General features: G+C 67.9%; 41 protein-coding genes and 1 pseudogene (2 of these 42 only partly in view). 19 read left to right on the top strand and 23 right to left on the bottom strand.

Translation table 11 applies throughout. From position 1 onward, the window contains the following. Positions 1 to 415: the 3' end of a DUF6807 domain-containing protein gene (locus B141_RS0105940; RefSeq protein ID WP_020574251.1), read on the top strand. Its footprint begins 479 nt before the window's first position; 415 of the gene's 894 nt are visible here — the last part of the coding sequence; its start codon lies beyond the left edge, outside the window; its stop codon occupies positions 413 to 415. 131 nt (positions 416 to 546) lie between these two features. Here B141_RS0105940 and B141_RS0105945 read toward each other — a convergent pair whose 3' ends face one another. Both B141_RS0105945 and B141_RS0105950 read right to left on the bottom strand, forming a co-directional pair. Beyond that, the gene (locus tag B141_RS0105945; protein WP_020574252.1) at positions 547 to 1218 is read right to left on the bottom strand and encodes an O-methyltransferase; all 672 of its coding nucleotides are present in this window, start codon (positions 1216 to 1218) and stop codon (positions 547 to 549) included. A 126-nt stretch (positions 1219 to 1344) separates the two neighbouring features. Then, complete coding sequence (locus B141_RS0105950; RefSeq protein WP_020574253.1) at positions 1345 to 1971, bottom strand: TMEM175 family protein; 627 nt, start codon at positions 1969 to 1971, stop codon at positions 1345 to 1347. Positions 1972 to 2157: 186 nt separating this feature from the next. Between B141_RS0105950 and B141_RS45310 the strand changes: the two genes are divergently transcribed. Continuing rightward, positions 2158 to 2943 (top strand): nucleotidyltransferase domain-containing protein, encoded by a 786-nt coding sequence (locus B141_RS45310; RefSeq protein ID WP_157180823.1) that lies wholly within the window; start codon positions 2158 to 2160, stop codon positions 2941 to 2943. A gap of 44 nt (positions 2944 to 2987) precedes the next feature. After that, complete coding sequence (locus B141_RS45315) at positions 2988 to 3605, top strand: TIGR03086 family metal-binding protein (protein WP_020574255.1); 618 nt, start codon at positions 2988 to 2990, stop codon at positions 3603 to 3605. Between the two features lie 27 nt (positions 3606 to 3632). On the opposite strand, the gene B141_RS52165 is transcribed toward B141_RS45315, so the two are convergent. Continuing rightward, positions 3633 to 4853 (bottom strand): lytic transglycosylase domain-containing protein, encoded by a 1221-nt coding sequence (locus B141_RS52165; protein WP_169512904.1) that lies wholly within the window; start codon positions 4851 to 4853, stop codon positions 3633 to 3635. A 281-nt stretch (positions 4854 to 5134) separates the two neighbouring features. Between B141_RS52165 and B141_RS39120 the strand changes: the two genes are divergently transcribed. Genes B141_RS39120 through B141_RS0105980 form a run of 3 tightly spaced genes read left to right on the top strand, consistent with a single transcriptional unit; the run spans position 5135 to position 8372 of the window. Continuing rightward, positions 5135 to 6655 (top strand): DNA-3-methyladenine glycosylase 2, encoded by a 1521-nt coding sequence (locus B141_RS39120; RefSeq protein ID WP_020574257.1) that lies wholly within the window; start codon positions 5135 to 5137, stop codon positions 6653 to 6655. Continuing rightward, a complete protein-coding gene (locus tag B141_RS0105975) occupies positions 6652 to 7155 on the top strand; it encodes a methylated-DNA--[protein]-cysteine S-methyltransferase (RefSeq protein WP_020574258.1) in 504 nt (167 codons plus the stop codon). Before B141_RS39120 ends, B141_RS0105975 begins: the two co-directional genes overlap by 4 nt. A 50-nt stretch (positions 7156 to 7205) precedes the next feature. After that, positions 7206 to 8372 (top strand): NAD(P)/FAD-dependent oxidoreductase, encoded by a 1167-nt coding sequence (locus B141_RS0105980; protein ID WP_020574259.1) that lies wholly within the window; start codon positions 7206 to 7208, stop codon positions 8370 to 8372. A 55-nt stretch (positions 8373 to 8427) separates the two neighbouring features. Here B141_RS0105980 and B141_RS52170 read toward each other — a convergent pair whose 3' ends face one another. The 4 genes from B141_RS52170 to B141_RS0106000 form a co-directional block, all read right to left on the bottom strand. Then, complete coding sequence (locus B141_RS52170; protein WP_020574260.1) at positions 8428 to 10521, bottom strand: copper resistance protein CopC; 2094 nt, start codon at positions 10519 to 10521, stop codon at positions 8428 to 8430. Then, complete coding sequence (locus tag B141_RS0105990) at positions 10518 to 11264, bottom strand: YcnI family copper-binding membrane protein (RefSeq protein WP_202805678.1); 747 nt, start codon at positions 11262 to 11264, stop codon at positions 10518 to 10520. Before B141_RS0105990 ends, B141_RS52170 begins: the two co-directional genes overlap by 4 nt. 151 nt (positions 11265 to 11415) lie before the next feature. Further along, positions 11416 to 12888, bottom strand: a complete 1473-nt coding sequence (locus B141_RS0105995; RefSeq protein ID WP_169512905.1) for a multicopper oxidase domain-containing protein — start codon at positions 12886 to 12888, stop codon at positions 11416 to 11418. Positions 12889 to 12976: 88 nt separating this feature from the next. Further along, the gene (locus tag B141_RS0106000; RefSeq protein ID WP_020574263.1) at positions 12977 to 15238 is read right to left on the bottom strand and encodes a hypothetical protein; all 2262 of its coding nucleotides are present in this window, start codon (positions 15236 to 15238) and stop codon (positions 12977 to 12979) included. Positions 15239 to 15871: 633 nt separating this feature from the next. On the opposite strand from B141_RS0106000, the gene B141_RS0106005 reads away from it, so the two are divergent. Further along, the gene (locus tag B141_RS0106005; RefSeq protein ID WP_020574264.1) at positions 15872 to 16915 is read left to right on the top strand and encodes a lactonase family protein; all 1044 of its coding nucleotides are present in this window, start codon (positions 15872 to 15874) and stop codon (positions 16913 to 16915) included. 450 nt (positions 16916 to 17365) lie between these two features. On the opposite strand, the pseudogene B141_RS39130 reads toward B141_RS0106005, so the two are convergent. From B141_RS39130 to B141_RS0106035, 6 genes and pseudogenes are all read right to left on the bottom strand, one after another. Further along, positions 17366 to 18315: pseudogene (locus B141_RS39130) on the bottom strand (NAD-dependent epimerase/dehydratase family protein). 33 nt (positions 18316 to 18348) lie between these two features. Beyond that, positions 18349 to 19377, bottom strand: coding sequence for a zinc-dependent alcohol dehydrogenase (locus B141_RS0106015; RefSeq protein WP_020574265.1), 1029 nt, complete (start codon positions 19375 to 19377; stop codon positions 18349 to 18351). A 109-nt stretch (positions 19378 to 19486) separates the two neighbouring features. Next, positions 19487 to 20992: a rhamnulokinase gene (locus B141_RS0106020; RefSeq protein ID WP_020574266.1), complete on the bottom strand. Its 1506-nt coding sequence runs from the start codon at positions 20990 to 20992 to the stop codon at positions 19487 to 19489. A gap of 5 nt (positions 20993 to 20997) precedes the next feature. Further along, positions 20998 to 23040 (bottom strand): bifunctional rhamnulose-1-phosphate aldolase/short-chain dehydrogenase, encoded by a 2043-nt coding sequence (locus B141_RS0106025; protein ID WP_020574267.1) that lies wholly within the window; start codon positions 23038 to 23040, stop codon positions 20998 to 21000. A 5-nt stretch (positions 23041 to 23045) separates the two neighbouring features. Further along, positions 23046 to 24221, bottom strand: a complete 1176-nt coding sequence (gene rhaI, locus B141_RS0106030; RefSeq protein WP_020574268.1) for an L-rhamnose isomerase — start codon at positions 24219 to 24221, stop codon at positions 23046 to 23048. Between the two features lie 25 nt (positions 24222 to 24246). Continuing rightward, positions 24247 to 24567: an L-rhamnose mutarotase gene (locus B141_RS0106035; RefSeq protein WP_020574269.1), complete on the bottom strand. Its 321-nt coding sequence runs from the start codon at positions 24565 to 24567 to the stop codon at positions 24247 to 24249. A 472-nt stretch (positions 24568 to 25039) separates the two neighbouring features. Between B141_RS0106035 and B141_RS0106040 the strand changes: the two genes are divergently transcribed. The 3 genes from B141_RS0106040 to B141_RS0106050 all read left to right on the top strand — a co-directional run bounded on the left by B141_RS0106040 (position 25040) and on the right by B141_RS0106050 (position 30235). Beyond that, positions 25040 to 26332, top strand: a complete 1293-nt coding sequence (locus B141_RS0106040; protein WP_020574270.1) for a Gfo/Idh/MocA family protein — start codon at positions 25040 to 25042, stop codon at positions 26330 to 26332. 29 nt (positions 26333 to 26361) lie between these two features. Further along, positions 26362 to 28293, top strand: coding sequence for a S9 family peptidase (locus tag B141_RS0106045; RefSeq protein ID WP_020574271.1), 1932 nt, complete (start codon positions 26362 to 26364; stop codon positions 28291 to 28293). 106 nt (positions 28294 to 28399) lie between these two features. After that, the gene (locus tag B141_RS0106050; protein ID WP_020574272.1) at positions 28400 to 30235 is read left to right on the top strand and encodes a glycoside hydrolase family 2 protein; all 1836 of its coding nucleotides are present in this window, start codon (positions 28400 to 28402) and stop codon (positions 30233 to 30235) included. A gap of 124 nt (positions 30236 to 30359) precedes the next feature. Here the strand turns inward: B141_RS0106050 and B141_RS0106055 are convergent, their stop codons facing one another. Next, complete coding sequence (locus tag B141_RS0106055; RefSeq protein ID WP_020574273.1) at positions 30360 to 32642, bottom strand: SEC-C metal-binding domain-containing protein; 2283 nt, start codon at positions 32640 to 32642, stop codon at positions 30360 to 30362. A gap of 275 nt (positions 32643 to 32917) precedes the next feature. Here B141_RS0106055 and B141_RS0106060 point away from each other — a divergent pair, with 275 nt between their 5' ends. Continuing rightward, positions 32918 to 34657, top strand: a complete 1740-nt coding sequence (locus B141_RS0106060) for a hypothetical protein (RefSeq protein WP_020574274.1) — start codon at positions 32918 to 32920, stop codon at positions 34655 to 34657. 17 nt (positions 34658 to 34674) lie between these two features. Here B141_RS0106060 and B141_RS0106065 read toward each other — a convergent pair whose 3' ends face one another. Continuing rightward, complete coding sequence (locus B141_RS0106065) at positions 34675 to 36696, bottom strand: aldo/keto reductase (protein WP_020574275.1); 2022 nt, start codon at positions 36694 to 36696, stop codon at positions 34675 to 34677. A 478-nt stretch (positions 36697 to 37174) separates the two neighbouring features. Here B141_RS0106065 and B141_RS0106070 point away from each other — a divergent pair, with 478 nt between their 5' ends. Genes B141_RS0106070 through B141_RS0106080 form a run of 3 tightly spaced genes read left to right on the top strand, consistent with a single transcriptional unit; the run spans position 37175 to position 40341 of the window. Beyond that, positions 37175 to 38503, top strand: a complete 1329-nt coding sequence (locus B141_RS0106070) for an extracellular solute-binding protein (RefSeq protein ID WP_020574276.1) — start codon at positions 37175 to 37177, stop codon at positions 38501 to 38503. Then, complete coding sequence (locus tag B141_RS0106075; protein WP_020574277.1) at positions 38500 to 39447, top strand: carbohydrate ABC transporter permease; 948 nt, start codon at positions 38500 to 38502, stop codon at positions 39445 to 39447. Before B141_RS0106070 ends, B141_RS0106075 begins: the two co-directional genes overlap by 4 nt. 12 nt (positions 39448 to 39459) lie before the next feature. After that, the gene (locus B141_RS0106080) at positions 39460 to 40341 is read left to right on the top strand and encodes a carbohydrate ABC transporter permease (RefSeq protein ID WP_020574278.1); all 882 of its coding nucleotides are present in this window, start codon (positions 39460 to 39462) and stop codon (positions 40339 to 40341) included. Between the two features lie 392 nt (positions 40342 to 40733). Here the strand turns inward: B141_RS0106080 and B141_RS52700 are convergent, their stop codons facing one another. The 3 genes from B141_RS52700 to B141_RS0106090 form a co-directional block, all read right to left on the bottom strand. Then, a complete protein-coding gene (locus tag B141_RS52700; protein WP_420313575.1) occupies positions 40734 to 41069 on the bottom strand; it encodes a response regulator transcription factor in 336 nt (111 codons plus the stop codon). A 454-nt stretch (positions 41070 to 41523) separates the two neighbouring features. Further along, a complete protein-coding gene (locus B141_RS0106085; protein ID WP_020574279.1) occupies positions 41524 to 42627 on the bottom strand; it encodes a Gfo/Idh/MocA family protein in 1104 nt (367 codons plus the stop codon). Then, complete coding sequence (locus B141_RS0106090) at positions 42612 to 43298, bottom strand: ThuA domain-containing protein (RefSeq protein WP_063828568.1); 687 nt, start codon at positions 43296 to 43298, stop codon at positions 42612 to 42614. Before B141_RS0106090 ends, B141_RS0106085 begins: the two co-directional genes overlap by 16 nt. A 246-nt stretch (positions 43299 to 43544) precedes the next feature. On the opposite strand from B141_RS0106090, the gene B141_RS0106095 reads away from it, so the two are divergent. Both B141_RS0106095 and B141_RS39135 read left to right on the top strand, forming a co-directional pair. Next, on the top strand, positions 43545 to 47351 hold the full coding sequence (locus B141_RS0106095; protein ID WP_020574281.1) for a S8 family serine peptidase: 3807 nt from the start codon (positions 43545 to 43547) through the stop codon (positions 47349 to 47351). Between the two features lie 120 nt (positions 47352 to 47471). After that, complete coding sequence (locus B141_RS39135) at positions 47472 to 48296, top strand: methylenetetrahydrofolate reductase (RefSeq protein ID WP_020574282.1); 825 nt, start codon at positions 47472 to 47474, stop codon at positions 48294 to 48296. On the opposite strand, the gene B141_RS0106105 is transcribed toward B141_RS39135, so the two are convergent. Further along, a complete protein-coding gene (locus B141_RS0106105; protein WP_157180825.1) occupies positions 48239 to 49036 on the bottom strand; it encodes a nucleotidyltransferase domain-containing protein in 798 nt (265 codons plus the stop codon). The genes B141_RS39135 and B141_RS0106105 overlap by 58 nt on opposite strands. 65 nt (positions 49037 to 49101) lie before the next feature. Between B141_RS0106105 and B141_RS0106110 the strand changes: the two genes are divergently transcribed. Both B141_RS0106110 and B141_RS0106115 read left to right on the top strand, forming a co-directional pair. After that, positions 49102 to 49797 (top strand): response regulator transcription factor, encoded by a 696-nt coding sequence (locus B141_RS0106110; RefSeq protein ID WP_020574284.1) that lies wholly within the window; start codon positions 49102 to 49104, stop codon positions 49795 to 49797. A 10-nt stretch (positions 49798 to 49807) separates the two neighbouring features. Beyond that, on the top strand, positions 49808 to 51346 hold the full coding sequence (locus B141_RS0106115; protein WP_020574285.1) for a HAMP domain-containing sensor histidine kinase: 1539 nt from the start codon (positions 49808 to 49810) through the stop codon (positions 51344 to 51346). Here B141_RS0106115 and B141_RS39140 read toward each other — a convergent pair. Next, positions 51308 to 54529 carry a glycoside hydrolase family 78 protein gene (locus B141_RS39140; RefSeq protein WP_020574286.1) on the bottom strand — a complete coding sequence of 1074 codons (3222 nt, stop codon included), beginning with the start codon at positions 54527 to 54529 and terminating at the stop codon, positions 51308 to 51310. The genes B141_RS0106115 and B141_RS39140 overlap by 39 nt on opposite strands. 154 nt (positions 54530 to 54683) lie before the next feature. Here B141_RS39140 and B141_RS0106125 point away from each other — a divergent pair, with 154 nt between their 5' ends. Further along, entirely contained in the window at positions 54684 to 55721 is a 1038-nt protein-coding gene (locus B141_RS0106125) for a LacI family DNA-binding transcriptional regulator (protein ID WP_026256958.1), read from the top strand. Positions 55722 to 55745: 24 nt separating this feature from the next. On the opposite strand, the gene B141_RS0106130 is transcribed toward B141_RS0106125, so the two are convergent. The 3 genes in view from B141_RS0106130 to B141_RS0106140 are tightly spaced (at most 20 nt apart) and all read right to left on the bottom strand, a layout consistent with a single transcriptional unit that may run on beyond the window. Next, positions 55746 to 56537: a class I SAM-dependent methyltransferase gene (locus B141_RS0106130; protein WP_020574288.1), complete on the bottom strand. Its 792-nt coding sequence runs from the start codon at positions 56535 to 56537 to the stop codon at positions 55746 to 55748. After that, on the bottom strand, positions 56534 to 57604 hold the full coding sequence (locus B141_RS39145; protein ID WP_020574289.1) for a hypothetical protein: 1071 nt from the start codon (positions 57602 to 57604) through the stop codon (positions 56534 to 56536). The genes B141_RS0106130 and B141_RS39145 overlap by 4 nt, the downstream gene beginning before the upstream one ends. A gap of 20 nt (positions 57605 to 57624) precedes the next feature. Next, positions 57625 to 57671: the final stretch of an iron-dependent transcriptional repressor DtxR gene (locus tag B141_RS0106140; protein ID WP_040420554.1), read on the bottom strand. Its footprint extends 715 nt past the window's final position; 47 of the gene's 762 nt are visible here — the last part of the coding sequence; its start codon lies off the right edge, out of view; its stop codon occupies positions 57625 to 57627.

Genomic DNA, 57671 nt, shown 5'->3' on the forward strand with positions numbered 1-57671 from the left:
CGGGAGTGCCATCGGCTTCGGCAGCCCAACGACGGAAGGGCGACCGAACGCTGGATACGCCGGGCTCTTCTGGCGCGGTCCCCGGTCGTTCAACAACGGCACGATCCTCGCCTCCGAAGGACCCGGTGGGGCCGCGATGATGGGCGAACGCGCGTCCTGGCTGGCGTACGTCGGCAGGCATGACGAGATTGACGGCAGCTCGACGCTGATCTTCGTTGACGCTGACACGAACCCTCGCCATCCGACGAAGTGGTTCGTCCGCGACGATCCGTACGCCTGCGTGTGCCCGGCGCCGTTCTTCGACGAGGTTCTCGAGCTGGCTGACGGTGACACGCTGACGCTGCGGTACGACGTGGTGGTGGCCTCCGGCGCCTGGGACGCCGAGCGCATCCGGGAGCTGGTCGTAACGCTCTGACCCGGGCCGCCTGGTGTATCCGGACGGCGTGGTGTCTCGTCCGGGAGTACGGCGAACGACGGTAGGGCGTGCACGCGCCCTACCGTCGCGAGCGGAATGGCGTTGCCAGGCAGCCTGGCATCCCGCAGCCGTCAGGCCAGCACGCGTGCCAGCGCGAAGCCGTCGTACCCCTTGCTCCCCACCGTCTGGAGCGCGGTACCGCTCAACTTCGGGTGCGAGGCGATCAGTTCGAGTGCGGCCCGGGTGCCCTGCACGCTCGGGTCGCCGCTGCCCGCGTCGGCGACCGCGCCGCCACGGACGACGTTGTCGACGACGATCAGGCTGCCGGGCCGGGTGAGCTTGACGGCCCACTCGACGTAGTGCGAGTTGTTCACCTTGTCCGCGTCGACGAAGACGAAGTCGAACGGCTCGGGGTTCTCGTCGGCCAGCTTCGGCAGTGACTCCAGGGCAGGGCCCACCCGCACCTCGGCGATCTTGTCGAGCCCGGCGCGGGCGAGGTTGCGGCGCGCGACCTCGGCGTGCGTGAGGTCGTACTCGAGGGTGATCAGCTGCCCGTCGACCGGTAGGGCGCGGCCCAACCAGATCGTGCTGTAGCCGCCGAGCGTGCCGATCTCCAGGATGCGGCGCGCACCCTGGATCTGGGCGAGGATCTGGAGCAGCTTGCCCTGATTGGGCGCGACGTTGATGGACGGCAGCCCGGCCGCTTCGCTTTCGCGTAGCGCGGCGGCCAACGTGTCGTCGTTAGGGGCGAGGAGGGTGGTGAAGTAGTCGTCGACGTCGTTCCAGAGCTGGGACTCGCTCATGCACCGCGCCTTTCGTATGCCTCGTTCATATGCGTAGGTAGATGCGCTAACCAGGTCTGCTGATGAATTTAGTCGCCGACGCCTCTCAGCGGGTTTCCGGGTTCGCGGATCACGTCAGCCACGCGGTCATCCTTCTGACGAAGGGGGTCCGCCAGGACGCTCGCTAGCCTCCCGGATCGCGCGCATGGCCCGCTCGAAGCGCCGGTCGGGGATCAGCCAGGCCAGGGCGACGACGACGTAGAACGCCATCGCGAGCGGCACTGACAGCCAGGCCGAGGCGATCCCGAGCAGATAGCCCCCCGGCGAGAGTTTGCCCTTCCAGTCACCCCCGAGGGCTTGGCGGAGAACCGACGCCGCCCCCTCAGCGCGGATGATCGTCGTCTGGAGCAGGAACCAGGCGAGGCCCGCGGCCAACAGGTTCACGCCATACACGACGACGGGGGTGCGGGCGTAGCTCGTGTCGTCCATCCAAGCCGTCGTTAACGGGAAGAGTGAGAGCCAGAAGAGCAGGTGCAGGTTGGCCCAGAGCACTCCTCCGCTGACCTTCTCGACCAACTGGAACATGTGATGGTGGTTGTTCCAGTAGATGCCGATGTAGACGAAGCTGAGCAGGTAGGTCAGCAGTGCGGTGCCGGTGGTCTGGCGGAGGGCAGCCAAGTCCGCGTGCTCCGGCACCTTCAGCTCCAGCACCATGATCGTGATGATGATCGCCAGTACGCCGTCGCTGAAGGCTTCGAGTCGGCTCGTCGGCATGGCAACATTCTGGCCGATTCGAGCTGATCACGATTCAGGCCCGCCGGTGGCGAAGTGGGCGCACGTAAACGCGGGCGCTCACCGGCTCTAGGCTTGACGGCACTCGAAGGGAGAGTGGGCAGAAGGGTGTCACCGGATCCGGATGAAGGAATCGATGCCGCTGGTTACATCACCACAGGCGTCGACATGACGAAGGTGAGCGTGCTCTACGAGCCTGTGCTGGCGGATGCTCGTGACACCATCAGCGCGACACTGGGATCCGAACTCCATGGCCTCTACCTGTACGGCAGCGTCGCCACCGGGCAGGCGACGGCGCCGACTTCTGACCTGGACCTGTCGGCCATTGTCACGACCGAACGCGCCCTCGATCAATGCCGACTCCTCGGCGAGGAGTTGTCAGCCCGTCACCGGTCCACAGTCAGAGAAGTCGGCATCTCGGCCGGATTGCTGGAGACCCTTCTCGCCCCAAATGCCGAGGGAAGAGCGGAACGCTGCTTCCTCAAGCACTACTGCATCAACGTCGCCGGCATTGACCTTCGGCCAGACCTGCCAAGGTTCCGTCCAGATACAACCATCGCGCGTGAGTTCATTGGCGATCTGCAGGGCAAGATCGCGCTGTTTGGCGACCGGCTTCGTGACGCCGAGTCCGCTGCGGACGTGAGCGCCGTCGCGCTTTTGGTGGGCCGTAGGCTTCTCATGGCAGCGGCCGTGCTGCATTCCGTCATCAACGGGACCTGGTCGACGGCCCGGATCGAAGGCGCGCGACTGCTCGACGAGCACCATCCCACCTATCGCCGTCACACGCATCGGGCACTGGCCTGGCTCAACCTGTCGTCCCAGCCCATCGACGCCGGCCCGACCGTGCACCCGCCAGGTCGAGAGGAGGTCAAGGACGTTCTCGACGACCTGGGCGGGCTGCTTCTGCGCGACGTACGACACCACCTTCCGCCTCGGGAGAGCCAGTTCTCCTGAGCACCGATTGCGTTGATGACGAGGAGCCCGCGACACTTGCCGGCATGACAGACTTCGCCACCGCGTTCGTCACCATCGACGACCCGTTCGCCGCGTTCGATCTGGCGGTGGAGGAGGTCGCCACGCTCTTCGCGGTTGCCGACTCCTCCGCCGCGACGAACCACACCGTGGTGCCGCTCGACGACTGGTCCTCTGAGCTACTGCGCCACCACGTTGTCAGCCTTCTCGAGGAGTACGCCGCCGTCGCCGAGGGCAAGCCCGAACGCGGGCCGACTCCGCCGCAAGCTGACGGCCGCCCCATCGCTGAAGACCTACCGCATCGCGCCAGCGACTTCCTCGCGGCCGCAGCCCATGCACGACAGGCGCTCTGCCGCCCGGAGGTGCTCGCTGGCACCCGCGACACGCAGATCGGACCTCAGCCCGGCGCGGCCGTACTCCAACACGTACTCAACGAGTTGATCTCCCACGCCTGGGATCTGGCGCGGTCCCTCGGCCGCAAGGTCACCTTGCCCGATGAACTCGTGGAGCAGTGCCAGGCCAGCTGGCGTGCGTTCTTCGACGCGTTCGGCCGGCCAAGCGTGAACTTCCAGCCCGAGCAACCAACGCCCGCCGATGCCAGCGCCGCCGACCGCCTCGCCGCCTATCTCGGCCGCCGCGTCTGACTCGGGGCCGCCCGCACTCAGACCCCGTTAGAAGCACAGGGGCAACGGATCCAACGGACACCAGGTAGGGCTCGGCGAAGGGGTCGGGGCCGGCGTCGGTGTCGGCTTACGGGTAGGGGTTGGCGTCGGCGTAGGCACCCGAGTCGGTGTCGACGTCGCCGTTGGCCAGGGAGTCGGTGAGGGGTAGGGGCCGGGGCGGGCCGTACCCGTTGGGGACGGTACGGGAGCGTCCGTCGAGGTCGGACCCGGCGACGGGTTCGGCGCGTTGGTCGGTGCACCGGTGGGCGCGGGCGCCGGTGCACCGGTCGGCGACGGAGACGGTTCGCCGGTCGGCGACGGAGACGGTTCGCCCGTGGGGGATGGCCCCGGAGCGGGCGGAGAGGGAAGACCGTCCGGACCGCCCGGCGTCGACGTCACGTCCGCGCCGTTCTTGCGGTAGTACTCGATCCACGCCGAAACCGTCCGGACGTACGTCGCTGAGTGGTTGTAGCTGAAGATCGCCTGGACAAGATGCGTCGGCTGGGAGAGGTCACGCTCACCCAGGCACAGGTACTTCGCGGTGGCCAGGGCCGCGTCGAAGACATTGTGTGGGTTGGCGATTCCGTCGTCGTTTCCGTCCGAGGCAAACCGTGCCCAGGAACTCGGAATGAACTGCATCGGTCCCACCGCGCGGTCCCACACGCTGTCCCCGTCGAGTCGGCCCCCGTCAGTGTCGGGAATCGCGGCGTAACGCGTCCCGTCGAGGACCGGCCCGAGAATTCTCCGGGTGGTGTCACCGCGTTCGGTCACCCGGCCACCGCCCGCGTGCCCCGACTCGACCTTTCCGATGCCGGCCAGCATGTCCCACGAAAGGCTGCAGCCCGCGTCCGCCTTCTTCATGCGGACGGCCGCGTCCTTGTACGCCTGGAAGACGACGCCCGGAATGGGCGGGCTCCCCTTGACAACCTGCCCAGCCGGGTCGGTGGAAACGCTTGTCTGCTTGGAGTCTGCCGCCTGCGGCGCCTGCGTGGGAGCGGCCGTCGGTAGCGGCGCGGTCTCGCCGGGCGAAGGGCCACCACTGAGCCGGGTCGTTCGCCAGTCGGGCACCGCGGACGCGTCCGGATCCCCACTCCGGCGGCCGTTGTCGGCCGACGTCGACAGGGTCTCCGACTCCGGTGCCGCTTCACCGAATTCCTGCTCGAGCACGATTGGAATCACTGACATCGCCAGCGCCACGGCGACCGCCAGACCGATTCGCTTCGGCGTCACCCACCCCATACCTGACCACCCCTGTGTGTGAAAGCCGCTGCGGACATCGGAGCCGGCAGCGCTCGACGTATCAGGACACAAGCGGTACCGCTGCCACCGAACGTATGAAGACGGCGTTACTCGACCATGACAATCGGGATGGCTGGCCGTAAAGGACGTTTCACACCCATCGCGGACTATCGTGAGGAATCTGCACAGGCCACCGCGGGCTTCCTGAGGAAATGGCGATGTCCGATTCCCGCTAGCACCAGGCCCCGTGGCGTGCGAGGCTCGAACCCGTGATGCCGTCCTTCGAACACTGTTACCGGGCCGTGGAGTCGCGAGACCCGCGGTTCGATGGCTGGATCTACATCGGGGTGACCTCGACCGGGATCTACTGCCGGCCAAGCTGCCCCGCCGTGACACCCAAGCGCGAGAACTCGCGGTTCTTCCCGACCGCCGCGGCCGCGCAGGAGGTGGGTTTCCGTGCCTGCCGCCGCTGCCGGCCTGACGCCGTACCCGGCTCACCCGAGTGGGACATCCGTGCCGATGTGGCCGCCCGTGCGATGCGGCTGGTCGACGACGGTGTGGTCGAGCGCGAGGGCGTGACTGGCCTGGCCGCCCGGCTCGGCTACACCACCCGGCACCTCAGCCGGCTCCTCGTCACCGAGCTCGGCGCCGGACCGCTCGCCCTCGCCCGCGCCCGCCGGGCCCACACGGCCCGACTCCTCCTGCAGACCACCGCGCTGCCGATCACGGACGTGGCGTTCGCGGCCGGTTTCAGGAGCGTACGCCAGTTCAACGACACGGTCCGGGCGGTCTTCGCGGCCACGCCGAGCGAGGTACGCCAGGCGAGCCGGGAGCAGAAGCCGACCGACGGCGAGGTGGTCCTGCGGCTGCCGTACCGCCCGCCGTACGACGTCAAGGTGGTCTGGCGACACCTCAGCGAACGCGCGGTGCCCGGCCTGGAGGAGGTCGACGGTCAGACGTACCGGCGGGCCGTGCGACTCCACCACGCTCAGGCGGTGCTCGAACTCACGCCCGCAGACGGCTACGTCCGGTGCGCGCTCCGGCTCGGCGACCTGCGCGACCTGGGGCCCGCCGCCGCGCGGTGCCGCCGGCTGCTCCACCTCGACGCCGATCCGATGGGCGTGAACGACGTCCTCGGCCGGGATCCGCTGATCGGGCCGCTGGTGCGCGCTCGACCCGGGCTCCGCGTACCCGGCAGCGTGGATCCGTTCGAGACCGCGGTGCGCGCGGTGGTCGGTCAGCAGATCTCGGTCTCAGCGGCCCGCACCGTCGCCGGCCAGCTGGTCGCGACGTACGGCGATCCGCTGGCCCACCCGGCTGGCTCCCTCACCCGCACCTTCCCGTCACCGGAGGCGCTGGCCGGCGCCGGCACCCTCCCGATGCCGAAGGCACGCACCCGCACAGTCGTCGCGCTCGCCAACGCCGTCGCGGACGGGAAGGTGGACCTCACACCGGGCGCCGACTGGGACGAGGCCACCACGGCGCTCCTCGAGGTACCCGGCATCGGCCCGTGGACCGCGTCGTACGTCGCGTTGCGCGGCCTCGGTGCGCCCGACGCCTTCCCCGGCACTGATCTCGGCATCCGCCGCGCGCTCGTCGACCTCGGGATCGACGATCACGCCGACACGATCACGAAACTCGCCGACCGGTGGCGCCCGCTGCGAAGCTACGCGGCGCAGCACCTCTGGACCCACTTAGGCGAGCATTCTGGTGCGACGGTCGCCGAACGCACCAGCCAGTCGTCCCCCACACGCCCGCGCGATCCTTCCAGCACGCAAGGACAAGCAGCATGACAAGCACTCAACACACCTGCACGATCGACTCGCCAGTCGGCCCCCTCGAACTCGTCGCTGTCGACGGTGCCCTGACCGAGATCCACTTCGCAGGTACGGCCCCCGCCACGCAAGGTGACCTTGACAGCGATCCGGTCCTTCGCGAAGCCGTTGACCAGTTGACCGCCTACTTCGGCGGCGTTCGCACGGAGTTCGACCTCCCGCTGGACGGACGGGGTTCGGAGTTTCAGAAGCGGGTGTGGCAGGCGTTGACCGAGGTGCCGTACGGCGAGACCTGGTCGTACGCCCAGCTGGCCCGGCACATCGGCTCGCCCACCGCGTCTCGGGCTGTCGGCGCCGCGAACGGCCAGAATCCGCTTCCGGTCGTGGTCCCCTGCCACCGCGTCGTGGGGACCAACGGCACGCTGGTGGGGTACGGCGGCGGGCTCGACCGCAAGCGCGTCCTGCTCGAACTCGAGGCGAAGGTCCGGCTCAACCGCGACTTCGGCGCGACCCTCTGACGCGCCGAAAACCCCCAACCTGATCGCCTGCTGTGCCAGAGTGACTGTCCATGCAGGTCGTGGTGATCGGTTCGGGCATCGTGGGTGCGAGCGCGGCGTACCACCTGGCGCTGCGTGAGGTCAGCGTCGTCCTGGTCGACCGGGTGGATGTGGGCCGCGCGACGGACGCCGGTGCGGGCATCGTGTGTCCCTGGATCTCCTCGGTCCGCACCGACCCTGCCACCTACCAGCTGCACGTGGCCGGCGCCTGTTACTACCCCGAACTCGTTGCCCGGCTGGCGGACGACGGCGAGCCCGACCCGAGCTACGCCCCCGTCGGAGGGCTCTACGTCTCCGCGGATGAGACGGAACTCAGCCAACTCCACGACCTGGTGGCGGCCCGGCGCGCGCAGACGCCGGAGATCGGGACCGTGACCCGGCTCGACCCCTCGGAGGTACGCCGGTTGTTCCCACCACTGCGGGCCGACCTCGGCGGCGTGCACCTCAGCGGCGGCGGTCGGGTGGACGGCCGGAGCATGCGGGACGCCCTGAGCCGGGCCGCGGCACGGCACGGCGTACGCCAGATGACGGGCTCCGCGCAACTCGTTCTTGTCGACGGCAAGGTCACCGGTGTGCACGTCTCCGAAGGCGACGTCCACGGCGGCGACGCGGAGGAGCCGACAGATGGTGCGGCCTTGGACGGCACGGTCATTCCGGCCGACGCGGTGATCGTCGCGGCCGGCGCCTGGGCCGGCGAGCTGCTGCGCCCCGCGGGCGTCAAGCTCGCCTTGGCACCTCAGAAGGGCCAGATCATCCACCTCGAGCTCGCGGGCGTCGACACGTCGACCTGGCCGATCGTGCAGCCGGCCGGATCCCATTACCTGCTGGCGTTTCCGGGCGGGCGGATCGTGTGCGGCGCGACCCGGGAGACCGGGTCGGGGTACGACGACCGGATCACGGCGGGTGGCGTCCGGCAGGTGCTGAGTGACGCTCTCCGGGTCGCTCCTGGTCTGTCGGATGCCACCCTGCTCGAGACCCGAGTCGGCTTCCGCCCCCTGAGCGGCGACGGGATCCCCTTCCTGGGAAGGGTTCCGGAGGTTGACCACCTGATCGTGGCGACCGGGCTCGGTGCCACAGGACTCACCGCCGGGCCTTACGCCGGAGCGATCGCGGCGCAACTCGCCCTTGACGAGGCGCCACCTCTGGACCTCTCGACGTTCCGGCTCGACCGTTCCTGACCTTGGGTGTTCGCCGGTGGTTCCTTCCGGCTCGTCGTACCGATGCAATGGTGGCCTACTGCCCGCTCGGCTTGGACGCGGCCGCGATGTCGACCGGCGTCGACACCGTCACTTGGTCGAACTCCGACGTCCGGACCGTGACATCCAACTTCCACTGCCCAGCAAGGGGAAACGTGGGGAGCGAGAGGTAATGGCCCGGCCCGGACTTGGCCATCTTCAGCTTCACTGGTCCCAGTGACGGCTTGGCCAGGCTCACCGCCACCTGCAACTCGGCCGGATCCTTCGGACGTCCCTGACTGTCCACCACCGACAGGTGCATCGTGCTCACGCCAACCCGCGGCGGCGAGAAGGTCACCTGGATCATGCCACTACCGTCGGGCCCGTCGCTGGTCCGGAACGGCAACGTCTTGAACTCCGGAGCCCCGGTCGCCAGGGCGGCGTCGGGCCCGACGGTCGGCGCCGCGGCCGTTGGCTGGCCGGGCCCTGCCTGGCCCGGGGATGCCTGGCCCGGGGATGCCTGGCCCGGGGATGCCTGGGTCGGCGATGCCTGGCCCGGCGATGCCTGGGTCGGTGTCTGCTGGCCGCCGTTCGGAGCGGCCACGGTCGTCGAGGATGCCTGCTGAGCCCGCGCGTAGGCGGTCCGCCCGACCTCGGTGTCGACCAGCACGGCGGTGAGGGCAAGGACCAGGCCAGCCACGCAGGCCTCCGTGATCACCGAACGCCGCAGAGACGCCACCTCGGGCGTACTCTCCTGCGCCTCCCACGGCCGCCGGGCAAGGGGCGCCACCGCCGGCTGGTCCTGCCGGCGTACCCAGGATCGCGCGCCCACCGCAAGACCGACGAGCAAAAGGACGAGCGCGAGCTTGAGCAGCAGGACACCGCCATAGTCCGTGCCAGCCAGCGCGGAGAAACTGCCGACCTGCCGCCAACTTTGGTACGTGCCCGTGACGACCAGGACGCAGACGCACACCAGCGCCGTGGTCGAGAAGCGCAGCACCGCGGGCCGGACCGCCTCGGCCTTCCGGGCCGGCAGGAGCACCACGGCCATGGCCACGAGGCCGCCGATCCAGACCGACATCGCCACCAGGTGCACCACATCCGCCGCCATCGTGAACGGCGCCTGGACGCCCACGCCGCTGTGGTTCGCGACGCTCCAGGTGGCCGCAAGGACAGACGCACCAACCAGGACGCCGAGCGGTCGCCACCACCGCGACCACCACCCGGCCGCCTCTCCCCGCTGGGGATGCCGCAGCAGGAAGGCAAGGCCGACCGCCGCCAGTCCGAGCAGCAGGAGGCGTACGCCGAACGCGAGACCGAGCCGGGTGCTCAAGGTTTCCGCCAGCACGGACGGACTGACCATCCGGCCGAGCGGCAGCTGGGCGGCGTACGGACCATAGACCAGCAGGCCCACGCCGGTGGCCGCCGCCAGCGTGAACCACCCCGCACGCAGCAGGCGGCGCGCCCGCGGATCGGTCGTGCCGGCTGGCCAGCAGACGATCAGGAAAGCCGACGTCCCCACCAGTAACGCCAGACCGGCGAACGCCACGGCCCGGGTGATGCCGAAGATGACGCCCACCAGGCCACCACCATCCTGGGCCGGCCCTGCCTGACCGGGCGTTGCCTGAGCTGGCGCCGCCTGGGCGGGCACGGGCCCGCCGGCCGGTGCCGGTGTCGGAGCCGGCGTGGCCGTCCCCGAGCCGACCGAGAAGACGAAGGCCCCCTGCACCGGATGGGAGTCGCTCGACGTCAGCCGCCACGCCACGGTGTGGGCACCAGGGGTGAGGGGACCACGCAGGGTCGCTGAGATCGTCTCGCGCTCGTTGTGGGGATGGATGAGCTGCCCGACCTGGATCCGTTTGCCGTTCGGGCCGAAGACCTCGATCTTCCCCAGCCCCACTTCGACGGCCTCACTGAACCGCAGCACGAGTTGTTTGGGCGGCGTGGTGAGAACGCTGCCATTTCCGGGCGTGGTCATGACCAACTCCGCGTGTGCCGACGCCGGACCCGCGGTGAGCATCACCGCGAGACAGGCAACCAGCATCGCCGCCAGGGTGTTTCCACCCCGGATCGCGAGAGTGCGGATCACGGACGGGCCGATCGCGGGGGTGCGGATCGCCGGGGTGCGGATCACGGGCGGGCGAGCCGTCACGGTCCCACCTTCACCCGCGACGCGTTCGGCGTACCAGCGTAGGAAGCTGATGCCCTCGAACGCCGGCTCAACACGGCGGTGGCGATGCCGATCACGCCGGCGAAAAGTCCGGCCCCACCGAGCCAGCGCGCCGCCGCGTCCTCCGTTACCACCACGGATGAACGCCCGGCCCCCGACGACGCCGGAGAAGTATCCGTCTCTGTCGAACTTCCTGAGCCGGCCGGCACCGCGGCCGGCTTCGCCGTGACCGGAGCGACCGTGAGCATCGGTGCGGGCTTCTCCGGCTCCGCACCCTCGCTCTGGGGTACCTCGATCCACCGGACGACCTCACGGTTGGAATAGGTCTGGATTGTCATGAACGCCAGCCGTGCGGACGTTTCCGGGAGCCGTCCCATCGACATCTCGAATTCCTGGAACTCCCCCGGGCCGATCTGCCCGCCCTTCCAGACAATCGAGGTGACCGCCTCCGTGATCTGCTCGTCACCGGATTTCAGCGGCGTCGCGAGGCGTTCCTTCTTGACCAGCGCAGACCAGCCCGGGACGGGTTCGATCGACACATGCCCCAGTGGATGGTCTTTCGGAAACGCGACCTCCACCTGGACCGTCGACGCGTTGTCCCGCTCATTCGGGACCCGGAGCGACACCTTGGCAAACCCGCCAGGATCGACGGTTTTCGGGTCGACGGAGACATGGGCGAAGGCGGGTGCGGGAATCGCCAGCGTGCCCATTGCTATCAGTGCCACCGCAGTCAGCCGGTGGGAGTGAGAACGACGCGAAGACATGGATCTCCCCTTTTGTTCACGATCACGAGTGCGAAACCACGTGCCCCGCGGCGGCCGAGGCTGCACCTGGCCCAAACCGGGCCAACATTCCTCAGCCGCCGCGGGACGTTCACTACTTCTCCGGCAATGGAATGGGCAGCGGTAGCGGGAGGCCGACCGCGGGCGGGTCGACCTCAACTGTCGTTACCAACCCGGCCATCCCCTCCTTGGTCTCGGAGTGGGAGAAGATATGGCAGTGGAGTAACCAGTGGCCGGTTTCCTTCGGCGTGAAGAGAATGTCGAAGGTCTGGCCTGGTGCCACCGTGAGCGTGTCCGCCTCATAAGGCACAGACAGATTTCGCCCGTCCTGCGCGACCACCTTGAACGGCACGCCGTGCAGATGGATGGGGTGGAGTTGCTCCGGCCCCGTGCCGATCAACCGGATCCTGACCGACTCACCCACCCGCGCCCGGAGCGGAACGGTGTTGGGAAACGACCGACCGTTGATGACGAAGCCAAGGACGCTGTCACCCACCATCATGCGGTAGTCGTGATCGGCCCTGATGTCACCGAGCCGGGGCACCACCTCGAGCGAACCGTAGAGGCCCTTACCCACCTGCTCGCCGTCCATGTGCGAGTGGTACCAGTGGGTGCCGGTCGAAACCGCCTTCCATTCGTAGGTGTACGTCTGGCCCGGCTCGATTGGCGGCTGCGTCATGCCGGGCACGCCATCCTGGGCGTTCTTGAGTTCCATACCGTGCCAGTGCACCGAGGTATCTTCGGGAAGGTCGTTCTTGACCACGATCTTCACGTTGTCGCCCTCGTTCACCCGGATCACCGGGCCCGGGAGAATGCCGTTGAACGCATAGGCATCCTTGAACTTCCCCTTGGACACCTCCCACTTCACCGGCGCCGCTCGCAGCTGGAACACCTTTGTTCCGTTGACTACTTCGTACTTCGCGAGGCGGGTTCCGTCCTGGAGGTCCTTACCCACGTCGGGTGACGGCGTCGGGGTTGGACTCGACGTCGGAGTCGGCGTGCCGGTAGGCGTACTGGTCGGTGTGCTCGTGGGCGTGCCGGTTGGTGTCGACGTCGGCGTAGCCGTGGGTGTGCTGGTGGGTGTATTGGTGGGGGTCGACGTCGGCGTTGACGTCGGCGTCGGCGTTGACGTCGGCGTCGGAGACGGGCCACCGCCACCGCCCACGGCGATGGTGCCGGTCATGTAGGTGTGGATCTCGCAGTGGTACTCGATCGTTCCCTGCTGGCTCACGACACTTGAGTACGACTCACCAGAGCGGAGGTCAGCCGAGTCAAGCGGTCCGCCCTTGATGTTGTGGATGGTGCCATCTGTTTCCTGGTTGGTGAACGTAACCGTGTCGCCCGGCGCCACGTTCAGTGCGTCTGGTTGGAACGCGAAGTTCTTGATCGAGATCGCGTGCACTGCCGCGGCCGCGTTGCGGGGCCACAGCGCCACGACGCCGAGGCCGCCCACCAGGAGCGACATGGCCAGGAACAACGCCACTAAGGGCGATGGTCGGCTGGCGTGCTCCCCGAGGCCGGGCAGCCGGATATGCGTCTGCCACCTTCGCCAGGGTTCAAAGCGCATAGTTCTTTTCTTTCGTCCGCTGGTGTGTTTCTGGGTGCGGGGGGAGCCGCGCGCCTTGGCGGCTCCCCCCAAGGGTCAACAGCGCGGTCTACGAGCAGTTCGCCTTGACACTGATCGGGTTACGCTGCGCGCAGGTCAGTCCAGCAAGCGGTCCCGAGGTCGGGGCCGTCTGCGACCAACCGTTGTAGGCGAGCGGAAGCGCGAGCACGCCCTGACCGCCCATCCCGGCGTAGTCGACGATCTTGTCGTCGGTCGCCGTTCCTTCGTCGGCGTCGAGCACCATCTTGCCGACGACGGCGGCGTCCGAGGGATCGCCGTCACCGTTGGGGTCGCCGTCGATCACCGAAAGGGTGTTGGCGAACTTGCTGGAGACGTAGGCGTAGTAGCCGCCGCCCTTCTTGGCCCCGAAGTTGATCCCGTGACATCCCGCGTCACACGGCAGCGACTTGACCACCATGTCTGTCTTGGTGTCGATCACGGTGACATTCGAGGTGAGGGTGTTGGCCACCAGGAGGTAGTTACCGTCCGGGCTGACGGGAAGCTGGATCGGCAGGCCACCCATCGGCCCGTTGACAGCTCCACTCTTGGGGTCGTAGTTGGCCCACAGGTCGATCTCCTTGTTGTGGACCTTGCCGCCTCCGTCATTGCAGGCGTCCTCCTTCAGCGAGAAGCAGGTCACGCTCTGCCCAAGGAAGTTGGCCTGGTAGGCCTTCGAACCATCCGGCGTCATCCCCGACGCGATCGGGAGTTCCCCGGTCCTTTCCTTCCGGATGGTTCCCGACGGAATGTCCACGACCGTGGCGTCGTAGTTGTTGACGTTCGGCGTGATCATCGTCGTCGCGTCCGCACTCATCCAGTGCGCGTGTGGATGCGCCGGCTTCTCGCCGGGATTCTGTACCGGAATTCTCCGGTCAATTCCCTTCGCCCCCGGACTCAACTCCACAACAGCGTTTCCACCGTTGATGGCGACATGCAACTGGTCCGTGTCGGTACGCGTCATCACGTGGGAGGGGTCTGGACCCACCTTGATACTGCGGATATATTTCCCGGTCTCTCGATCAAACACCGTCAACCGATCGGAGAACCACTCGGTCTGGTAGATCACCTTGTGATCCCGGTCGGTCCACATGTTGTGCGGGTTGTTCATGTTGATCTCAGGCAAGGCGACCTTGCGCTCGACCTTCCAGTTCTCCACGTCGACCTTCGTCGCCGTACCAGACTTGGACTTTCCCGCGGTCTTCTCCATCTGGGTGTCGATCCAGACCTCACCCACGCCAGGAACGGCCGGACGCTGGTTCAGTGCCGGAAGCGTCTTTCCTTCGTGGAACTTCGTCTGGAAGTACGCGTCCAGAGACGGGACCAGGAACGGCTTCTCATCCTCGTCGTACATCAGAATCGGCGCCGGCGGATAAGTCGGATCGTAATACTGATCCTTGCTGTTGCTGAACTTCTGCCAGTTACCCGGACTGGTGATGGTGAAGAATTTCTGCACCAGCTGAGCGATGATGTCGGCGTTCGAGGGAACGTCGAGGCCACGAGAGTTGACCGACAACCTCTTACCGAAGTCGAGGCCCACGGTGAGCGGGTCGTCCACCACGACAGCACCCAGCATGTACGGGTGAATCTTGCAGGCGAACGCGTACAACCCTGGCTTGTCGAGCTGCATCTCGATCGTGCCCGAAGTGGCACCGGTCTGGTCGATCGGGAAGCCCTTCGCGCCCGTCGGCCAGATCAGGCTCGTGACCGTGTGCAGGGCCGCCGCCTCTGGCTGGGCGATCTTGAAGGTTGCCGTGACCGGCAGCGTCAGCCCGGTCTGCAGCTGCCCGCGCAGATCGCCGAGCAGATCTTCCAACTCCACACCGACCGGCAGATCGCTGAGGTCGATCGGCTGGTCAACCGGAAGGCCCTTCACCTGCTCCTCGAACTGATCGATGAGCTTGTTCGCCTTGCGGTCCTGGCCACTCAACGGGAACGCCGCCTGGTTGACGGCTTCCCGCAGCAGGTCGAGGTTGAGCAGATCCTCGGTCGCCACCGGAAGCTCACCGATCGACAGCGACTTGCCGCTGGCGGCCGGAAGGTTCACCAGGCTCGAAACATCCAAGCCCGCAAGGGCATCGAGGTTCAACGGCAGGCTGGCGAGCCCGATCCGCGGGAGCTCGGCAACCCCCAGAGCCTGGGTACCGAAGAGGTTCACGTCGGTGTCGAACCACGACCCCTGGTTGTCAGTGAGGTCGAACTCGACAGGGAGCGGGCCAATTCCCACTGGTTGGGCGTTGGCCTGTGGGGCGTTTCCTTGCAGCGCACTCATCGCGGCGACTGGCACCACGAAGGCGGCGACAGCGGCCAGCACACGCCGAAGACGACGACGCCGTCTTCGAGGTGGCACAGCAACGGTTTGAGACATGTGATTCCTCGGAGGTGAGGTCGACAAGGGACATCCGGCTGGTGAACCGGGTGGGTGTGAGGAGGCACCGGATGGATGTCCCGGCTCGGGTGGCCGCGCGGACGGGACCCGGGCTGGCCCGTCCGCGCGACCCCGGGCAGCCGAGGCAGGTACGTCGAACCGCTCCCGCTCCCATGGACGTGCCCCATGTGGGACGAGAGACGCGAAACGTACCGACCGTCCGGAACCGCCTCACATGGGATAGAAAGCCACCAATGTGTAACGCTTCATGACTATCCGTACTGCCCGACCGTTACGTTCCAACTTCATACATCTCGGACGACAGGTGCGACTCTGTTAACACCTGCGCTATTCGCCGATTGTGAGACGTTTGGTGCGCATTCCGGTGGTTTATCCCGCACGTCCCTACATTCGTGGTCCGGATGCCGGACCGATCGGCGTGCCACCGGACCGGGTCCGGAGTGCGCCAGTCCAACCACCCGGGTTGCCCCGACCGTGGCGAAATGCGGTCGCCATCCGGGCGGTACGTTCGGTGCGGATCCCGGTCTTTGCCGGCTGTACGGACAACGGAGGGTGGACATGGAGAACGCGCGCGCGATCTACATCGGCTCATTCACGACGGGCGCCGGCGGCGAGGGCGCCGGCATCAGCCTGGCCCACCAGGACCTCGCGACGGGTGCCCTCGACCTGGTGGGGCTGGTCGCGGAGGCCACGTCACCGGCGTTCCTCGCCTGGCACCCGAGCGGTCAGTACCTCTATGCCGTCAATGAGCGGGCCCACGCCGCGGTCACCGCGTACGCCGTCGACAGCGGCGGCGCACTGCGCGAACTCGGCAGCCAGCCAACCGGCGGCAACGGCGCCTGCCACCTCACCGTGCATCCCTCCGGCCGCTACCTTCTCACCGCCAACTACGGCAGCGGACACATCTCCGTCCACCCCATCGGCGCGGACGGCGCTCTCGGCGAACGCACCGACCTCATCCAGCACGAGGGCTCCGGTCCAAACCGCGCCCGGCAGGAGTCCGCACACGCCCACCACGTACGCGTGGATCCCAGCGGGACGTGGGTGCTCGCGGTCGACCTCGGCGTCGACGCCGTACTCACGTACTCCCTCGACCTCGAAACCGGCCGGCTGACGCCTGGCCCGGTGGCGAAGGCGACGCCGGGCGCCGGCCCGCGACACCTTGCGTTCGCGCCGGACGGGCTGGTCCACGTGGCCGGCGAACTGGACTCCACGGTGATGAGCTACCCACTCGACCCGGCCAGCGGCGTGATGGAGCTCAAGGGTGTCGCGCCGTCGACGCTTCAGACCGCGCCTGCCGACAACTACCCGTCGGAGATCGCCGGCAGCGAGGACGGTCGTTTCCTGTACGTCGCCAACCGCGGCCTCGATGTCATCGGCACTCTGGCCGTCACCGGCGCTGAGGTCCGCCCGATCGCAGACGTGCCCACCGGAGGCGCGTGGCCACGGCACCTCGCGGTGGTCGGCAGTCATCTGTACGTCGCCAACGAGCGATCCCACCAGGTCACCCACTTCGTCCTCGACCCCACGACCGGGATTCCACAGCAGGCCGACGACGTACTGGAGATTCCGAGCCCTGCCTGCATCCTCGCCGCGCTCTAGGGTCGTTTGCGGTCGACACCGCAGGGCCGACGGTCGGCGCGGCAGCCTCGCGCTGAGCGGGCCAGCTCAGATTGTGGAGATTCCGGGGTGCTATAACCCCCCGGAGTCTCCACGGTCTTACTGGAGTGCTGCGGATGTAAGACAGTTCGGAGGCGTTACTTAAAAAGGTCCGCCCGGGTATCGTGCGCCTCGAATGGCGTACACCCGGCCGTTCCGGATGCTGAGAAATCAGGGTGGACCCCTGAGTTGTCATAGGTTTCTCGGTCTCTTAGCCGAGAAACCTATGACAACCAAAGCAACCTCAAGAGCCACCAATCGTCGCCCTCCGGCCGGGACCGTGATCATGAAGGCAGAAGGGGCTATGCGTCCCGAAAGCCTTCATGAACCAGATCATGATCACGGAAAGAGGGCTGGGCGTCTGGGGCGTACGCGAGGAAGGGAGCTTTCCGCTCAGGACAGCTCGCGCGGCTCCACCGGCCAGATGTGCTCGGCCTCGAAACCCAGGAGCTCGCGGGCTGTGGTCAGGTCGAGAGGCACGCTCCGCCCGGGGAAGGCCATGCGCCGCTCGACACCTGGATGGAACCTCTTCAGCAGGGCTTCGGTGGGGTACGGCGCCAGGGTCTCCGGTGCGGCCAGGAACACCGGGTGGAATCCGGCCGGAACTGCACCCGCCTTCGCCGCCTCCGCCGCGCCCGCGTCCGACGCCCCGCCCGGCTCCGACACCGCATCCGACGCCCCGCCCGGACGCGACACCGCGAGCCACGCCGCCCGCGCCGCATCCCGCACGTCGAGGTAGGTCCACAGATCCCGCGCACCATCCGACGGGTCCGCGGCCTGCCGGATCGCCCGGCCGGCAAGCTCCTCCGGCCTTCCGACAAAGGGATAGCGCAAGGCCACCACGGTCATGCCGTACCGCCGCCACATCATCGCGCCGGTCGCCTCGTCGGCCTGCTTCGACAGGGCGTACGGGTCCTCGATCTGCAGCGGCAGCGCCTCGTCGATCGGCACGTAGGCGGGATGGAGGAATCTCGGCGCCCACGCCAGCCCCAGGATGGACGCGCTGCTCGCGAACGCGACCCGCCGGATGCCTGCCTGCGCGGCTTCCTCGAGGATGACGAACGTGGCATTGGCGTTGCCACAGAACACCTCGGCCGGCGTCCCCATCGTGGGCGTTGGGATCGCCGCCAGATGAATCACGGCGTCCGCGTCACGTACTCCTTGGCGACGGAAGGATCAGCCGCGTCACCCACGACGAGCCGGTCGGCCGGCACGGCGCCAGGGGGTTCCTCGAGGACGAGCGCGGTGACCGTGACGTCGTACGACGCCAGCAGGTCAACGACAGCCCGCCCGATCCGTCCCGCGGCTCCGGTCACCAGGATGCGCCTCGGCATCGGCACCATCGTCACCGTCACTCCTCTCCGCTGGCGCCCGGCTCATCCACGGTCGGGCAGCACCAGCACCTTGCTGGAACCATCGTCGCCATTCGCCAACGCCCGAAAGGCTTCCGGCGCGTCGACCAGGCTGACCCGCCCCTCGATGAGACGGGCCAGCTCGGGCGGCGCACTCCCCACCCACGCCGCCGTTTCCCGGAAATGTGTACCTGTGTAGCAGTAGCTCCCGACAAGGCTCCGCTCCTCCAGGCTGACGGAGTACGCGGACACCGACACCCGCGGCTCATGCATCCCGACGAGCACGACCCGCTCTCCCGCCGCGCACACGGCCAACGCGTCGGCGAGGGAACGCGAGGAACCCACCGCGTCGATCACCAGCGTCGGCGCTCCGCCCAGCACCTCGGCAGCCTGGTCGGCGAGGGCAGCGGCCGTCGGGTCCATCGTCGCGACACCGATGTCGTCCAGCAGAGAACGCCGGCCGGCATGGGGTTCAGACACCGCTATGCGTGTCACCCCCAACCGCCGTACCGCCAGCGCACACGCCTGGCCGATCGGGCCGCCGCCCACCACGAGCACCGTGTCGTCGCTGCCGCAGCGGCCACGCTCGACGGCGTGGTGCCCGACCGCGAGCGGCTCGACGAGAGCGCCGTACTCCACGGGCACGTTCTCGGGCAGGGGTACGACGTTCGCCGCCGGCACCACCATCAGCTCAGCGAACGCCGCACTGATCGCCGGATCGACACCGATGATCCGCTTGGTAGGACAGCGATGGTCCAGGCCAGCGGCGCAGGCTGGGCACGCCCCGCAGCTGAGGACGGGATGGACCGTGATCAGAGCGCCCACCGCGATCCCGGTGACCTCGGGTCCCAGCGCCGCCACCCGCCCGACCGTCTCGTGCCCCATCACCTGCCCGGGGAACCTGCGGCCGTTCTCGCCGGTGTAGCCGTGCAGGTCCGACCCGCAGATCCCCGTGGACAGGACCTCCACCAGCACCTCGCCAGGACCGGCCTCCGGGTCCTGCCGCTCCTCGACGGCAATGTCCCAGGGCCCACGAAAGACGAGTGCGCGCACGAGTGCCTCCCACCGTTGACGACGCGGGCACCATACCTACGGCACCGCGCCGTGACGTACGACCGATCAGCGGGCTGACGGGAGAACCGCCCCAGCCGTCCCAATCCGGTCAGGAGAGGTACGGCAGGAAGGGGTCGTGGTCGCGCGGCTCGAACCGTCGGAGTTGATGGGTACGCCGGATCAGGGCGCGCGCCTCCGCCCTGTCAGCCAGGATCCCGTGCGCCCGGGCCTGCACCAACAGGTTTCCCAGCGCGGTCGCCTCGACGGGCCCAGCCACCACCGGCAGCCCACACGCGTCGGCGGTCAACTGGCACAGCAGAGTGTTCAGCGCACCACCACCGACGATGTGGACGGCGTCCACCCGCCGCCCCGAGAGGTCCCGTGCCAGAGCGACGTTGCGGGCATGCGCGATCGCGAGACTGTCAAGGATGCAGCGGGTTACGGCGGCCGGCGTCTCCGGCTCGGGTTGGTTCGTACGCCGGCAGTGGGCGCGGATCCGCTCGGGCATCTCTCCCGGTGCGAGGAACTCCTCAGACTCCGCGTCAATCACCGACCGCAGCGGCGCCTCCCGCTCCGCACCCGCGAGCACGCTCTCGAGCGTCACCGGCTCGCCGGCCTTCTGCCAGGACCGCAGGCTCTCCTGCAGCAGCCACAGGCCCATCACGTTACGGAGATAGCGGATCGTGCCGTCGACGCCCACCTCGTTGGTGAAGTTGGCGGCCAGGCTGCGCGCCGACAACACCGGTGCGGCCAACTCCACGCCCACCAAAGACCAGGTGCCACAGGACACGTACGCGAAGTTCTCGTCCTCGGCCGGCACCGCCGCCACCGCCGACGCGGTGTCGTGCGACGCCACCACCGTGACCCGCAAGCTGTCGTTGACACCGAGCGCCGCGCGCACGTCGGGCAGGACCGGGCCGAGCGACTCGCCAGGCTCGCGAAGCGGTGGGAAGAGGCGAGCCGGCAAGCCCAGCTTGTCGATCAGCTCGCCCGCCCAGGTGGCCGCGGTGACGTCGTACAGCTGGGTGGTCGAGGCGTTGGTGCGCTCAGCGCCCACGGTGCCAGTGAGCCGATGACAGAGCAGGTCCGGGATCATCAGCAGGGTCTGGGCCCGGGCCAGATCCTCGGGGCGTTCGGTGAGCAGTTGATAAGCCGTGTTGAACGGCATGAACTGCAGGCCCGTGGTCTGGTAGATCGCGCTGGCCCCGAGGTCGGCGCGGATCCGCTCCATCACGCCGTCGGTCCGGCCGTCGCGGTAGTGCGCGGGCGGTGCGAGCAGCGCGCCCGACTCGTCCAGCAAGCCGTAGTCGACTGCCCAGGAGTCGATCCCGACCGACGTCACGCCCGACGCGCTGGCAGAGGGGGATCCAGCCCGCACAGGCTTCGCCCCTCGGGCCCACCCCTCACCGCGGACCGCCTCCCGGAGGCCGGTGAGAACGCCGTCCCACAAGGCGTCGACGTTCCATGACAAGCGGCCATTGACATGAACCGGATCGTTGGCGAAGCGGTGGACGACGCGGGTCTGGAGTACGTCGGGCCCCACCTCGCCCAGGAGGACCCGACCACTGGAGGCACCCAGATCAACCGCAGCGGCACTCAGGCGCTCGGTCGTCATGGCCGTCACCGCAGGAACGCCGCGGCCACGCCACTGTCGACCGGGATATGCAGGCCGGTCGTCCGTGACAGGTCCCCGGCCGTCAGCGCGAAGACAGCCGCCGCCACGTGCTCGGGCAGCACCTCCTGCTTGAGCAGCGTGCGCTGCGCGTAGAACTCCCCGAGTTTTTCCTCGGGAATGCCGTAAACGGCGGCACGCTGCGCACCCCAACCTCCGGCGAAGATCCCCGATCCACGCACCACACCGTCGGGGTTGATGCCGTTGACGCGGATGCCGTGTTCGCCGAGTTCGGCAGCGAGCAGGCGTACCTGATGGGCCTGGTCGGCCTTGGTCGCGCCGTAGGCGACGTTGTTGGGCCCAGCGAAGACGCCGTTCTTGCTGGAGATGTAGATGATGTCGCCGCCCATGTCCTGGTCGATCATCGCCTTGGCGGCGACCTTCGAGACGAGGAACGACCCGCGCGCCATCACCCGGTGCTGGAGATCCCAGTCGTCGGCCGTCGTTTCCAGCAAAGGCTTGGAGATCGACAGGCCGGCGTTGTTGACCACGAGGTCCACACCACCGAACGCCAGGACCGCCGCGTCAACGGCCGCTTGCACCTGCGCCTCGTCGGTCACGTCGACCGTGACGGGTATCGCCACGTCGGTGGTCCCGATGCCCTTGGCCACCCGCGCGGCCGCTTCGGCGTTCAGGTCGGCCACGACCACGCAGGCGCCTTCCGCTGCGAGGCGCTCGGCGATCGCCTTACCGATGCCCGATCCCGCGCCGGTCACGAGGGCCACCCGGGTCGCGAGCGGCTTCGACTTGGGCATCCGAGCCAGCTTGGCCTCTTCGAGCAGCCAGTACTCGATCCGGAACTTCTCGCGTTCCTCGATCGGCTGGTAGGTCGAGATCGCCTCGGCACCGCGCATCACGTTGATGGCGTTGACGTAGAACTCCCCGGCGACCCGCGCGGTCTGCTTGTCCTTGCCGAAACTGAACATCCCGACACCCGGCACGAGCACGATGGCGGGGTCCGCACCGCGGAGCGCGGGGGTTGTCTCGTCGGCGTACCGCTCGTAGTAGGCGCGGTAGTCGTCACGGTAGGCCGCGTGCAGCTCCTTCAACCTCGCCTCGACATCCGCGAGTGGCGCGGTTGGAGGCAGGTCGAGCACCATCGGGCACACCTTCGTACGCAGGAAATGGTCGGGGCAGGACGTGCCGAGCCCCGCCAACCGCGGATGCTTCTCCCTGGAGACGAAGCCGAGCACCACCTCGGAGTCGGTGTAGTGCCCCACCTGCGGCCGGTCGGTCGAGGCCAACCCCCGGATGATCGGCAACAGCGCGGCCGCCCGGGCCTGACGTTCGGCCTCTGGTAGCGGCTCGTATCCGGGTACGACCGCACCGAACGGCTCCGGCTTACCGTGCTTGTCAATGTAAGCTTGACACGCGTGGATGATCTCCAGGGAGTTGGCTTCACACTCTTCTGAGGTCGCTCCCCAGGCTGTGATGCCGTGGCCGCCGAGGATGACGCCGATCGCCTCCGGGTGCTGCTCCTTGATCCGCGCGATGTCCAACCCAAGTTGGAAGCCGGGACGTCGCCACGGCACCCACGCGACACGGGAGCCGAAGCAGTCCCGGGTCAGGGCTTCGCCGTCCGCCGCCGTCGCGAACGCGATCCCGGCATCGGGATGAAGGTGGTCGACGTGTGCGGCGTCGACGAGGCCGTGCATCGCGGTGTCGATCGAGGGCGCGGCGCCACCCTTGCCATGCAGGCAGAAGTCGAACGCCGCGACCATCTCGTCCTCGCGATCGACCCCCTCGTAGACGTCGACCAGCGCGCGGAGCCGGTCCAGGCGCAGGACCGCAAGGCCCTTCTCCGTCAGCGTTCCGAGATCGCCACCGGACCCTTTGACCCAGAGGAGTTCGACGTCGGCGTTGGTGACGGGGTCGATCGTGGTCGCCTTGCAGGAGGCGTTTCCGCCCGCGTAGTTGGTGTTGCGTGGATCGGCGCCGAGCCGGTGGCAACGGTCGAGAAGCTTGGCAACCTCAGAATGCGTACCACTCATTTTCTTTATGCACCCCAGCCCGCGGCCTGGCCGTCCCTGCGCTCCTCGCGGACCCGCTCGGCATGTCCGGAACGCCGGTAGGCAGCGACCGGGTCGGGGTCCAGCCCCATCTCCTCGCGTACCTGCGCGAGCAGCGGCCGCACGTCAGTGTTGTAGGCGTCCATCACGACCGCGTTGGCAGCGAGTACGTCGCCCTCGGCCTGCGCCTTCGCGAGTTCCTCCGAGTCGACGAGCAGCGCCTTGGCGGTCGCCTCCTGGACATTCATCACCGAGCGGATCATCGCCGGGACCTTCGGCTCGAGGTTGTGGCACTGGTCGAGCATGAAAGCCACGTTGGCCGATGCGTCGAGCGCACCGGCCTGGACGATCTCCTGCATGATCCGGAACAGCTGGAACGGATCCGCCGCGCCGACCATCAGGTCGTCATCGGCATAGAACCTGCTGTTGAAGTGGAAGCCGCCGAGCTTTCCCTGCCGGAGCAGGAACGCCACGATGAACTCGATGTTGGTACCCGGCGCGTGGTGACCGGTGTCGACGAGCACCTGGGCCTTCTCTCCCAGGGTGACGCAGTGCGCGTACGACGTGCCCCAGTCGGGGATGTCGGTCGCGTAGAACGCCGGCTCGAAGAATTTGTACTCGACCAGCATCCGCTGACCCGCTCCGAGGCGGTCGTACGTCGCGGCGAGCGCCTCCGCAAGGCGATCTTGACGGGCGCGGAGCGAGTCCTGGCCGGGATAGTTGAGGCCGTCGGCGAACCACAGGCTGAGGATGGAGGAGCCGGTCGCGTCCATGATGTCGACGCACTCGAGCAGATGGGCGAGCGCTCTCTTACGTACGGCCGGGTCGGGATTGCAGATGCTGCCCAGCTTGTAGACGTCCTCCTGGAAGACGTTCGGGTTGATCGCCCCGATCCGGATGCCGACAGACTTGGCGTGCGCGTTCAGATCGGTGTAGTCATCCACCTTGTCCCAGGGGATGTGCAGCGCGATGCTCGGCGCGACACCGGTCAACTCATGAACGAGTGCCGCGTCGTCGATCTTCTCGTAGGCGTTTCTGGGTACGCCTTCCTGGGCGAAGACCTTGAACCGCGTACCCGAGTTGCCGTACGCCCACGAGGGCGTCTCGATCTGCTGCGTACGCAGGACGGCCTTGACATCATCAGTGCTGGCGTGCGAGCCCATACTCCGGTCTCCCGTCCCATCGGTCTCAGTCGAGGTGGAACACCTCGGTAAGCGGCCGCATGTCAGAGTCGGCACTCCCCGACTCAAGATCCTCGAAGAACTCCGCCATCTCCGCCTGCCAGCGGTGGTTGACCTCACGTGCGGCCATACCCGCCCGGGCCGCTTCGAAGTCGTCGGTTTCGAGATAACCGACCAGCAGGCCGTCGTCTGACAGGAAGAGGGAGTAGTTGTGCCAGCCGGTCTCCTGGAGAGCCTGTCGCATCTCCGGCCAGACGGTCTTGTGGCGTTCGCGGTATTCCTCGAGCCGATCAGGTTTTACTCGCAGGAGAAAGCAGATCCGCTGCATGACGCCTGCCTCCCCTCCAACTCGACCTCACGCCGACGTAAGGCGCTGTGAGACGCCTCGACCGGCCACACCTCGGCAAGGCCCTGTGGCCGGCTCTGAATCGTTTCACGAATGCTAGGGACGCCCGTATGACCGGTCAACAGGGCGGGCCTTGAGAGGACAGACCAGATCCGGCACGAAACCCCGTGATCGCCCCTCCGGCGGGGCTCCTCGACCCCCCACTGTGTGGTTCCAGCCCTCACGCGGGCTTCGCCCGCCTGAGCCCACCCCCACTGTGTGGTTCCAGCCCCACCTCTGCAGACTTTCGGTCGATACGGGGAGGTAGTGAGCAGCTATGCGCACGAGCCTGGCACCATCGAGGGGCAGGAACGCCTACGGTGGGCGCCGGAACCGGCCCACCCGTGTGGTTCCAGCCCCACGCGGGCTACGCCCGCCTGGGCCGCCCCACCTCAGTTCAACGCCCCGGGAGCACATGGTGACCGAGAAGACCCTCCCCCCGACCGACCGTCCCGTCACGCTGGCCGTTCTCGGCGCCGGCAACCGCGGCTCCGTCTACGCCAACTGGGCAGCCGAGCACCCCGATCGGGCCAGGATCGTCGCGGTCGCCGAGCCCCGGGACCACCACCGCAAGACCCTCGCCGAGCGCCACAACATCCCACCCGAGCGCACCTTCACCTCCTGGAAGGACCTGGTGGCCGCCGGCAAGCTCGCGGACGCCGCGATCGTCGCGACGCAGGACGTCGATCACGTCGAGCCGGCCACCGCTCTCGCCCGCCAGGGCTACCACCTGCTGGTCGAGAAGCCGATGGCCCCGACCGAGGAGGACTGCCGCGCCCTGGTCGACGCCGTACGCCAGACCAACGTGATGTTCGCGGTCTGTCACGTTCTGCGCTACACGCCGTACACCCGGCTGCTCAAGCGGGTCCTGGACTCCGGCCGGATCGGCACCATCATGAGCGTCCAACACCTCGAGCCCGTCGGCTACTCCCACCAGGCGCATTCCTATGTACGCGGCAACTGGCGGCGCGAGGACGAGTCGTCGTCCATGCTGCTCGCGAAGTCCTGTCACGACATCGACTGGCTCCGCTACGTCGTCGGCGTACCCATCGAACGCGTGTCGAGCTTCGGCCGGCTCTCGCACTTCGTCCGCGCCAACCAGCCCGCCGGCGCCGCCGAGCGCTGCCTCGACTGCTCGGTCGAGTCGTCGTGCGCGTACTCCGCCAAGAAGCACTACCTCGGCATGCTCCGGCGCGGGCAGACCGGCTGGCCCCTGCACGTCGTCTCGAACGACCTGACCGAGGACGGCGTGACCCGAGCGCTGCGCGAAGGGCCGTACGGCCGCTGCGTCTACCGCTGCGACAACGACGTCGTCGACCACCAGGTCGTGGCGCTGGAGTTCGCCGGTGGGATCACCGGGACGTTCACCATGACGGCCTTCTCCGAGCAGGGCCACCGGCGTACCCAGATCTTCGGCACCCAGGGCAGCATCGACTGCGACGGCGAGAAGGTCAGGCTGTTCGACTTCCTCACCGATCAGACCGAGGAGCTCACGGTCGAGTCGCTCGGCGCCGACGCCGGCTCGGGCCACGGCGGCGGCGACGCCGGACTCATGGACTCGTTCACCCGGGCACTGGCCACCGGCGACCCGGCGCACATCAACTCCGGGGCGCTGGAGTCGCTCGAAACCCACCTCGCGGTCTTCGCCGCCGAACGCGCCCGGCACGCGGGCACGGTCGAGCAGGTCGTTCCCGTCCCGGCGCTCTGACTCCGGAAGGCGGGCTAGAGTCCGGCGGCATGAAGCCTGCTGATCTTGCCCTGCTGCTGATTCCTGGCCCGCCGACGTTGTCGCCGGACGGCGGCACCGTGGTCGTCGACGTCGCCCGACTGGACCTCGACAACGACTGCTACCGCGCCCAGCTGTGGGTGATGCCGACCGATGGTTCGACCGAACCCCGGCCGCTCACCCACGGCTGGCGCGACACCGCGCCGCGCTACTCGCCGGACGGGCGGTGGCTGGCGTTCCTCCGGGCCGGCAAGGACGGCAAGCCGCAGTTGCACCTGCTACCCACCGGCGGCGGCGACGCACGGGCGGTGACGACCGACGCGCAGCACCCACTGGGTGCGGGAGTGCCCGTGTGGAGCCCGGACTCCACCCGGATCGCCTATGTCGCGCGGGTTCCGGAGGAGGGGCGGTACGGCACCAAGGACGGCGTCACCCCCGACAAGGAGCCACCGCGCCGCATCACCACGCTGGAGTACCGCCTGGACAGCGTGGGCTTCACCCTCGACCGGCGCCCGCAGGTGTTCGTGGTCGACCCGTTCGCCGAGGAACCCGCACCGGTCCAGGTGACCGAGGGCGACTACGACCACGCGGACGTGGCATGGAGTCCTGACTCCTCGCGGCTGGCCTTCGTGTCGAGCCGGCACGAGGGGCGCGGGGGCGACCGGTTCAAGGACGTTTTCGTGTGCGAGCCGGACGGCAGCGGGGTACGCCAGATCACGCGGACGGCGCTGGGCGCGGAGCAGCCGGCCTTCTCTCTCGACGGCTCGACGGTGTACTTCCTCGCGAAGGAACTCGGCCCTGACGGGCGGGACTTCGTGGCCCAGAACACCGGCCTGTACGCCATACCCTCCGATGGCTCCAACGCTCCCCGCCGGCTCACGGACGCCGAGACCTACCACCACGGGAGCGCGGTCCCGCCGCAGGTCACCCCGTCTGGCGTGCTGTTCGGCAACGAGAACCGCGGCGCGATCGACCTGCTGCTGGTGCCGTACGACGGTGGTGAGCCGCGGCGCCTGCTCGGCGGCACCCGCCAGGTTCTGGCGTACTCCGCCGCCGGTGACACCATCGTCGCGACCATCGCCACCGACACGAGCAGCGGCGAACTCGTCGCGCTGCGCGCCGGTGAGGAACGCGTTCTCACCTCCTTCGGCGCCGGACTGGCCGCGGCGGCCCGGCTCGCGCCGATGGAGGAGCTGACCGCCACCGCACCTGACGGCTATCCCGTCCACGGCTGGCTGGTCCGGCCGGCTGGGGAGGGTCCGCATCCGGTGCTGCTGATGATCCACGGCGGGCCGTTCGCGCAGTTCGGGTACTGGCTGCTCGACGAGGCGCAGGTCTACGCCAGGGCGGGGTACGCCGTGGTCATGGGCAATCCGCGCGGCTCGTCGGGGTACGGCCACGCCCACGGCGCCGCGGTCCGGTACAACGTCGGCGAGGTCTCGGCCACCGACCTACTCGCCCTGCTCGACCGGGCGCTGAAGGAGCCGGGGCTCGACGCCGACCGGGTGGGTGTCATGGGTGGGTCGCACGGCGGCTTCATGACGACCTGGCTGGCCGGGCACACCGACCGGTTCAGAGCCGCCGTCAGCGAGCGGGCGGTGAACGCGATCGACAGCTTCCTCGGATCCAGCGACATCGGCTGGCTCTTCGCCCCGCAGTACTACGGCGAGGATCCCGCCGAGCGCGCCCGGCAGAGCCCACTGACGTACGCCGACCAGATCGACATCCCGATGCTGATCATCCATTCCGAACACGACAGTCGCTGCCCGGTGGAGCAGGCGCAGCGACTGTTCGTGGCGTTGAAGTCGCGTGGTGTCGAGACGGAGCTGCTGCTGTTCCCGGCGGAGAGCCACGAGCTGTCGCGGGCGGGCCTGCCGAGCCACCGGATCGCGAGGTTCGACGCCATCCTCGCGTGGTGGGAACGCCAGCTGGCCGCGGGCTGAGCCTCGAACCTCGCCCGGCGGACACTTGCGGACCAATGGGTGGGTTCTGAGAGGATCTGATTTACATCGATGTAGGAACATCCCAGCAACTCCCCCAGGAGTCCCTGTGCCCGAGGCAACCCCCACCGCGGCGAGCGCGTCAACCGCGTCGTCCCCGGCCGCCGACCTGCCGCGCCCCGAGTACCCCCGCCCGCAGTTCGTCCGTCCCGACTGGCTGAACCTCAACGGTCGCTGGCAGTTCGAGATCGACCGCGGCGACTCGGGCCTCGAACGCGGCCTGCTCGACAAGGAACTCTCCGGTGAGATCGTCGTCCCCTTCTGCCCCGAGTCGGAGCTGTCGGGCATCGGCGACGTCGACTTCCTCCACGCGGTCTGGTACCGCCGTACCATCCACGTGCCGTCGGAATGGGCGGGGCGTAAGGTGCTCGCCCATTTCCAGGCCGTCGACTACGACACCACGGTCTGGGCGAACGGCGTCGAGGTGGCCCGGCACCGCGGCGGTTGGACGCCGTTCACGGCCGATCTCGGCCAGGTCGCCGGACAGGACGTCACGCTGGTCGTGCGGGCCCGCGACCCCAAGGGCGAGTCGATGCCGCGGGGCAAGCAGTCTGACCGCTACGGCAACTACAGCTGCCTCTACACCCGGACCACCGGTATCTGGCAGACCGTCTGGCTGGAGCCCGTCCCCGAAAGCCACCTGCGCCGGCCGCGGGTCACGCCCGACGTGGGCGGTGGCGCCTTCCACGTGGAGGTTCCCCTCGCCGGCTCCCGGCGCGGACTCACTGTCAAGGCAACCTTGTCAGATGGGTCTGGTGAGGTGGCGAGCGCCACCGCGCGGGCGGACCTTGATTTCGCGGTACGCCTGACCCTCAGCGTTCCCGAGGACCGCCGCCGCCTGTGGTCGACCGACGACCCGTTCCTTTACGACCTGGCGTTCGAGCTCGTCGACGCCGAAGGCACCGTCGTCGACAGCGCGCAGAGCTATGCCGGACTCCGGTCGGTCACCATTGACGGCAAGGCGATCCTGCTCAACGGCGAGCGCGTCTTCCAGCGACTGGTGCTCGATCAGGGCTACTACCCTGACGGCATTCTCACGGCACCGAGCGACGAGGCGCTGGTCCGCGACATCGAGCTGTCCATCGCCGCCGGGTTCAACGGCGCTCGCCTGCACCAGAAGGTGTTCGAGGAACGGTTCCTCTACCACGCCGACCGGCTCGGCTACCTCTGCTGGGGTGAGTTCGGCGACTGGGGCTGCAACATCGGCAAGGATGGCGACAACCAGCAGCCGGGCGCGACGTATGTCACCCAGTGGCTCGAGGCGGTCGAGCGTGACTACTCGCATCCGTCCATCATCGGCTGGTGCCCCCTCAACGAAACGTGGCAACGGTTGCATGACCGCGTCACTGTCCTCGACGACGTGACCCGCGGGATGTTCCTTGCGACAAAGGCCGCCGACCAGAGCCGGCCGGTGCTCGACACCTCCGGCTACGCCCACCGGGTTCGCGAGTCGGACGTCTACGACTCGCACAACTACGAGCAGGACCCGGAGAAGTTCGCGGCTGCGATGGCCGGCCTCGCCGAGGGTACGCCGTACACCAACACGCACGCCGGGCATCCGGAGTCGGTGCCGTACGCCGGACAGCCCTATTTCTGCAGCGAGTTCGGTGGCGTCTGGTGGAATCCCGACGCCCGCCCGGACGAGGACTCCTGGGGGTACGGCGAGCGTCCGCGGACGCTGGAGGAGTTCTTCACCCGCTTCGAGGGCCTGGTCGCGGCACTCCTGGACGACCCGAACATGTTCGGCTACTGCTACACGCAGCTGACCGACGTCTACCAGGAGCAGAACGGCGTCTACCGGTTCAACCGCGGTGAGAAGTTCGACCTCACTCGCATCCGGGCCGCCCAAACCCGCACGGCTGCGATCGAGAAGCCTGCCAGCTGACGTCGGATGAGTTGATCAACGGCGGCCGGTCCGGGCATCGCGCGGCACCGTCCGAGTCCGACGCCGTTGATCAACTTCGCAGGATTGCCTGCCTGCCTAGGGATTCACCGGCTCGGTGGTTGGTTCAGTCGTCCTCGTCGTCGGTCCAATGCGGGCCCCACCACTCCTCGACCTGGCGGACGTACTCTGCCCTGGCCTCCGCGCGCTCCTCTTCGGACCCCTCCCCCAGAGCCTTGAACAAAACGCTCGACTCATAGGTCAGCGTGGCAGCGGGATCAGCCGCGAGCAGAAGGTGCTGGAGTGCATCCATGCGTTCCACCGAATTGGCCGTGAGCTGGACCAGCTCGCCGCGTCGCTGGATCACCCCCCGCACCTTCTCGTCCTCACCGATTGCAACCAGTCGCTCCGGACCGCGCTCCACCAGCGATGCCGCAAGCTGGCCCCACACGTGGTCGGCGTCGCCGAGCTGATACGACGCGAGGGTCATCGCAAGTTCGTGTCCGTCGTCGTTACGTGGGTCTCGTGCGAGTCCTGGCGCGAAGCAGGCCGCGATGGCCCGCGGGTCCGGCGTCGCGGCATGCTGTGCCAGCGCGCTCAACAGGTCGTCGCGGCGGTCCGAATCACCATGCCAAGGGTGACAGAAGAGCGCTGGTCGGTCACCATCGTCGAGCACCCGGGCAAGGACCAGCTCTTGCCGCTTCGCGCATTCGTACAGGTCGCGGTCTCGTACCACGATCGACGGCCCGTCAGGTAGCTGGCGCAAGGTGACGTCTCCGCCAGGCCGGGTCGCTACGACCTCGAAGAGCCGGAGTGGGACTTGGCGCCAGCGATTCAGCAACGCTCGCTCGTCTTCACGCAGCCAATGTCCGCGCTCAGTCAGGTAGTCGTCGACGATCCCCGCTTCGAAAATCGCCAGATCCACGCAGGTGCTGAACACTTTCGGTGAGGATGCCGCGACGAGTTCGGTGACCTTCTCGACGTGCCTCCCCCGGCGGGCGTAGGCGAGCAGAAGGCAGAAAAGCAACGGCGCCCTGGCCGGCAGCGGGTGAACCTCGTTACGCAGGCAACACTTCTTGTACTTCTGGCCGGATCCGCACGGGCACGGCTGGTTTCGCGACACCCTGGTGGTCGGCAGGACCGTCAACGGACGCAGGGATCGGCGCAGCTGATGGTCGCTGTCAAGCCCACCTTGCTCAAAGAGCTGGTCGGCACGAACGGCGTGGCCACGCGTAGCGGCGTACTCCCCGGCGTCGCACAACGCCGGCACAAGGTCGGGTCTGAGTTCAAGCGCCGAGTCGATCAGCTCCGCGGCCTGGTCGACTCGCCCCTCGGCCTGCGCCGACCGGGCCTCGAGCAGGAGGACGGCTGCCTGCGGGAGGGGCCCGGTCGCGGTACGACGGAGGGCGGCCAGCAATCCCGCCTTGACCGGCTCACCTTCCACCTCATCGGCGATCCGGGCAAGCACCTCATCAGATGCGGTGAGATTCTTGATCAGCTCGCTGAGGTCGCTGCTCTCGTCCAGTATCCGGAGACCACCTCGCGCGAGGGTCAAGGCCACGATGTCCTGCGGCTCCAGCCCATCGACGTCCTCGCCGTCCCATGGCGTACCCGCGACTCCGACCAGGTCACCGGAGAGCTCCAGGTGCCCGTCGCGCAGGATTCCACCCAGCGGAGGGAGCGGCTCGGCGAACACGGCCGGACGTTGGAGAAGAAGGTCGGCGACTACCGCGCTGATGGGGGCTCCGGGCTTGTCCCCCTCGTCATCATCGTCCGCCCGCACGGCGAAGTCGCGGAGCGCGTCCATCGCCGCCTGGGAGAACGCGTGCCGTACCTCCTCGAGAGACTCCTTGGAGGCCTCGAAGGCGGCGATCGGGTCGGGGACCACGGACACGTCGATCGCACCGTCTCGCAGCCGAAGCGCGAGCACATCTCCGGGACGAAACGAGGTCAGCCAGCCGTCCGGGCCGACCAGCGTGTGACGGTGGTCTACGACGGGAGACTCATCGGCCAGGTGTCCACAAGAACACGTCACTCCCAGCAGCCCACCGCCGCGTAACGGAATGTCGTCCGCGGCCACGCGGATCCAGAGCGCGAGGTCGTCCTCACCATCCAGGGCAGAGGTCGCGAGTTCGTCCTCGGTCAGGACGTGAGTGAAGACGGCGCCGTCGGCGACGGTCAGGAGGCTTACCCAGCCCTCCCGCGACTCGTACGCCACCGCCATGTCGAGGAGCACCCCCTCCACGGCGTCCTCGTCCTCCTCCCCGACCGCGGCGGCCAGATCCACCAGGTCCAGCGGCCCTTGCTGCGTGAGAAGGCGCAGCAGGTCTGGCTTCATGGCGTCCAGGTGTGCTTCCGCGAAAGACACCGAGAAGTGCGACCTGAGTGGGTGTGGCTCGTGCGTGGCCATGGGGCGGGCTCTCCCTTCTTGCCGCGTGGGCCAACGCACGGAAGCGGCTACCGCCACCGGGGGCCAGCGTCGATCGGGCGGTCGTGAACAAGCGTGGACTCTACCGGCGCCGCGATCGTGACCGGATATCGCCACTCCCTCACCGAAACACCAGAACGAGACGGCAAAGGGACCGCCGGAGGCTTACTCAAAACCTCCTCAGTGGCGTGCCGGCCAGCCCCGGCCACTCAATCCGAGTTCGCGAACTCCGCAGGGCGGGCAGGCGTCATACCCCCATGAGCAACAGTCCGCTCGAAGTGCTCCGCACCGGTGTCGAGAGCTACGTGCCCTATCTGCGCGAGTCCGGCGAGCTTCATGATCCGGTCTTCGGCGAGCCGACGCAGTACGGCACGGCCTATCACGCGTACTGTCAGGCGGCCCTTGCTGTGCTGGGTCCGAGCCAGCACCGCGGCACTCATCTGGAGTTCGCTGCCCGCAGCCTCGATGCCGCGCTGGCACATACCGCCAACCCGGACTTGCCCCCCACCGCCTCGGGGTTCTCCCGGAGTACCGCCACGGTCCATCGGCTCAACCATCGCGACTTCACCTGGCCGCCGATTCTCAAGGCGTACCGCATCCTGCGCTCCGCCCGCGCGGCTCGAGCCAAGGAGTTCGCCGAGCGCATCTCCGTCGTCGACATCGCCCGCTCGTTCCGGTCCCTACCGCCGTCGAACTGGGCGTCGGTCTGGCTGTCGGGTGAGTGGATCCGGATCCGCGAGGGGCTCTCCCCGCATACGGTGACAGATGTCGATGCCTGGCTGGAAACGTTCCTGGAGGACCTGCTCCGGCCCGAGGACGGCTTCTACTTCGAGCCCGGCAAGCCCAACTCCTACGACCTCTTCACCAGGCACCACGTGGCGGACCTACTGATGGAGGGCTACGACGGACGCTGGCGTGCGGAACTCGAACGCCTGATGGTCACCGGGCTCCAGCGCAGTCTCGCGACGCAGCTTTCGGACGGCTCACTGGCCTCGGCGCACCGGAGCGCCGGTCAGACGTGGACGCTCGGGGCACAGGTGGCGTTCTTCACCCAGGCGGCGCGGTACTTCACCGCCCTCGATGATCTCGAGCGAGCCAACGATGCGGCGGCCGCGGCCCGGCTCGCCTTCGCGTCAATGCGGCGTTGGCAGCGGCCCGCGGCGACGTACAGTCCGGTGGAGAACGTCCTGCCGGCCGCCTTCCGCGTCGGCTATGAGGGCTACACCGCCGACGCCCACTACGGCAACCTCGCGTTGGCGTTCCTCGCCTCCGCGTTGCTCCACGGCTTTACGGCCGACGAGCCCCTCACCGCACGCCCACCGACGGCCCGAGTCGAAGCGGCCCCGACGTACCGCGGCGTCGCCCATGCCGGCCATTACAGCGTGGCGGTCAACGCTGATCCGGCGGCGGCGTACGACGGTTTCGGGATCACCGACCTCACCTTCGGCCCCGGCCGCTTCCTGCACTTCGCCTCCAGCGTCAGGCATGTGGCGAGCAAGGAGTTCTTCAATCTTGGCATGGCTCGACGGACCGAGCCCGGGCGGAGCGAACTGGATGTGATGGCGCAACGCACCTTCACGTTGGAGGCGCCGATCGCGCCCCATCCCGCCGGCGCCGCGACTCCCCAGGATGGTGCGAGCATGTATCTGCGGGCCCGTGGAGAGGATGACTTGTGTTACGAGCTGTCGATCTCGATCAGGCAAGGCGGGGTTGACATCGACGAGGGTACGCCGGACGTTATCGACCGGCGTACCCTCCTCATCCCCTACCTCCGCGATCCGGGCTCCGGCGTCCTCACCCAGGTCGAGCCGATTCCGGGCGGTGTCGCATTCACCCATGGCGAGGAGGAGATCGTGATCAAGGTGGAGGATCCTGTCGAGGCGATGGTGCACCTACCGTTCGGTTTCGAGAACCGCCGTGGCCTGTGTGGACTCATCCGCCTCGACCTTGCAGGACAGTCCGACCGGGTGCGCTACCACGTGTCCGTCGTCCGCTGACCAAACGCTGGCTGGACTCAGTCGCGCAGGTCCAGCCAGCGCACCTCGTCCGGCGTCAGGTCGACACTCAACGCGTCGAACGAACTCCCGGTCTCCGCCAGCGAGCGCGGCCCGATGAGCGGGAACGTCGGGAAGTCCTGGTGCAGCACGTACGCCAGCGCCACTGCCGTCGTCGCCACCCCACGTCGCCGGCCGAGCTCCTGCGCCCTGGCCAGCCGCTCGAAGTTCTCGTCGCTGTACCAGCAGCGCACCAGCTCCTCATCGGAGCGGTCCTCAGGCTTTGCCCGTCCGGTGAAGAATCCACGCGCCTGGCTCGACCAGGGCATCAAGGCGAGCTGGTTCTTTTCCAACCACTGGCGCGACTCGTCGTCTGTCACCGAACGGCAGCCGGCCCACGGCACGTCCAGAGCCCTGGCCAGGCTGAAGTTGTTGCTCACCGCAACGAAGGGTTGACGGCCGTTGGCCTCGGCGTACGCGTTGGCCTCGGCGATCCGCTCCAGCGACCAGTTCGATCCGCCGTACGCCTTGATCCGGCCGGCTCGGTAGTGCTCGTCCAGCACGTCGACGAACGCGGAGACCGGGTAGTCGGTGTTGTCCCGGTGCATGAAGTAGACGTCGACATAATCGGTTTGCAGGCGTTCGAGGCTCTCGTGCAGCTGCCAGGTAATGGCCTCGGGGTTGCAGTTCGGTGTGTGCGCACCCTTGCCGATGATGACGACCTGCTCCCGGATGCCGCGGTTGCGGATCCACTGCCCGAGCGCGCGCTCGCAAAGCCCACCGCCGTAGAGATGTGCCGTGTCGAACGTCGTGCCGCCCCGCTCGAAGAAGTCGTCGAACATCACCGTGGCATGCGGAAGCTTCGTCTGGTTGTCGACGCCCATCACGAGGCGGGACACGGGCTTGCCGACACCGGGAATCTCGGCGTACCGCATCGTGTGGTCGGCGCGCCTGGCCAACGGCCGGCGGTGCACGGTCGGGATGTTTGCATCCAGCCGCTCGGCCGGATAGGTCAGGCCGATCGCGGCCCGCCACTGGTCGAGCACCTTGAGGGTGCCGAGGGTGTCGGCCCACGACATCGCCGGAGACTGCCGCTCAGAAAGGTGGGCCGCCACCGAGTCGGCCTCAGCCGCGTACAACGGTGTTGGCTCGACCTCGATCTGCTCGACATCCTCGCCCAGGCGGTAGAGCTCGATGCCGTAGCCGCTGCCGTCCCGGCCAGGCAACCACGGGTTGCGCACCACGAGGTAGCCCTCGCTGCCGACGACGCGGACGACGTTCTCGGCGGACTGGCGAACCCCGGTGACGACATGCGCGGAGATGCCGCCCGGAAAGCGAAGATTGACGGTGGCCCATTCGTCGACCCCGGTCTCACCGACGCGTCCGGCGGCCGTGAGGCTCTCCGGCTCAGCGAACGCCTCACCAGCCGCCGCCCCGGCGATCAGGCGGGCCATCGTCACGGGATAGCCACCGACGTCAAGGATTCCGCCGCCGGCAAGATCGGCATCCCACAGCCGGCTCCCAGGCGTCGGCCGGGAGCGGAAGGCGAACGACGCCTCGATCTGGTGCACCGTGCCGATCGACCCGTCCCGCACCAGCTCGACGAGCTTCGCCGTCTGGGGGACGCAGCGGTACATGTACGCCTCCATGAAGAAGACGTCATGCTCGCGGGCCGCCTCGATGACGGCCATCGCCTCCGCGTGGTTGATGGTCGCGGGCTTCTCGCACAGGATGTGCTTACCCGCCTCCGCTGCCTTGATCGCCAACTCGGCGTGCATCGGATGCGGGGTGGAGATGTAGACCGCGTCGACCTGGTCGTCCGCTAGCAACTCTTCGTAGCTGCCATAGGCGCGCACCGCGCCAGGTTCGGCGGCGAACTCCGCGGCGAACTCAACCGCTTTGTCTAGGTTGCGACTTCCCACTGCAACGAGTACGCCACTGCTCGACGCCGGAAGGTCTCCTGCAAAGCGCCGGGCGATGTTGCCGGGTCCGAGGATTCCCCAACCCAGCTTCTTACCGGCGCGTTCTGTGTCCTGTGCCATGCCCTAAGCCTCGCAGGCCGCATGCCTTGACTCCAAGTCCTAATCCAGAGCCGCTACCGGCCGTCCGGGTGGCCGAAGCCGGACAGGAAATTGACCATGCTGGACAACTGTCGGCGTGCTGATACGCAAGCGTTACTTGCCAGCGGGTTCGACCCCCTGATCGACCCTTGCCAGAACACTGTGCCAGTGCCATCTTCTGGGGTCCGGGGGTCGTCCTCCGGGTGAACACCGCTGGGGTTCCAGGGAGTCGCCGCGGTCGCCACCACCGGCGTTCCGGCCCGTCGTCCCCTGGCGAGTATCGCCTACAGCTAGGTCCTCAGAGCCCAGGCATCCCGTCGACCGGGCCATCAATGGGTTGTGAAACAGCGCGCAGCGCAACGACCAAAGGAGGTCGATGGCCTTGCCGATATCACCCAGGACATCAACGATCTCGCGCCGGCGAGCGCTCCAGACATTTGGAGGGCTCGGCCTCGGCGCGATGGGTCTCCTCGCAGGAGGCTGCACGATCACCAAGGGCACTCCGCCGATATCAACCGTTGGTCTCGACAAGAAACCTGCTCCAGGACGCAAGGTCAACATCGAGGTCTACAGCGTCTGGGGGTCCACTGTCGGCCAGGGTCTGGTCAAGCTCGCCGAACGTTTCGAGGAATCCCAGAAAGACATCGGCGTGCGAGTGGTTTTCGCACCGGCCGGTATCGGCGGCGGTAGCGTCCAGCAGAAACTGTTCGTCGCGATTGCCGGGCGCAACCCGCCCGACGTCGCCCAACTGGTGCCTTCACAAACACCACAGTGGGCCGATCTCGGCATCATGACGGACCTGACCGACCGCTTCAAAGCCGCGGGTCTTTCGGAGAACGACTTCTTCCCTGGCGCCTGGGAAAGCATGTCCTACAACGGCAGCGTCTGGCAGGTGCAGTGGGACGCCGACCCGAACTTCCCGTTCTTCTGGAACAAGGGAGTCTTTGAGGAGGTCGGCCTCGACCCGGAGAAGCCCCCGACCACGATCGACGAGGTCGACGAATACTCGAAGAAGATTCTCAAGAAGAACGGCCCGAACATCGCCCGGATCGGCATGATCCCGTGGGACACCTACGGCGCCTCCAACTCGATGTTCACCTGGGGCTGGGCCTTCGGTGGATCCTTCTACGACAAGGAGAAGCTGGAGGTCACGCCGGACCACGAGTACAACGTCAAGGCCCTGGAATGGATCGTGAGGTATGCCAAGGCCCAGGGCGGCGCCGACCGGCTCGCGGTCACGCCACCCGGACTCCAGTTGCATCCTTTCAGTACGGGCAACATCGGGATGGCACCTCTGGTCGCCCCCAATTACCGCGACATTCGCACCAACGTCAAGGACATGCAGATCGGCTCCGGTCTCCTACCGCACCAGCCACCGGGGGCAGAGAAAGAAGGCGCCGGCGCGTGGATCGGCGGCTGGGGGATGTTCATTCCGTCCCAGGCCGAACGCAAGGACGAGGCCTGGGAATTCATCAAGTGGGTTTCGACGGCGGACGACGGCACCAAGGCCCAATGGGACACCGTTGGCTTTCCGCCCGCGTACAACAAGTCCCCTGTCGTTGAGACCATGCGCAACGACGAGATGTGGAAGCCGTACTACGACGTACTCACGACCGCGACGAACACCCGTCCGCCGTTCACGGTCTCTGACTTCTTCTTCCAGAGGTTGGACCAGGAAGTCACCAAGGCGATCTTCGGCCTGAAGACACCCCTTCAGGCGTTGCGCAAGGTCAAGGAAGACTCCCAGGGAGAGCTCGAGAGGTTCCGGAAGGAGGTTGGGTCGATATGACCGCCACCTCGGCAGCGCCCAGGTCAGGCTCCACCCATGCGAAGGAACGCCGTGGGCGCAGCCCACAACAGCGGCGTAACACGTTCTGGGGCCTCGTGTTCACCGCCCCAGGAATCATCGGACTGGTGTGGTTCTACGCATATCCGGTGCTCGCCTCGCTCTACTACAGCTTCACCTCCGCGACGATGGTCCGGCCGCCAGCCTGGATCGGAGCGACCAACTACGAGTCGCTGGCGAAGGACCCCACCTGGTGGCAGTCCCTGAGCAACACGATCTACTACGTCGTGGTGAGCGTGCCGCTCGGCATCGCCGTCGCGCTGATCCTCGCGCTCCTCCTCAATCTCAAGGTCCGCGGCCAGTCCATCTACCGCGTGATCTTCTACCTCCCCGCCATCGTTCCGCTGGTGGCCTCCGCGGTCGTCTGGTTGTACGTCTTCAATCCGCAGTACGGCGTCCTGAACAACGTGCTCAACTGGTTTGGGATCACCGGACCCGGGTGGCTCAATGACCCGGTCTGGGCGATGCCGGCGATCATCATCTTCAGCACCTGGGGCGCCGGAAACCTCATGATCATCCTGCTGGCCGGGCTCCAGGATGTACCCAAGGACCTTCACGACCAGGCGATGGTCGACGGTGCGGGTGCGCTGGCGAGGTTCCGCCACGTCACACTGCCGTTCCTCAGTCCGCATCTGCTCTTCGCTCTGGTCACCGGCCTGATTGCCGGTTTTCAGTTCTTCACACCGATCTTCGTCCTGACCAACGGCCAGGGCGGGCCGGCCGGCTCGACTCTGGTCTCAGGGCTGTATCTGTTCCAGAACGCCTTCCAGTTCTTCAAGATCGGCTACGCCAGCGCCATCGCCTGGGTGCTGTTCATCATCGTCGCCCTTGCCACGGCCCTGGTCTTCCGACTCGTCGGTCGTCGCGTCTACTACGGCGGAGCTTAGGAGGCCTCGAAAATGGCAGTCGCGACCAGTGCCCGAGCCGGCCGGGCCGCAAGCCGGAACACCACCTGGTGGCCGAAGCTCGCCGAGGCCATCGTTGCCCACGCGGCGTTGATCACCCTGAGCGTGATCTTCGCGATTCCGTTCTTCTGGATGGTCTCCGGCGCCCTCAAGACGGGCCCCGACATGAACGCCTTTCCGGTGGTGTGGTTTCCCACGACCCTGACGTTGGAGAACTTCATCGCCGGCGTTCAGGTCTTTCCGTTCCTCAGGTATCTGTTCAACACGCTGGTGATCTGCGTCTTCTCGATGGTCGGGGCGGCGCTGTCGAGTTCGTTCGTGGCGTACGGCCTGTCCCGCATCGAGTGGCGCTGGCGGACCCCGCTCTTCGTGATCATCCTCTCGACGATGATGATCCCGTTCTACGTCACGATGGTGCCGTTGTTCACGATGTTCCGGGCGATGGGTTGGGTCAACACATACCTTCCCCTCATCGTGCCGCACTTCTTCGGCGTACCCTTCTTCATCTTCCTGCTGCGGCAGTTCTTCCTGTCCATCCCGAAGGAGATGTCGGAGTCGGCACGGCTGGACGGCGCGAACGAGCTGCGGATCTACTGGCAGATCATCCTGCCGCTCGCCAAGCCGGCGTTGGCAGCGGTCGCGTTGTTTCAGTTCCTCGCGTCATGGAACGACCTGCTGGGGCCGCTCATCTACCTCAGCGACGCTGACACCTACACCCTCTCGCTCGGCCTGACGTTCTTCCGCGGCGAGTACGCCACGCAGTTCGGGCCGCTCATGGCCGCGAGCACAGTGGTGGTCATTCCGGTGATCGTGGTGTTCTTCTTCGCCCAGAGGACCTTCATCCAGGGCATCACCCTCACCGGCGTCAAGGGGTAAGTAGGAGCCGCTGGCGTACGAGATTCGATCGGAACGCCCGGCCAGGGATCCAATCTCGTGGTCTCGTCCACGAAGGGCCGATCCCTCCGGGCGTCCGGTATCTTCAACCAGCGTTGACGAACGACCGAGCATGCCCTGCGGATCGACACGATGACGACAGCGCGGATTCGCGCGGAAATGATCAAGAAAGGGCCGCGACGCCGACCCGGCGCCCTTAGGCCCGCCTGCGGGGAGATGTCAACCCACGCGGCGAATTCCCGTAAACTGTTCTCACACAAAGATCCCGTTGAACGGGGAGCACCTTTCCCGTTCAACGGGATAGAGGTGTTTTTCTGGTGTGCCGGTGCGCTTCGTTGAGCACCGGCATGCCAGGACCCACCTAGCTGAACGGGTTAGATCAACCCGTTCCTAGCTGCCCAAGCGACGACCTGAATAGGAGCCCGAGCACCGAGCCGATCACAGAGCGCCCGCGAACGCCGACGCACCGTACGATCGGAAAGCGCTAGCCGACGCGCAATGGCTTCCACAGGAAGCCCGTCGGCCAGTAGTGCGAGGAGCCTAATCTCGTCGTCCGTCACGCGACGCCGCAGGTCACTTGTGGTTGTGACGTGAGGTGGCGCATTATGACTTGTCGTGTTGGGGGCTGGCGTACTGTAAAGCGCTTCACTTCCTACGCCGGCCGGTCGGAGTGCCCTCACTACGCCATGGCTGAGATCTGACATGCCCATCCGCCTTCGCGTTGACCCCGTACCCTTCGCGTTAACCCCGTGTAAAAAGAAGCGGCCTGAGTCGTTTCAATGTCAACCTAAGGTACGGGCGCCACACCGCCTAGTCAACGGTCGATCTCGCACAGTTCTCCGTCTCGTTGCGCGCATGTACGCAGGAGAACGCACACTTCATTGCTCTTCGTGGCTTTGAACTTACTGTCCGCATAGGAAATTGGCCGGTACGGACACCGCGTAGGGACGCGAGCAACCTGCGTGGTGGTGAGGGCCCGACTGCGGGGTAACCACGTAACCACTTCGTCGCACGTCTGAAACATGGGCGCGGAGCCGCACCTCAGGCAGGCCCGCGGGGCACGCGCCGGCACGGTGGGCGTGCACAACGCACGAAGGGGCCGCACCCTGTCGACCTGTCAGAACGCAGGTCAACGAGGTGCGGCCCCTCGGGCCAAGCGGATACTCAGGCCACGTCAGGAGTGGCCCCGGCCGGGACCACCTCGGGCCGCTCGACCGTGCTCTCGACCTCGACCGGCTGGCCACCCTGGGCGCCGGACTCCAGCAACGACTCCATGATGTCGAGCACGTGGAAGGCGAGTTCGCCGCTGGCGCGGTGCCGCCCACCGTTCCGGATCGCCCGGGCCATGTCGGCCAGGCCGTAGCCACGTCCGGAGTCGGCGTACCCACCGGCGACGGCCGCGACCGACCACTCGCGGCTGCTCGGCGAGAACACCTCGACGTCGCCGCCGAACGTGTTCGGGTCGGGGACCGACAGGGAGCCCTCAGTGCCGTAGACCTCGATGCGGGGCAGCTTGGCCGCCCACACATCGAAGCTGGTCACGATGGTGGTGAGGACTCCGGACTCGTGCTCGAGGACGCCGGACACATGCGTGTCGACCTCGACCGAGAACGTCGTGCCCTGCTTGGGCCCGCTGCCCACGGTGCGCTCCTGCCGCGCGCGCCCCACCCGTCCGGTCACCCGGCGGATCGGACCGAGCAGGTTCACCAGGGCGCTGAGGTAGTAGGGACCCATGTCGAGCAGCGGGCCGCCACCAGGCTTGTAGTAGAACTCCGGGTCCGGGTGCCAGGGCTCGGGGCCCGGGCTGACGAAGAACGCCGTGGCCGCGATAGGCGCACCGACGTCGCCCCGGTCGAGCAGAGCCCGCGCCGTCTGGGTGCCGGTGCCGAGCACCGTGTCGGGTGCGCAGCCGATCCGGAGGCCGGCCTGCTCAGCTGCCCCGAGGAGTGGGCGCGCCTCCTGGCGGGTGATCGCGAGCGGCTTCTCGCCGTAGACGTGCTTGCCCGAACCGAGGGCGGCCAGCGTCACCGAGGCGTGCGCCGCCGGGATGGTGAGGTTGAGGATCGCCTCCACCTCGGCGTCGTCGTACAACTCGTCGGGGGTCATCGCACGGACGCCGGGGTTCTGCTCGGCGACGACCTTCGCCCGAGCGAGGTCCAGGTCGGCGGCGGCGACCACTTCGGTGTTCGGCAGCTTCGCCAGGTGCTCGAAGTAGGTCTTGCTGATCGTGCCCGTGCCGACGACGCCAACCTTCAACGGCTCGCCCATAGGAGTCCTCTCTCGATGATGGTGCGCACCTCGGGGGTGTCGAGGTCGTCCAGCTTGTGTCCGACGGTGCAGACGAAAACGCGGCCCGCACCCCACGGCTTGGTCCAGATGGCGGGCATGGTGACGCCGCCGATCCAGGGATAGTCCGGATGAGGAGCGAAGGTCGTGGTCGCGAGGGTGTCGATGCCCGGGTCGGCGTGGATGAAGTACTGCTCAGTGTTCACGGAGAACCGGTCGATGCCCTTGACGATCGGATGGTCGGACCGGTCGGGCACGACCTCGACGTCGTAGTCGACGAAGCCGCCCGGGTGGCAGATGAACTGCCCACCGACCATAAAGTTGTACTCGAGGTCCGCACGGAAGGCGTCGGCGATACCGCCATGCCAACCGGCGAGTCCGGTGCCAGCCCTGACCGCCGCGTCAAGGCCCTTCCGCTGCTCGACCGTGATCTCGCCCATCGTCCAGATCTGGAGGATGAGGTCGGTGGCGGCTAGCAGGTCGGCGTCCAGATAGGAGTCGAGGGTCTCGGAGACCTCGACCGTGAAACCGCTCTCCCGCAGAAACGGGATGAAGCGATCGGTCGACTCGACCGGCACGTGGCCGTCCCAGCCTCCACGGACCACAAGTGCCCGGCGCCCACTCGCGCCTTCGGGTGTCGTCACGGACGTCACGCCCCTCCCTACGTACACACGCAAAGTCACCGAAGACCGTAAGTCCCTGCCTCTCCGCGAGCAATGCCAACCCCCCGTGCGCTCAACATGTGAGAACGCCGCCGCGCAGTGTGTCCGGACCTCGCCACATACGCCCCGCTGGCAAATATGCGCCATGGCCCAGATGCGCCCGCCGACGCGCCGGCCGCGCGACGTGGGTCCGGCAATACTCCACTCGGCTCATCGCCAAGTCCGGAGGATCTTCCCATGCGTTCCCGCGTCGCTGTCGCTGCGCTGACGCTCGCCACCTGTGTGGCGGCGTCCTTCTCTTCTCCACCCGCCTCCGCCACCGCTCCCGGTGGTCCATCCACCGGTGTCCCCACCGGGTCCGCCCCGGCCGGAAGGTCCGCGGGCGAGCCGGGTCCCGAGGTCACGTTGGTGACCGGGGATGTCGTACGCCTGGACACCACGGCCGACGGCACGCACCGGGCGGTGTTGGTGAGGCCGACCCGGGCCGCATCCGGCTACCACGCGTACACCGACGCGACGGGTGACGCCCACTTCGTACCCGGCGGCGCCGACCGCCTGCTCGCGCAGGGCCGCCTCGACCGCGGGTTGTTCAACGTCAGCGCGCTGGTCCGTCAGAAGTACGACGACGCGCACACGGGCAACCTGCCACTTATCGTCACGTACCCGACGACGACGGCAGCCACCCGGTCAGCCGGCACCTTCAAGGCGACCGTCCGCGCCCCGCGCTCGCTCGGGCCGGTCAAGGGGGTCGCGGTCGCCGCTCGTAAGAGCGGGGCGAAGGACTTCTGGGCGGACTGGTCGGCGCGGCCGGACTCCTCCGCGGGCACCCTCTGGCTGGACGCGAAGGTGACCGCGGTGCTCGACCAGAGCGTCCCCCAGATCGGGGCACCGGCCGCCTGGCAGCGCGGGTTCGACGGACGCGGCGTCACGGTCGCGGTCCTCGACACCGGCATCGACACGACCCATCCCGACTTCGGTGACCGCGTAACCGCGACCCGTGACTTCAGCGGTAAGGGCAGTGTCGTCGACGGGGCCGGCCACGGCACGCACGTCGCGTCGATCCTCGCCGGCTCCGGCGCGGCGTCTGAGGGCCGGTATCGCGGGGTCGCACCCGGCGCCCGTCTGATGGTCGGCAAGGTGCTCGGCGACGACGGCAGCGGGGCGACCTCGCAGGTGATCGAAGGGATGCAGTGGGCCGCGACGGGTGGCGCCGACGTGGTGAACCTCAGCCTCGGAGGTCCCGTCACGCGCGGGGACGACCCGCTGAGTCAGGCCCTGAACTCGCTGTCGAAGCAGTACGGCACGGTGTTCGTCGTCGCGGCCGGCAACTTCAGCCCCTTCATGCCCGGCAGCAGTTTCGTCTCGTCACCCGGGTCGGCGGAGGCGGCGTTGACCGTCGGCGCCGTGAACAAGTCCGACCGGATGTACACCGGGTCGCGCCGCGGGCGGATGGGTGACAGCGCGATCAAACCCGAACTCGTCGCACCCGGCGTCAACATCACCGCGGCCCAGGCGGCCGGCACCGGCGGAGACCAGCCGTACGCCACGATGACCGGCACCTCGATGGCGACACCACACGTCGCGGGCACGGCGGCGCTCCTCCTGCAGGAGCACCCCGACTGGAACGCCGATCGGGTCGAGGCGGTGCTGACCTCCACGACGGTTCCCTTGGAGGGCGTAAGTGTCGTGGCTCAGGGGGCCGGCCGGGTGGACGTCGACCGGGCCACCCGGCAGGGGGTGTACGTCGACCAGGGCACGGTCGACGCTGGCTACTTCGCGCAGCCCTATGACCCCGCCAAGCTGACCGTCAAGAAGACCTTGACGTACCACAACGACACGGACACTCCTGTCACGCTGGACCTTTCGACCAACCTCACCGACAAGGACGGCCAAGCCGCCGAGGACCCGTCCGCGCTGACCGTCACGCCATCGTCGCTCCCGCTCGCGGCCGGCGGCAGTGGGGAGGTGACCGTCACGGTGGACGCTGCGCGCGTTCCGCCCAGCACCTACACGGGCCGGGTGGTCGCGAGCGACGGCGCCAAGCTCACGGTCGCAACCACCGTGGGTTTCTACAAGCAGGACGACACCGTTGACCTGACGATCAAGGCGATCGACCGGCGCGGGAATCCGGCCCAGGCCACCATGCGGCTCGCGCCGTACCGTCAAGAGGACTTTGACGGGCGCTACTACCCCGACTACATCTACCTCCAGCCGGGCGAGACGGAGCAGGTCGTGCGGGTGCCCGAAGGCGACTTCAACCTCTGGGCGATGGTCCTCACCTTCGACGAGTCCGGCCGCTACGTCGAAGAGAAAAGCATCGTCAGCATCCCGCGGGTGCACGCGTACGCTCCCAATCCCACGATCACGCTGGACGCCCGTAAGGCCAAGCCCGTCACGCTCTCCACGCCGCAGCCGTCGACGATCCGGTCGCTGTCCCTGTCGTGGTGGCGGGGTACGCCGGGTGGTCCGTACAACACCTACGACTCGATGGGTGTGATGGTCAGCGACGGTTCGGAGGAACGCGTCTCGGTCGCGGGCACCGACAAGGTCACCGACGCGCCGTTCGTCGTCACCACCGCGTTCGATGCCGGACCACCTGTGCTGACTGGCCAGATCGTTGGTGGCGCGACGCTGCATCCGGTGTGGGAGGGCGGTCCTCCGATCGACGGAACCGTCACCATGACGGTCGTGGACGCGGGTACCGCGCGTCAAGCCGACCTTGACAAGGTGTCCTTGCAGGGCAAACTCGCGCTGGTGCGCGAAAGCGACGACCTGTCGTACAACGAACAGGTGGCGGCCGTCGTCGCGAAGGGCGCTCGCGCCGTGCTGCTGTACTCCGCCCAGCCTGGTGTCTTCTGGCCGGCTGCCGGTGGGCGGGTGCCCGTGCTCGCCTCTCCCAAGGCCGATGGTGAAGCAATCCGGGCGGAGCTGCGCCGACGTCCGGTGTCGGTGAAGTTCGTCGGGCAGCCGATCGCCGACTACGCCTATGACGTCGCCTTCGTGGAGCAGGGACAGGTGCCAGCGCAGCTTGCCTACAAGGTGACGTCAAACGAGCTTGCGACGATCTCCACCAGGATGCACACCACCGGAACCAAGGAGAAGGGCTGGCGGCTGCACAACTTCATCGCCACACCCTGCGGCTGCTCGACGTCTCTCGTCGCCGACCTCGTGCCGTCGACGGGATACGTCCGCACGGAGTACGTCACGACCCGACCGGACGTGCGGGTGCATCCCAGCTGGCAGTACCTCTATGACAACCCGGGCGACGAGATGTATCCAAGGTCGACCAGCAGCTATCAGCGTGGGCAGCGGCTGACCGACGACTGGTTGGGCGCGCCGTTCTCGCCGGGGCCCGCCAACAGCACCTTGACGCTGTACGGCGCGAAGCGGGCAAGCATGCGGTACGCCGACACGATCAGGTACGACATCGCGACCTGGACCGACTCGGCCGGGCACTGGTCGCCGACGCTGGCGTCGTCGGAAGCCCGGAGCAGGCTTTATCGCAACGGTGCACTCGTCACGTCATCCGACTACGGGCTCAGCGGGACGGCGCGGGTGCCCACGGAGGATGCGACGTACCGGCTCGAGGCCGACGTCGACCACGATGGCTCGCTGTTCGGCCTGACCACCAGCAGCCGGTCCGCGTGGACGTTCCGCTCTGCCGGCAATGGCGGGACCTACGCGCTTCCATTGGTGGACGTCGACTACACCGACGTGGTTGACGCGGCCACCGGGCGGCGCGCGCTCGACCTGGCCAACACCGCCGGTGCCAACCGCTCTGTCAACCTCCTGTTGCACGCCGGGCACCAGTTGGAATCCGACGTGCCGCCGGTCCAGGCCGTGAAGGTGTGGGTGTCATACGACGACGGCGCGACGTGGCAGGAGACGACGACCAAGCGGACCGCGGCGGATACGTTCGCGGCAAGCTACCGGCACCCGCGGGTGAAGGATGGCGGGTACGTTTCCCTGAAGGTGCGGGCCGACGATGGTGCCGGCAACAGCCTCGACCAGACCCTGATCAGGGCCTACCGCCTCACCCGCTGAACGCGAACCCGGGGTTGTCAGAGGTTTCTCGGTCTCCTAGCCGAGAAACCTCTGACAACCCGGCAGGCCCGTCGCGGCCGCGCGGCCCACGGCATCCGCGCGACCTCTAAGCTGGCCGGCATGCCTCCGCGCCCCTTCGAGCTCATCTGCGAGGTCGAGCCGTCCATCCGTCCCGACCTGCAGCACGTCCGCAACCAGATCGAGGTCCTCTCGCCGGTGGCGGACGCGTTCCTCGCCCCCGACAACCACATCGGCCGGGCCACAGTCTCGAGCGTGGCCGTCGCACACGAGATCCAGCGAGTGGGCGGCAGGGGAATCGCCTGCCTGAACTCCCGTGACCGCAACCTGCTCGGATTCCGCCGCGACCTCCTCACCGCGGCGGCGTACGGCGTGGAGCGGTTTGTCTTCGTGTACGGCGACAAGCCGACCTCGGGCAACCGGACGAGCGACCTCACCGTCCGCGCCATGCTCGAGGAAGTGCGGGGCCTGGAAGGGGATCCGGCGTTCACCGGCGTTCCGCCCTTCAAGGTCGGTGTCACCACCGGCCTGCGCCCCCTGCCAGCCTGGAAGGCGTCCGCGGACTTCGTGTTCACGCAGGTGAGTTTCTCCCTGGAGGCGTTGCTGCGTTGGAGGGAGGCCCAGGACCTCACGTGTCCGGTGTACGCCGGCGTCATGGTCCTCGCGAGCGACGGCATGGCCCGCCGGCTGGCCGCGTCGATCCCCGACATCGAGATCCCGGACGCGCTCATCGACCAGGTGGCCCGCGACAAGCTGGCGGGCGTCGAGCTGGCCTGTGAACACCTCGAGCAGATCCGGGAGAGCGGTGCCTTCGACGGCGTCCACCTGGTGACCGGCGTGAGGTTCCGGCCGGTGGCCGAACGTCTGGCTCAGATCGCCCGCGCCCGGTCGAGCAACACCGTGAGCCCCGACCAGTCGGACACGTAGTCCGGCCAGATCCCCGACGCGAGTTCGTCGAAGAGCCCGGCCGATGCGTCGACCAGATCGAGGACGCCCTCCCGGCCGGCGTCGCTGTCGGGGACGAGATCGAAGGCCAGACTGAGAACGTCGTTCAGCGGTCCGCCAAACCGGTGATGGGTCGATCCGGCCTCCCGGTCACGCAGCATCATCCCGGCGACCAGGCATTGGCGCGGGAGCTCGAGCGCCAGATGGCCACCGATCAGCAGATCGTTCCTGGCGGCCTTGGTCACCGCGAGAGCAGCCGTGAAGCGGAATTCCTTGATCAGCGGGGGAATTTCCGGAATGACCGGATTGGGTGGACCCGACAGTTCCGGCGATATCCGCGTTTCCGAGAGGCGGCGCCGCTCGTGAGGGATCGCCTCCCGGTCGTCGACGGCGATGAGGTCGATCCAACGCCCGTCCCGATAGATCACGCGTACGCCCGCACCGCACTCACGGGTGAACGTCTGGAAGGTCCAGACCGGCCCGAGGGCACCGAGCCACGCAGGACTCGCCACCCGGCCCACCTCGGCGGTCGGAACGACCACGCCAAGATCAAGGTCGCTCCATTCATCGAGGTCATCAGTAGCACCGGAACCAAATATCCAGAGTTCCTCGACCGACCCGTCAGTGGCCGCGACGGCGGATACCCGCGGGAGGGCCTCAGCGTGCCACGTCCCAGCCCTCGTCCCGGCTCCCAAAACTTCCTCGCTCTTTGGTGAAATCACAGGTCCTTCTCAGGTTCCCGGGAAAGGCTCCCGTCGTGTCCGATTCCCAGCCGGGCCGGCCGGCCATGGTTCTGGTGGTCGACGACGAGCCCAACATCCTCGAGTTGCTGTCGGCAGCCCTGAGGCTGTCCGGGTTCGACGTGCAGGCTGCCAACCGAGGTTCCCTCGCCCTGCACCTGGCAACGCGGACACGACCAGACATCGTCGTACTCGACGTCATGCTCCCCGACGACGACGGCTTCGAGCTCGCCCGCAAGCTTCGTTCCCTGCACAGCGAGCTTCCGGTGCTGTTCCTGACCGCCCGTGACGCGGTCGAAGACCGTATCGCGGGGCTCACGGCCGGAGGGGACGACTACGTCACCAAACCATTCAGCCTTGACGAGCTTGTGCTCCGGCTTCGCGCCATCCTTCGCCGAACCCGCCAACTGGCCGACATTGAGGACTCGGACGTGTTGACCTACGCCGATATCGAACTCGACGAGAACGCTCATGAAGTACGCCGACGCGGCCAGACCGTGCGGCTCTCGCCCACCGAATTCAACCTGCTGCGCTATCTCCTGATCAACGCGGAGAAGGTGGTCAGTAAATCGCAGATTCTCGACCGGGTATGGGATTACCAGTTCGGCGGAGACAGCCGGATCGTCGAGTCGTACATCAGCTACCTTCGCCGCAAGATCGACGTTCACGACCCACCGCTCATCCACACCGTCCGCGGCGTCGGCTACACCCTGCGGATGCCGCGCGGGGTGGCCGCGCGCTGAGCACCGCACGATGGCGATCAGGGCGGTCAGTCGGCGACCATGGACCCTCCAGGCCCGGCTCGTCGTCGCCCTCCTGGCGGTGGCAGCTGTCGGTCTGACCGCGGTCGGCGGCGCGAGCGTCGTACTCCTGCGGCAGTCCCTCATCAGCCGGGTGGACGAGCAGCTGACGGGCGTCCTCCGGCAGTGGCGGGTGCGGCCGATCAAACCGCGCCTGCACCCGCCTGGCCAAGCCGGCCCGCGAGATCTGCCGACCGACTTTCGGGTGATCCTGCTCGGGCAGGACGGGACCGAACTCACGGTCGTCGGCGAGCTCGCCGGTGACACGAGCGGTCCAGCCCTGCCGCCGCTCGACCAGGCCAGCGCCCTCCAACGGGACGGGATCCCCTTCACCGTCCCGGACCGGACCGGAGGCGGGTCGTGGCGGGTCCGCGTCCTTCCCACCCCTGCGGGCCGGACGCTCGTCACCGCACAGTCCCTTGCCACTGTCGACTTGACCGTCGAGCGCCTTCTGCGGATCGAGATCGCGGTCGGTGCGGTCGTTCTCGCGCTGCTCGGGGTGGTCGCGGCCGTGGTGGTACGCATCGGACTTCGACCGCTGACCCGCATCGAGCGCACCGCGGCGGCGATCGCGGCCGGCGACCTCGATCGCCGGCTGGCCGGCGACGACTCTCACACCGAGACCGGGCGGCTCGCCCGCGCCCTCAACACCATGCTGGGCCGGCTAGGGTCGGCGTTCCGGGAACGCGAGGAGTCCGAGCGCCGGCTACGCCGTTTCGTGGGCGACGCGTCGCACGAACTCCGCACCCCACTCACCTCCATCCGAGGCTTCGCCGAGCTGTACCGGCGAGGTGGCGCGCCACGGCGCGAGGACGTCGACCGGATGATGTGCCGGATCGAGAGCGAGGCCAGGCGGATGGGCCTGCTGGTCGAGGATCTCCTCCTCCTGGCCCGCCTTGACCGGGAACGCCCGCTCAACCTCACCGACGTGGACCTGGTAGCCCTGGCAGGGGACGCCGCGCAGGACGCCCGCGCGCACGATCCCGAGCGTCAAGTCCGCCTTGCGGTGGGCGGCGAGGCGGTCCACGTGGTGGGCGACGAACACCGGCTCCGCCAGGTGATCACGAACCTGGTGACGAACGCCGTCCGGCACACGCCAGCCCAAGCGGCCGTCGAGATCCGGGTGGGTTGGGCGGACGGCCCGCCCGGGCGCCGGGGAGCCGTTTTCGAGGTCGCCGACAACGGCCCAGGTATTCCGCCCGAGCATGCGGCCAACGTCTTCGACCGCTTCTATCGCGTGGATCCGTCGCGCTCGCGCGGCCGGGGTGGTACGGGTCTCGGGCTCGCGATCACCGCCGCGATCGTTGCGGCCCATCACGGCCGGGTGGAGCTGATCACCGAGCAGGGTAAGGGCACGCGCTTCCGCGTGTGGCTCCCCGCCGACGCGACCATCCAACCCAAGGACTTTGGCCGGTCCCGTCAGACCCCCACGACCTCGCCTTTCGCGCGCCCCTCACCCGCCGAGCGTGACGTGGAAGGCGTACGAACCTGAGCCAACCCGCAGGACCGTCTCGGCTGGCGAACCGCTCGGCTCCACGACGGCTCCCTCCGCGACGACTCCCTCCGCATCGCCGGCCGGCCGGTCGCCTTCGCGGATGGCGGTGGCCGTCGGCGTGGGCAGCCAGACCTCCGCGGTGGTGTTCGGCGGGATCGAGACGTCCAGGGCGAACGTGTCGTCCGCAAGCCGCCATTGCGTCGTCACCGGGCCATGCACGGTGTCAAGCGCGGCTTTCGCCCAGGTGATGCCGCCGCCCGCACGGGGACGCACGACCACGTGCTGGTAGCCGGGCGCGCCAGGGGCGATTCCGCCCAGGGTTTGGTACATCCATTCCCCGACCGCGCCGTACGCATAGTGGTTGAACGACGTCATGTGCGGGTCCTGGAAACCGCGGGAGTCGCTCCAGGAGTCCCAGCGTTCCCACATCGTCGTCGCGTCGCCGTGCACGACGGGATACAGCCACGAGGGATAGGTGTCCTGCGTGAGCAGGCGGAACGCCACGTCCTCGTGGCCGAAGCGCGACAGCACCGGCAGGAGATACGGCGTACCCAGGAATCCGGTAGCAAGGTGCCAGTTGCGCGACGCGATCTCCTCGACGAGGTGCCGCGCCGCCATCGGCTCCTCAGCCGGCTCGAGCAGGCCGAAGTGCAGTGCCAGGACGTACGCCGTCTGCGTTCCCGACACCACCGTGCCGCCACCACGGACATACCTGTCCCGGAACGCGGCCCGCACGTCCGCGTAGAGCTTCTCCCACCGGGCAGCGTCGTCGGGCCGGTCGAGTTCGCGCGCCAGGGAAACGGCCACCCGCGCGGCGTACGCGAAGAACGCCGTCGACACCAGGTCTTTCGGCGTCGGTGTCGGCGCGAGCCAGTCGGCGAAACCCTCGTCGGGCCGGATGTGGCCGGTGCTGTTCGCCTCGAGGTAGCGCAACCAGGCGTTGACAGCATCGAGGCTTTCGGCGGCGAGCCGCCGATCGGCGTACGCACGCAGGATTTCCGCGGGCACGATGGCGATCGCGTCACCCCAACCGGCCGCTCCCGCCGCCGCGCGACCGTCCCCGCCCATGAGGAAACTGTGCGGGGACAAGACGTCCGGCGCGACGTGCGGCACCCCGCCGTCCGGCTGCTGGCCGTCACGAAGGTCGCGCAGCCACTTGCGGAAGAAGGACCGCACGTCGTAGTTGAACGCCGCGGTGGATGCGAAGACCTGCGCGTCACCGGTCCAGCCGAGCCGCTCGTCCCGCTGTGGGCAGTCGGTGGGCACGGTAAGGAAATTGCCGCGCTGGCCCCAGACGATGTTGTGCTGCAGCTGGTTCAGGCGTTCGTCAGAACACTCCAGCGCACCGATCTGCTCCATGCGGGCGTACGCGACCAGCGCGGTGATGTCGCCCGCCTCGAGCACACCCGGATGCCCGACCACCTCACAGAACCTGAAGCCGTGCACGGTGAAACGTGGCTCGAAGACCTCACCTTCAGGGTCGCCGCGCAGGGTGTACTCATCGGTCGCGACCGCACTGCGCAGCGCCTCGACGTACAACTCGCCGCGATGGTCGAGCACTTCGGCATGCCGGACGAGCAGGCGGGTGCCAGCCGCACCGCGGACGTTCAGGCGTACCCACCCCACGAGATTTTGGCCGAAATCGATGAGGAAGGTACCCGGCCGGCGTTGCTGGACGCTGACCGCCGGGACCTCCTGCTCGACCCGGATCGGCGGCGCCACCTGCGCCTCGGGCGGGCCGTGCTCGGGGGTGTCAATGGCGACTTGCGTCCAGGTGCTGTCGTCGAAACCCGGGCGATCCCAGCCGATCGGCTCCTGCCGCGCGTCGATGACCTCGCCGTTCTGGAGATCGGCGTACCTCGTCGCTCCCTCGCCCACCCGCCAGGAGTTGTCAGACACGATCAGCGTGCGCGAGCCGTCGGTGTGCTCGATTTCCAAGCGGGCACGGAACAACCGCTTGTCGCCGTACTGGAAAGCCCCGAACCAACAGACGTTGCCGGCGTACCACCCGTCGGCCAGGATGCCGGCCAGCACGTTGGGCCCCTCAGCCAGCAACGCGGTGACGTCGTAGGTTTGGTACGGCACCCGGATCGCGTAGTCGGTCCAGCCCGGGGTGAGCCACTGGCCGCCCACCCGCTGGCCGTTCAGCCGAACCTCGTAGATACCCAGCGCGGTCGCATAGAGCCGGGCCCGGCGCACCGGGGCCGGAAGCTCGAATCCCTTACGTAGATAGGGACTTGGCCGATACGTCGCCCTCGACCGGCCGTACGGCGCGGTGCCGTGCAGGCCGTATCCCCGCGCCAGCGGCCAGGAGGCGTCGGCGTACTCCGGCCCCTCCCACCCTGCCTCGTCGACGTCCCGGCACCGCCAGGTGCCGTCACTCACGACCGTCACCGACGGGCCGTCGTCGAACTCGACGTCGAGCCGGGCAACCAGGGCAGCCGCCTCCGCGCCAGGCTCGGTCGCCCGCACGGCGACGGCAAGGATGTTGTCGCCGGGGCGCACCAACAAAGTCGCGGACTCGCTCACGCCGTCGGTGGTGACAGAAGCGCCGTTGACGTACGCCCGCACCTCGGCCGTGCCCGCGTCGGCCACCAGCCGCGCACGCGCCACTCGCCGGTCGTCTGGGACGCTGAAGCGGACCCGGAAGTACGCACCGTCCCCGGCGGCCGAGTCGCCGTCAACCGAAGGGAGCCAGATGCGTTCGACCTGGCGACCGGGACCCACGAAGTCCAGCGACAGCTGCTCCCCGCGCCCGGGCTCGTCCGCCGCGCCGATCCACCGGGCCGGCGCACCGTCTCGCCAGTCAGCCTCACCCAGCAGGCCGAGTTCGAACTCCGAAGGCTCGCTCCATCCAGAATCCCGCCCGGATTCATCAGTGACCCGAACCGCCCAGACATATCGCATTCGCGCCGAAAGTGGACGGCCGGAATAAACCACGTCCACCGTTTGTGCGGAATTGATCGTCCCGGAGTCCCAAAGCGCCGGGACAGCGTCATTTCCTGGATCGCCGGCTGTGTGCTCGACCAGCCTGATCTGGTACGCCGTCTGCGCCCGTCCCCGACCGGAACCGGCCAGCTTCCACGACAGGAGCGGCGCGGTATCGTCAAGGCCCAGCGGCACGGATACACGTTCTGTCCGAAGATCGAAGGGCGTCAGCGGTTCAATGGTTTCGTCCACGTCGTATCCATCCGTCGACTGAAGCGGTGAAACCTTTCAAGAATCCGGCGCTTGACGCTATGGTCGGCGCTACAAGCTGTCAAGGAGCATTCCTGCGGCTTGGCGCAGTCGTCGACCACGTGGGAGGTGCATTGTGGCGGCAACCGTGGAGAGAATGGGTCGTTCGTCGCGGGCACCCCGCCGCCGCAGCATCAAGGATGTGGCCGATCTGGCCGGCGTTTCGGTGGGCACCGTTTCCAACGTTCTCAACAAGCCTGCACTGGTAGCCGAAGAGACCCGGATCAAGGTCGAGGCCGCCATCGCGAGCCTTGGCTTCGTACGCAACGGATCCGCGCGGCAACTCCGGGCGGGCACCAGCCAGACCGTGGGCGCGATCGTCCTCGACATTTCCAACCCGTTCTTCACCGACGTCGCCCGCGGAGTCGAGGACCGGCTCGCCGAGGACGACCACATCCTCATCCTCGCCAGCTCAGACGATCGGCTCGACAAACAGCACCGCTACCTCCGGCTCCTTGAGGAGCAGGGCGTCCAGGGTGTTCTGGTGAGCCCGGCGAGCAACGACCTGACCTGGCTCGACCAGACCCGGGCCAGGGGCACGGCTGTCGTCCTGCTCGACCGGCCGAGCCCCAGTCCACAGATCTGTTCCGTCGCCGTCGACGACGTGAAGGGCGGCGACCTGGCCGCCACGCACCTTCTCGAACTCGGCCACCAGCGGATCGGATTCGTCAACGGCTCCACCAAGATCCGCCAGTGCGCCGACCGTCGCAAGGGCGTTCGCAAGGCACTGCGCGCGGCCGGGCTCCGTATCGCCGACTCTCTCGTCGAGACGACCGTCTCCGCGCTCAACGCTGACGGCGGTGAAGAAGGCCTCGAACGCCTGCTTCGGGTGTCCGAACCCGTCACCGCCATCATCTGCGCCAACGACCTCACCGCGCTGGGCGTCCTGCGTGGCCTGCGCCGCCGCCGGATCTCGGTTCCCGAACAGATGGCGGTGGTCGGCTACGACGACGTGGAGTTCGCGGGCGTGCTCACCACACCGCTGACATCCATCCGCCAGCCGCGCTACCAGATCGGACGCGCCGCGGCGACGCTCCTCCTCAACGAAGCGGGCTCTCGCACCCATCGCCACGAGCAGGTGCTCTTCCAGCCCGAGCTCATCGTCCGCGAGTCAAGCGGCCCACCTGCCCGGTGAGCGGGCGGGGCGATCGGGGCACTGTCAAGGCCGGATTGCGAGCACCCGCCGGATCGGGATCGCCACCTCCACGCCGCCCGGCTTCGCACTCGCCCGCTCGGCGAGCCAGTCGGCGGCGGCCTGCCGGCGTTCATCCGGTACGTCGGGGAGATAGAGCGCGCTCAGCAGGAGTTCGGCATCCGCGGCGTTCCGGACCCAGAATCCGAACCGCTCGCGCGCGTCCTCCATCACCACCAGCCCGGCGCGCGTCAGGGTCTCCTCAAGCCCGGCGACCCTCCCGCCGGGGAAGCGCGGCGGTGTCCGCAGCCGCGCCGTGAGCGGACCCAGGATGCGGGCGTCCCCTGGCCGAAGCGGCAACGGCGACGCGACCGTGGCCGCGAGCATGCCGCCCGGACGCAGGACCCTCCTGCATTCGGCCAGCGCACGGTCGAGCGGCTGCACCACCATCAGGCTCATCGAACACACGACGGCGTCGAAGCTCTCGTCCGCGAACGGCAGCGCACTCGCGTCCGCACACAGGACGTGCACACCGTGCCGCCGGCGCGCCACCATCAGCTCCGGCTCGGACCGGTCGATCCCGATGACCAGCGGATGGCTCTCGATCTCGCCCCCGGCCTGCTCGGCGGCCAGTTCAGCTGCCACCGGACCGCTGCCGCAGGCGACATCCAGAACCCACCGGCCGCGGCCCGCGACGGGACGAAGCACCCAGGCGTACGGCGTGAGACCGGCCGCCGTGCAGCGTCGTAGGACCTGCTCGACCTGACCGGCGCGGCGGGTGTGGAAGTCGGCAAGGTACGCCGACCAGTCCTCGGTCACTGCCAGCCAGCGCCCTTCGCCTGCGGCCGGAGTACGTCGAGGATGTCGTCCCGAATGGTCTGGAACACCGTCCCTCGTTGGACCGCCCGGCCAGCCACCGCCGAGACCAGCGCACTGAAACCCGGAAGCGCCTCGCCGCGACCGTCCGCCGGATCAACCGGGCTCGCGAGGAGCGGGTTCGTGCCGTTCTCCCACGGCCGGACCAACCGGGCAAAGGATCGGTGCCAGGTGTCCTCGATCTCGCTCGGAGCGGGCACGCCGAAGAAGTGGCCCACCGGGGCGTGGTGGCGCAGCGCGACGACCGGGCTCGCGGCGTACATCCGCGCGAGGTGGACCCGCGCCCCCAGGTCCTGGCGTACGTCCTCAGCCAACTGCGTCCACACCGAGCACGGCGCCCGGCACACACCCTCGACCGCCGGGCGTCCGGGCACCGGATGCGACGCACAGCGGGCGAGCGCGTCAGACACCCTCGAGTGGAACCGGTCCAGGTAGACGGTCCAGCCTTCGGTGTCGCCGCGCATGGCGTTCTCGACCCGCTGCGCGGCACTGCGCTGGGCGGCGGTGTGGTCGCACTTACCGGCCCGGAGCCCCCACCGACTGTCGGGGACACGAACGAACGCAGTCAGGTCGCGGGGGTCGCCGGCGTGACCGAGTACGGATTCCCAGGCCAGCAGCGGGAGGTACTCCGCGATCAGGTGCAACAGGACCACGACGTGGACCGGCTCCCGGCGGCGCCAGCGGATGTCGACCGCCTCGAGCATCAGCGCGAAGAGGGGCACCAGGCTACGCAGCGAACCCCGGTCATCGCCGAACGGCTCGCGCGGGAAGTGCGCCGCCTGAACCGGCGCGACGACGTCATCCGGAAGCACCCGGTCGGCCGCGATCAGGTCGAAGTCCTCGGCGTCGAGGTCGAGCAGACGCTCCCCTGCCGTCGCGAGGGCATCGACCTCGCGACGTACCCGCTCGGGCAGGTCGAGTACGTGAACGATGGATGCCATACCCGCGAAGCGATAGTCAGCCAGCAACGCCGAGACGATACCGAACGCGCGCTGGGTCGCACTCTCCACAGCAAATACCAGGTGGTCGCTCAGATCCGTTTGACGAAGATGTGGCTCGCGTGCTGCTCCGAGATCT

The organism is Actinopolymorpha alba DSM 45243, from assembly GCF_000373925.1.
Classification (GTDB): Bacteria; Actinomycetota; Actinomycetes; order Propionibacteriales; family Actinopolymorphaceae; genus Actinopolymorpha; species Actinopolymorpha alba.

Coding starts and splice junctions, on each gene's coding strand:
- B141_RS0106055 (WP_020574273.1), bottom strand. CDS start 32,642: ATGGCCACGCACGAGCCACACCCACTCAGGTCGCACTTCTCGGTGTCT.
- B141_RS0106070 (WP_020574276.1), top strand. CDS start 37,175: ATGGGTCTCCTCGCAGGAGGCTGCACGATCACCAAGGGCACTCCGCCG.
- B141_RS0106075 (WP_020574277.1), top strand. CDS start 38,500: ATGACCGCCACCTCGGCAGCGCCCAGGTCAGGCTCCACCCATGCGAAG.
- B141_RS39135 (WP_020574282.1), top strand. CDS start 47,472: ATGCCTCCGCGCCCCTTCGAGCTCATCTGCGAGGTCGAGCCGTCCATC.
- B141_RS0105980 (WP_020574259.1), top strand. CDS start 7,206: ATGCAGGTCGTGGTGATCGGTTCGGGCATCGTGGGTGCGAGCGCGGCG.
- B141_RS0106080 (WP_020574278.1), top strand. CDS start 39,460: ATGGCAGTCGCGACCAGTGCCCGAGCCGGCCGGGCCGCAAGCCGGAAC.
- B141_RS45310 (WP_157180823.1), top strand. CDS start 2,158: ATGACGAAGGTGAGCGTGCTCTACGAGCCTGTGCTGGCGGATGCTCGT.
- B141_RS0105945 (WP_020574252.1), bottom strand. CDS start 1,218: ATGAGCGAGTCCCAGCTCTGGAACGACGTCGACGACTACTTCACCACC.
- B141_RS0106035 (WP_020574269.1), bottom strand. CDS start 24,567: ATGCAGCGGATCTGCTTTCTCCTGCGAGTAAAACCTGATCGGCTCGAG.
- B141_RS0106040 (WP_020574270.1), top strand. CDS start 25,040: ATGGTGACCGAGAAGACCCTCCCCCCGACCGACCGTCCCGTCACGCTG.
- B141_RS0106025 (WP_020574267.1), bottom strand. CDS start 23,040: ATGAGTGGTACGCATTCTGAGGTTGCCAAGCTTCTCGACCGTTGCCAC.
- B141_RS0105975 (WP_020574258.1), top strand. CDS start 6,652: ATGACAAGCACTCAACACACCTGCACGATCGACTCGCCAGTCGGCCCC.
- B141_RS0105995 (WP_169512905.1), bottom strand. CDS start 12,888: ATGCGCTTTGAACCCTGGCGAAGGTGGCAGACGCATATCCGGCTGCCC.
- B141_RS52700 (WP_420313575.1), bottom strand. CDS start 41,069: ATGGGCATGTCAGATCTCAGCCATGGCGTAGTGAGGGCACTCCGACCG.
- B141_RS39120 (WP_020574257.1), top strand. CDS start 5,135: ATGCCGTCCTTCGAACACTGTTACCGGGCCGTGGAGTCGCGAGACCCG.
- B141_RS0106020 (WP_020574266.1), bottom strand. CDS start 20,992: ATGACGACCGAGCGCCTGAGTGCCGCTGCGGTTGATCTGGGTGCCTCC.
- B141_RS0106125 (WP_026256958.1), top strand. CDS start 54,684: ATGGGTCGTTCGTCGCGGGCACCCCGCCGCCGCAGCATCAAGGATGTG.
- B141_RS0106005 (WP_020574264.1), top strand. CDS start 15,872: ATGGAGAACGCGCGCGCGATCTACATCGGCTCATTCACGACGGGCGCC.
- B141_RS0105950 (WP_020574253.1), bottom strand. CDS start 1,971: ATGCCGACGAGCCGACTCGAAGCCTTCAGCGACGGCGTACTGGCGATC.
- B141_RS0106060 (WP_020574274.1), top strand. CDS start 32,918: ATGAGCAACAGTCCGCTCGAAGTGCTCCGCACCGGTGTCGAGAGCTAC.
- B141_RS0106065 (WP_020574275.1), bottom strand. CDS start 36,696: ATGGCACAGGACACAGAACGCGCCGGTAAGAAGCTGGGTTGGGGAATC.
- B141_RS45315 (WP_020574255.1), top strand. CDS start 2,988: ATGACAGACTTCGCCACCGCGTTCGTCACCATCGACGACCCGTTCGCC.
- B141_RS0106110 (WP_020574284.1), top strand. CDS start 49,102: ATGGTTCTGGTGGTCGACGACGAGCCCAACATCCTCGAGTTGCTGTCG.
- B141_RS0106045 (WP_020574271.1), top strand. CDS start 26,362: ATGAAGCCTGCTGATCTTGCCCTGCTGCTGATTCCTGGCCCGCCGACG.
- B141_RS0106085 (WP_020574279.1), bottom strand. CDS start 42,627: ATGGGCGAGCCGTTGAAGGTTGGCGTCGTCGGCACGGGCACGATCAGC.
- rhaI (WP_020574268.1), bottom strand. CDS start 24,221: ATGGGCTCGCACGCCAGCACTGATGATGTCAAGGCCGTCCTGCGTACG.
- B141_RS0106115 (WP_020574285.1), top strand. CDS start 49,808: ATGGCGATCAGGGCGGTCAGTCGGCGACCATGGACCCTCCAGGCCCGG.
- B141_RS0106095 (WP_020574281.1), top strand. CDS start 43,545: ATGCGTTCCCGCGTCGCTGTCGCTGCGCTGACGCTCGCCACCTGTGTG.